Here is a 56,548-nt window from a genome sequence, read left to right as displayed (position 1 = left end):
ACGCTGCCCTTCTGGTTGGCACCGGTGAAGGCGCCCTTTTCGTAACCGAACAGCTCCGACTCCACCAGCTCGGCCGGAATGGCCGCGCAGTTCACCGCCACCAGCGCCTTGCCGGCGCGGGAGCTGGCCTGGTGCAGGGCCTTGACGAACACCTCCTTGCCGACGCCGGTCTCGCCCTGGATGAGGATGGGGATGTCCTTTTCCAGCAGCCGTTGCGCCTGCTGCACCACGCGGTCGACACGGGCATCGCCCAGGCTGATGGTGCCGAGGGTCAGCTCGCCGGCCGGCGCTTCGCTCGGGGTCGCGGGGGCGGGGCGGAAATCACGGGCCTCGATGCGAGGCTTGCGCGGGCGCAGCAGGCGGCCATGGAAGCGGTAGCGGCCGGCGGCCCGCAGCGGGAAGGGCAGGTTGTCGGGCTGTGCAAGCAACTGAGGCAGGCTCAGGTCGAACAGGCTTTCGATGTTCATCCACGACAGGCCGATGCCCAGCAGCGAGTCGGCGCGGCGGTTGGCCGAAACCACCTGGCCGGCCTCGTCGAACACCAGCAGCCCGGCCCACTGGCTGTCGAGGTTGTCCAGGCTGGTGTTGAAGCTGAGCTGGAAGTAGTCGTCCTTGAAGCGCCCGAGGATCAGCCGGTTCTCCACCGACTGGCTCATCATCTTGACCATGCCCAGGGTGTGCGAGGGCGGCAGGTAGCTGTCGCTGGAGACGTCGAGCACGCCGATCATCTGCCGGGTGGCGTCGAAGATCGGCGAGGCGGAGCCGGTCATGAAGCGGTTGGCCTTGAGGAAGTGCTCGTCGCGCTGGATGTGCACGGCCTGGCCGCAGGCCAGCGCGGTGCCGATGGCGTTGGTGCCGGTGGTGCGCTCCTGCCACAGGGCGCCAGCGACGAAGCCGGCGGCCTGGGAGGGTTCGACGAAGCGGCGGTCGCCCCAGGACTGCAGCAGCTGGCCCTGGTTGTCGGCGAGCATGATCAGGCAGTTGGAGTTGGCGAGAATGTTCTCGTAATAGGGCAGGACCTCCTGGTGGGTGGTCTGCACGAGGAAGTGCCGGCTCTCCAGCAGTGCCGAGACGTCGCCCGCGGCGGCGTCGCCGAAGCTCGGTCGGCTCTGGTGGGTGAGGCCGAAGTCGCGGCAGCGGTTCCACGAGTCGCGGACGATCGCATCGTGGTTCGGCGCCGGTACGGGCGCCTGGGCAGGGGTGGCCATGTGAGCCTCGCAGCGTTCTTGTTGTTATGGGGCATTCGCTCTGCGGCGATCCGAGCAGTGTTGTTCATGGCTGTTCAAAGTCAACGTTCGAAGTGTTCAGTTGTTCACATTCGAATGTTCAATACTGTTCAAGTGAACATTCGTGCGTGGCGCTGAATTTCACTAAAAACCAGCTTAATCAATGTGATAGAAGATTTTTGGTGCTCCTGGCACGGAAGTCGCCTTGTGGTAGCGCGGCCCAGAGCCGCGAATGGCTGAGAACAACCACAAGGACACGCCATGTCGTTAACGCTGGAGCATGTCTGCCGCGTCGTCGACCATCAGGTCTACATAGACGATGCCTGCCTGAGCTTCGAGCCGGGTTCCTTCAACGTGCTGGTCGGCCGGACCCTGGCCGGCAAGACCTCACTGATGCGCCTGATGGCCGGGCTGGACAAGCCCAGCAGCGGGCGCATCCTGCTCAACGGCGTCGACGTGACCGGGGTGCCGGTGCGCCGCCGCAACGTGTCGATGGTCTACCAGCAGTTCATCAACTATCCCAACCTCACGGTGTTCGAGAACATCGCTTCGCCGCTGCGGCAGAGCGGCGTCGGCCGTGAGGAGATCGAGCGCAAGGTGCGCGAGACGGCGCAGATGCTGCGCATCGAGAAGTTCCTGCAGCGCCACCCGCTGGAGCTTTCCGGTGGCCAGCAGCAACGCACGGCCATGGCCCGGGCGATGGTCAAGGACGCCGACCTGGTGCTGTTCGACGAGCCCCTGGTTAACCTCGACTACAAGCTGCGCGAGGAGCTGCGCCAGGAGATGCGCGAGCTGTTCCGCACCCGCCGCAGCATCGCCGTGTACGCCACCACCGAGCCCAACGAGGCGCTGGCCCTGGGCGGCACGGTGACCATCCTCCACGAGGGCCGGGTGATCCAGAGCGGGCCGACCACCGAGGTGTACCAGCGGCCGCAGCAGGTGCTGGCCGCCGAGCTGTTCTCCGAGCCGCCGATCAACCTGGTGGACGGGCGCATCAGCGAAGGCGAGGTGAGCTTCCGTGATTTCGTCCACTTCCCGCTGACCACCGAGCTGCGCGAACTGGGCGAGGGCGCCTACCGCTTCGGCGTGCGCCCCGGCCACATCGGCCTGGTGCCCTCCAACGACGACGACCTGGAGCTGGCGGTGAAGGTGGAGCTGGCCGAGATCAGCGGCTCCGAGACCTTCCTCCATGTGCGCAGCGAGCATTTCGCCCTGGTGCTGCACCTGCAGGGCGTGCACGAGTACGACGTGGATGCGCCGATTCGCATCTACATCCCCACCCACAAACTCTTCGTCTTCGACGCCCAGGACCGCCTGGTCCTGGCGCCGAGCCGTCGTACCTGAGGAGCCGCCCATGGCCGAGATACGCCTGCAGAGCCTGGCCCACAGCTACGCCAGCCAGCCGAAGGGCCCGGAAGACTACGCCATCCTGGCGATGGACCACGTCTGGGAGCAGGGCGGCGCCTATGCGCTGCTGGGGCCTTCGGGCTGCGGCAAGTCGACCTTGCTGAACATCATTTCCGGGCTGCTCAGCCCCTCCGAAGGGCAGGTGCTGTTCGACACCCGCGAGGTCAATCTGCTGCCGCCGGAGGAACGCAACATCGCCCAGGTTTTCCAGTTCCCGGTGGTCTACGACACCATGACGGTGTTCGACAACCTGGCCTTCCCCCTGCGCAACCAGGGCCTGCCGGAGTCGCGGGTGTTGAGCAAGGTCAGCGAGATCGCCGAGGTGCTCGACCTGCATCACCTGCTCAAGCGCAAGGCGCGCAACCTGACGGCGGACGAGAAGCAGAAGGTCTCCATGGGCCGCGGGCTGGTGCGCGACGATGTGTCGGCGATCCTCTTCGATGAGCCGCTGACGGTGATCGACCCACACCTGAAGTGGAAGCTGCGGCGCAAGCTCAAGCAGATCCATGAGCAGTTCAACATCACCATGATCTACGTGACCCACGACCAGCTGGAGGCCTCGACTTTCGCCGACAAGATCGCGGTGATGTACGAAGGCCGTATCGTCCAGTTCGGCACCCCGCGCGAGCTGTTCGAGCGGCCGCTGCACACCTTCGTCGGCTTCTTCATCGGCAGCCCGGGGATGAATCTGATCGAGGTGCGCCCGGAGGGGGATGCGCTGGTGTTCGGCAACACCCGCGTGCCCCTGGGCCCGGCCATGGCGGCGCACCTGGCCAAGGGGGCTGGAGCAGCCTGAAGCTGGGCATCCGCCCGGAGTTCGTGCACGTCAGCGACGAGCACTTCGTCGATGCCCTGGCCGGCGAGGTGACCCACGTCGAGGACTTGGGCACCTACAAGATCCTCACCCTGAACCTGGACGGGCAACGCCTCAAGGCGCGCCTGCAGGAAGACGAGACGGTGCCTCGGGGCACGGCGTGGATCGGCTTCCCTTCGCAGTGGTTGATGCTCTACGCCGATGACCTGCTGGTGGAGGTGGCGCCATGACCGACAAGGTGGTCAATAACAAGGCCTGGTGGCTGGTGCTGCCGGTGTTCCTGCTGGTGGCCTTAAGCGCCATCCTGCCGATGATGACGGTGGTGAACTATTCGGTGCAGGACATCTTCGATGCCTCCACCCGCACCTTCGTCGGTGTCGATTGGTACAAGCAGGTGCTGCAGGACCCGCGCCTGCATGATTCGCTGCTGCGCCAGTTCATCTTCTCCGCCTGCGTGCTGCTGATCGAGATCCCGCTGGGCATCGGCATCGCCCTGTGCATGCCGACAAAAGGGCGCTGGGCCTCGGCGAGCCTGATCGTCATGGCCATTCCGCTGCTGATCCCGTGGAACGTGATCGGCACCATCTGGCAGATCTTCGGCCGCGCCGATATCGGCTTGCTGGGCTGGACCCTGAGCAAGCTGGGCATCAGCTACAACTACGCCTCCAACACCATGGACGCCTGGGTGACGGTGCTGGTGATGGACGTGTGGCACTGGACCTCGCTGGTGGCGCTGCTGTGCTACTCGGGCCTGCGCGCCATCCCCAATGCCTACTACCAGGCGGCGCGCATCGACCGCGCCTCGGGCTGGGCGGTGTTCCGCCATATCCAGTTGCCGAAGATGAAGAGTGTGCTGCTGATCGCCGTGATGCTGCGCTTCATGGACAGCTTCATGATCTACACCGAGCCCTTCGTGCTCACCGGCGGCGGGCCGGGCAACGCCACCACCTTCCTCAGCCAGACGCTGACCAAGATGGCGGTGGGGCAGTTCGACCTGGGGCCGGCGGCGGCGTTCTCGCTGGTGTACTTCCTCATCATCCTGCTGGTGTCCTGGCTGTTCTACACGGCCATGACCCATAACGACTCGAAGAGCTGAGGCCGCCCATGACACCACGCAAAACCCTGGTGCTGCTCGCCTACATCCTGTTCCTGCTGGTGCCCATCTACTGGCTGCTGAACATGTCGTTCAAGAGCAACACCGAGATACTCGGCGGCCTGACGCTCTGGCCCCACGAGTTCACCCTGCGCAACTACCAGGTGATCTTCACCGACCCGAGCTGGTACGAGGGCTACCTCAACTCGCTCTACTACGTGTGCCTGAACACGGTGATCTCCCTGGCGGTGGCGCTTCCGGCGGCCTACGCCTTCTCGCGCTACCGCTTCCTGGGGGACAAGCACCTGTTCTTCTGGCTGCTGACCAACCGCATGGCGCCGCCGGCGGTGTTCCTGCTGCCGTTCTTCCAGCTGTATTCGTCCATCGGTCTGTTCGATACCCATATCGCCGTGGCCCTGGCCCATTGCCTGTTCAACGTGCCGCTGGCGGTGTGGATTCTCGAGGGCTTCATGTCGGGGGTGCCGAAGGAGATCGACGAGACGGCCTATATCGACGGTTACAGCTTCCCGCGCTTCTTCGCCAAGATCTTCATCCCGCTGATCGGCTCGGGCATCGGCGTGACGGCGTTCTTCTGCTTCATGTTCTCCTGGGTCGAGCTGCTGCTGGCGCGCACCCTGACCTCGGTGGACGCCAAGCCGATCGTGGCGGTGATGACCCGCACCGTGTCCGCTTCGGGGATCGACTGGGGCGTGCTGGCGGCGGCGGGGGTGTTGACCATCCTGCCGGGCGTGCTGGTGATCTGGTTCGTGCGCAATCACGTGGCCAAGGGCTTTGCCCTTGGCCGGGTATGAGGTGACTTATGGAATGGATGGCCTGGACCCTGCCCACCGCGGTGTTCTTCGGCAGCATCGGCCTGGTGCTGCTGCTGATGGGCATCTGGGAACTGCGTTCGCCCTGCGTCGAGCGCAAGGGCTTCTTGCCGATCGTCACCACCCGTGGCGACCGGTTGTTCATCGGGCTTCTCGGGAGCGCCTACCTGCACCTGCTGGTGATAGGCGCGACCAGTTGGAACCTGTGGGTAGCCTCGGCGCTATCCGTCGTGTGGTTGTTGGTCGTGATGCGCTTCGGCTAGTTGCGACCGTTCAAAATCCCCAAGGAGGTGTCTATGTTCGAAAACAATTACAAGACCCGACATAGCATGGCGATAGCGGCCCTGCTGGCGTTGTCCGGATTGAGTGGCGCGGCCTGGGCCGATGCCTACGAGGATGCGGCGAAGAAGTGGATCGACGCGGAGTTCCAGCCCTCGACCCTGAGCAAGGAGCAGCAGCTGGCCGAGCTGAAGTGGTTCATCAAGGCCGCCGAGCCGTTCCGTGGCATGGAGATCAACGTCGCTTCGGAAACCATCGCCACCCACGAGTACGAGGCCAAGGTGCTGGCCAAGGCCTTCAGCGAGATCACCGGCATCAAGCTCAAGCACGACCTGATGCAGGAAGGCGACGTGGTGGAGAAGCTGCAGACGCAGATGCAGTCGGGCAAGAACATCTATGACGGCTGGGTCAACGACTCGGACCTGATCGGCACCCACTTCCGCTACGGCAAGGCCGTGTCGATCACCGACATGATGGCCAACGAAGGCAAGGACGTGACCTCGCCGACCCTGGACCTCAACGACTTCATCGGCATTTCCTTCACTACGGGCCCGGACAAGAAGATCTACCAGCTGCCCGACCAGCAGTTTGCCAACCTGTACTGGTTCCGCGCCGACTGGTTCGAGAAGCCCGAGCTGAAGGCCAAGTTCAAGGAAATCTACGGCTATGAGCTGGGCGTGCCGGTGAACTGGTCCGCCTACGAGGACATTGCCGAGTTCTTCAGCAAGCACGTGAAGGAAATCGACGGCAAGCGCGTCTATGGCCACATGGACTACGGCAAGAAGGACCCGTCCCTTGGCTGGCGCTTCACCGACGCCTGGTTCTCCATGGCCGGCGGCGGCGACAAGGGCCTGCCCAACGGCCTGCCGGTGGACGAGTGGGGCATTCGCGTCGACGGCTGCCGCCCGGTGGGTTCCAGCGTCACCCGCGGTGGCGACACCAACGGCCCGGCAGCGGTCTATGCGACCCAGAAGTACGTCGACTGGCTGCACCAGTACGCGCCGCCGGAAGCCCAGGGCATGACTTTCTCCGAGGCCGGCCCGGTGCCTGCGCAGGGCAATATCGCCCAGCAGATCTTCTGGTACACCGCCTTCACCGCCGACATGACCAAGCCCGGCCTGCCGGTGGTCAACGCCGACGGCACGCCGAAGTGGCGCATGGCTCCGTCGCCCAAGGGCCCGTACTGGGAAGAGGGCATGAAGCTGGGCTACCAGGACACCGGTTCCTGGACCTTCCTCAAGTCCACCCCCGAGAAGCAGCGCCTGGCGGCCTGGCTCTACGCGCAGTTCGTCACCGCCAAGACGGTTTCGCTGAAGAAGACCTTGGTGGGGCTGACGCCGATCCGCGAATCGGACATCAACTCCCTGGCGATGACCGAGGCGGCACCGAAACTCGGCGGGCTGGTTGAGTTCTACCGCAGCCCGGCGCGCCTGCAGTGGTCGCCCACCGGTACCAACGTCCCGGACTACCCGCGCCTGGCGCAGCTGTGGTGGCAGTTCATCGCCGAGGCCGCCAGCGGCGAGAAGACCCCGCAGGAAGCCCTGGATGGCCTGGCCAAAGCGCAGGACACCATGATGGCGCGCATCGAGCGCTCCGGTGTGCAGGGCGAGTGCGGGCCGAAGCTCAACGAGGAGCGGGACGCCCAGTACTGGTTCGACCAGCCGGGCGCACCGAAGCCGAAGCTGGCCAACGAGAAGCCGAAGGGCGAGACCGTGAACTACGAGGAGCTGGTGAAGTCCTGGCAGAAGAAATGACGCTGGACGGCGGGCCCGCGGATTCCCGGGGGCCTGTTCGCTGAAACGAAAACGGCACCCGAGGGTGCCGTTTTTCATGGGGTCGCCGCTGCTCAGTCGTGCAGGGTCTCCGCCGCGTGGAGGGTGTTCTCCAGCAGGCAGGCACGGGTCATGGGGCCGACGCCGCCCGGGACTGGGGTGATCCAGCTGGCGCGTTGCAGGGCCGGTTCGTATTCCACGTCGCCCACCAGCTTGCCGTCTTCCTGGCGGTTGATGCCGACGTCGATGACGATGGCACCTTCCTTGATCCACTCACCCTTGACCAGGCCCGGCTTGCCGGCGGCGACCACCACCAGGTCGGCACGGCCGACGTGGCCAGCGAGGTCCTTGGTGAAGCGGTGGGTGACGGTGACGGTGCAGCCGGCCAGCAGCAGCTCGAGGGCCATGGGGCGGCCGACGATGTTGGAGGCGCCGACGACGACTGCGTCCATGCCGTAGAGATCGGCCCCGGTGCTTTCCAGCAGGGTCATGATCCCTTTCGGCGTGCAGGGGCGCAGCAGCGGCATGCGCTGGGCCAGGCGGCCGATGTTGTAGGGGTGGAAGCCGTCTACGTCCTTGTCGGGGCTGATGCGCTCCAGCAGCAGGGACGCGTCCAGGTGCGCCGGCAGCGGCAGCTGTACGAGGATGCCGTCGATGGTCGGGTCGACATTGAGGCGGTCGATCAGCGCCAGCAGGTCTTCCTGGCGGGTGCTGGCCGGCAGGTCGTGGGCCTCGGAGATGAAGCCGACTTCCTCGCAGTCCTTGCGCTTGTGCGCGACATAGACCTGAGAGGCCGGATCGCTGCCAACCAGGATGACGGCCAGGCCGGGAATGCGCAGGCCTTGCTGGCGACGCTCGTCGACGCGCTTGGCTATCTGTTGGCGGAGGCGGGCGGCGATCGTTTTGCCGTCGATCAGTTGTGCGGTCATGTCGCGTGATTAACCATCGGAAGGGGCGAAAAAGGGCGCATATTCTCGCATGGCGTGGCTTTTGGGCAAAGGCGGCTGGTCAGCATTTTCCCGTAACCCCTTTATCTTTCTAAATTTTTTTAAAAATCCTGTTGACGAGGTAGGGGTGCCTCTATAACATGCGCCCCGCTTGTCGAGCACAGCAACTAGCTGGGTAAGACGGCAAACGTAGAAGTCTACAGGCTTCTGCTGAAGCCGAAGCTTTTAGTAATCTGTTTAGCAGATGAATAAGCGCCCGTAGCTCAGCTGGATAGAGCATCCGCCTTCTAAGCGGATGGTCGCAGGTTCGAGTCCTGCCGGGCGTGCCAATTTGGCAAGTTTGGCTCAAGCAAAACGTAATATGGTGGGCGTAGCTCAGTTGGTAGAGCACAGGATTGTGGCTCCTGGTGTCGTGGGTTCGATTCCCATCGTCCACCCCATATTCGAGAAAGCGCCAGGCCTAGTGCCTGGCGTTTTCGTTTCAAGCGTTGCAAGCGGACGTGGTGGAATTGGTAGACACACCAGATTTAGGTTCTGGCGCCGCAAGGTGTGAGAGTTCGAGTCTCTCCGTCCGCACCATGTAATACGCGCAGCCAGGTGGCGTGGGGCAAGCCTCGCGGGAATCTGGAAGCGACAAAGAAAAGGCAGCTCCCTCGGGGCTGCCTTTTTTCGTTTCTGCGGGCATGAAGTGGGCGGGTTTGTGTGATGTGCGCCATTGGCGTACCTTTGCGTGATGATCTTCATCGAGACACCCCTCTTCACCCGGCGTCTTCGCGAGTTGCTCGACGATGACAGTTACGCGGCCTTCCAGCGGTTGCTGGCCGAGCGGCCGGAAATGGGGGATGTGATCGAGGGCACGGGTGGCATCCGCAAGGTGCGGGTGGCCAGTGGCGGTCATGGCAAGCGCGGCGGGTCGAGGGTCATCTATTACCATTTCTCGTCCGCCTCGCAGATCGCCTTGCTGCTGATCTACCCCAAGAACGAGAAGGATGACCTGACCGCGGATGAGCGCAAGGCGCTCAGGCAGATCATCGAGCGCTGGAGGTGACCATGAGCCAATTCTTCGACGACCTGATGGAAAGCGTCCAGCAGATGGACGAGATACGCCGTGGCGAGCGCAAGCCTTCGCGTGAGTTCACCGTGGATGCGCTGCAGGTGAAGGCGATCCGCAAGGCAACGGGCCTGACACAGGCTAGGTTCGCCGCGATGATCGATGTTCAGCTGGGTACCCTGCGCAATTGGGAGCAGGGGCGACGTGAGCCCACCGGCCCCGCCAAGGCGCTGCTGCGCGCCATCCACAATGACCCCGTGCACGTTATCCAGGCCCTTGGGGGTTAGCGCTCGGTCGATGCGCGGCTCAAAGGCAGCTCTTTCAGGGCTGCCTTTTTTCGTTTCAGGACGCCTGTTGTGCGCCAACCCGCCGCAGTGTCGTTCTCCGAGGGCTGTGCTCTACTCGAATCTCGCCGCCCGCCCGGCCGCTGGCATCGGGCAGGGATGCTGGCCGGGTAGGGCGGTCTGTTCATTTCGGATTTCTTTTCTATAGAGGCTGTCCTTGGCGCTGGCGCCCGGGAGGCGTGCGCGTGGGCTCAGAACCGGTAGTTGATCTGCGTGGCGAGGGTGGCCTGGGTGCGGCGTTCCGTCAGGGGGCTGTCGGCGGCGTCGCCCATCAGGTGCTGCACATCCAGCGCGGTGACCAGGTCCATGTTCGGGTCCAGGGGGTAGGTCCAGCTCAGGGCGGCACCGCTGGAAACCAGGCCAGCGTCGGTGTCATGGGCAGCAAAGCGGCTGCGTGACGCCTGCACGCGACTGACGCCGTACCAGGTGCGCAGGTAGTCATCGTCGCCGAAGCGACTGCTGAGGCTGGCGTCCAGCCGCCCGTAAGCGCCTTCGACGAGGGTGCCGCCCAGGCTCAGCTCCAGCAGGTTGTAGGCCGAGCCGGTGTCGCGGTCGCTGTCTTTCTTCAGGGCATGTTCGAGGCTGGCGCCCAGGGTGACCGGGCCGATGTCATGGCTGGCGGCGATGCCGAGCTGGCCGCGCTGCTTGATCGAGCCCATGCCCTCCAGTCGGTCGGAGCCATGGAAGTGGGAGCGGCTGTCCTTGCGTCGATCACTGCTGCCGAGGTGCAGGCTGAAACCGAAGCCATCTTGCGCGTATTGCCAGCCGAGGCCGTCCTTTATACCGAGGAAGAATCCTTGGGGAATCTCCAGGCGGGCGTCGAGCAGTGGCGTGGTGACCCGTTCGTCGCTGCCGCTGTAGCGCGGCAGGTTGGCCAGGCCGGCGCTGAGCTGGTACTGCCAGTCCTCGGCGTGAAGCGGGGCGGACATCAGCAGCAAGCCGCTGCAGAGCAGGGTGGGGTGCAAGCGAAGCATGGAAATCGTCCTTGTTAAGGGGGATTAGGGCTTTTTGTCGGTGCGCACGAAGCGGTAGCCGAGGGCTTCGAAACCGTCCGGGCGCAGGCTGAGGGTGTCGCCGAGGCCGCGCCCGCTGCCGGCGAGGGTTGCGTGGGCGCTGTCCTGGGGATGGAGGATGTAGTCGCCGATGGGCTCGCCAGCGGAGCGGCCGCGTGCCAGGAGGAAACCGTCTTCAAGGCGCAGGCTCAGGCTCAGGGCGTCGTCCTTGCCACCGGCGATGCGGTAGTCGCCGACCATGGCGGCCCATTCCCGGGGGATGGGCATGGCGTCCACGCGCTCGCCGATGAACAGCGTCTGGCCATGTTGGCGGCCGACCAGCGCCTGGCGCCCCTGTAGCGTCACGACGTCCAGCTGCAGGCGGCCCAGCTCGCCCAGGTCCAGTGGCCATAGCCCGAGCAGTTTCTTGCGTGCGCGGAGCCAGCCTTCGTCGTCGCGCAGCAGTTCGACGCGGAGGCCGGAAAGTTCTGCATACAGGCGCTCACCCTGGCTACGAATATGGATCAGGCCGCTGCCGGTGGCGTAGCGACCGTCCAGGCGTTGGCGGTCCTGTGGGCTGGGGCGTTGCCGGTTGGTGCGGCGGGGCGGTCCCGGCGGGCTTGCCGGCTTGCCGTCACGAGCTTGCAGCAGCAAGCGCAGCGACAGGCTGGCGAGCTGGCTGGTAACGGCTGCGGCGCTGTCGGAGTTGGTGAGGACGACCACGCCCAGACGCTGCTCCGGCAGCAAGGTCATCTGGGCGTTGAAGTCACCGGTCGAGCCGCTGTGCTCGACGACGCGCAGGCCGGGTGTCGCCAGCTCGTCGCCATAGGTACCGAGGAACCAGCCGAGGCCGATCGAGCTGTCCAGGTCCAGGGCGTTGCCGACATTCTGCGGGTGCAGCATTTCCTGGATCGAGGCCGGTTGCAGCACTTGCCGGCCTTGGTAGCGGCCGTCGGCGAAGACCATTTGCACGAAGTGGCTGAGGTCCACCGGGCTGGCCCAGAGGCTGCCGGCGGAGAGGTCCCGGATGTTGAGGTCCGCCGAGGGCTTGCCCTTCATATAGCCGCGAGCGCGATAGGGTTGCTGGCCGCTGTTGCCGAGAAAGCTCGCGTGGCGCATGCCCAGTGGCTGCAGTAGCGATTTCTGTGCGCAGGCTTCGAATTCGCAGCCGCTGGTGCGTTCGATTGCGGCGCCGACCAGGGCGTAGCCGAGATTGGAGTAGACGGTTTGCGTGCCGGGCTGGTGGCTCAGCCAGGTGCCGCTGGCCAGTGCGGGCAGCTCGCCCAGGGGCAGCGGAAGCTTGGCGACCTGGCCTTCGAGGTGGTCGGTCGGTAGGCCGGATTGGTGGCTGAGCAGGCGGCGCAGGGTGATGGCGCGGTCGGCTGCCGCCTGGTCCGTATGGAAGCGTGAGCGCACGTAGAACTCGCGCAGGCTGGATTGCAGCGGGGCGTCCAGGTCCAGGGCGCCGCGTTCGCGCAGCTGCATGGCCAGGCTGGCGGTGATCGGCTTGGACAGCGAACCGATGCGGAAGGCGGTGTATTCGCTGGCGGCGATGCGCCGTTCGCGGTCGGCGTAACCAAAACCCCTGGCCCAGATCACCTGCTGGTCGTCCACCAGCGCCAGGGCCAGGCCGGGAATGTCATGGGCCTGCATTTGCTGGCGGATGTGCTCCTGCAGGTAGACGATCAGCTCGCTGTAGTCACCCTGGCGGATATCCGGTGCGGGGGTGACCGGCAGGGCCTGGCAGCCGGTGCCGCCCAGCAGGCAGCCGAGCAGGGGCAGGCGCAGCGCATGGAACATGGGGTTCTCCCTGGATGATCAGGGAGCCGATGCTAGGGCGGCGGGCCGGGACAATCCGCCCGGCTTTGTCTGCAGTCTGTGAAAGATTGTGAAGCGCCGCTTCAGCCCTGGCGGCCCCAGCTGAGGCGGAAGGAGGCGCCGCCCTGGGGGGCGTCCAGCACTTCGGCGTGGCCACCGTGCCATTGGGCGACCCGGTGGACGATGGCCAGGCCCAGGCCGAAGCCGCCGGTGCGACGATCGCGGCTTTCATCCAGGCGCGAGAAGGGCTCGAAGACCCGCTGGCGGGATTCCTCGGGTATGCCGGGGCCGTCGTCATCGACCTGAATCTGGTAGCTGTCGCCGGCCTGGAGGAGGGCGATATCCACCCGCCGCTCGGCGTGGCGGATGGCGTTGCGCAGCAGGTTGATCACCGCGCGGGCCATGAAGCGCGGCTCCATGCGTAGGCTGTCCACTTCGCAGGCGCGGATCTCGCAGCGCACGCCGGCGGCTTCCGCCTCCAACGCCACGTCGGCCACAACGCTTTCCAGCCAGCTGGCAGCGTCGATGGTCTCGCGGTGCGAGCCGACGGCGCTGTGTTCCAGGCGGGCATAGGTGAGCAGTTCGGAAACCATGCCTTCCAGCTCGCCCAGGTCGGCGCGCATGTCGTCCACCAGGGCCTGGTGGTCCGGGTGGTCGGAGCGGCGCGCCATCTGTTCCAGTTCGAAGCTGAGTCGGGCGATGGGGGTGCGTAGCTCATGGGAGACGGCGTTAGTCAGCTCGCGCTGGTTACTGATCAGGCTTTCGATGCGATCGGCCATCTGGTTGAAGTGCTCCGCCAGCTTGCGGCAGTCGGAGCCACGGAACACCGGGGTGCGGGTGCCGAGGTCGCCGTCACCGAAGCGCTGGGCGGCCAGGCGCAGGGTTTCCAGGTTGCGCCAGTGCGGGCGGACCCAGAGGAACAGCACCAGGCCCACCAGGAAGCCCAGCAACAGGTAGGCGCCGATGGTGAAAAGCAGGGTGCCGGCCGGTTCGGCGGGCAGGTCGATCACCAGCAGCTGCGGCCCATCGTCGATGCGGCTTATATAGCGGGTGTAGTTCTCGCGGGTGACCAGCAGGTTGTTGAGGATCAGCTTGCGCTCGCGCTTGTCCAAGGCGAGGTCGCTGGCGTCCTTCAGCTCCAGGCGCAGGCCGTAGTGGGGGCGCCAGTCATCCATCTGGCGCGCGCGACCGGCAGCGTCCAGTTGGCGCAGGCGTTCGGTGAGGGCGTAGGCCTGGCCGCGCACCGCTTCGCGGTTGTATTCCTCGAGGCTGGGGGCGAAGAGGGTGGAGATGACGTGGTCGACCACGAAGATGGCGCCGCCGAAGCCCACCGCGAGCAATAGATAGAGGCGCAGGAACAGGCGCAGCATGGTTCAGCTCTCCCAGCCCAGGGGGTTGAACAGGTAGCCCTTGCCCCAGACGGTCTTGATCCGCACGGGCTCGCGTGGGTTGTCCAGCAGCTTGGCGCGCAGCTTGCTGATGCAGACGTCGACGCTGCGGTTGAGGCCGTCGAAGCCGATGCCGCGGGTGCGATTGAGGATTTCGTCGCGGGATAGAATCTCCCCGGCCTGGCCGGCCAGCAGCCAGAGCAGTTCGAACTCCATGGTGGTGAGCTCGATGTCCTGGCCGCCCAGTTCGGCGCCGCGACGGCGGCGGTCGATGTTCAGGCGGCCGAACTCCAGGCTGTCGCGCTCACCGGCCAAGGGGGCATGGCGCCGCAGCAGGGCGCGCAGGCGGGCGAGCAGGACGGGCGGCTCGATGGGCTTGATCACATAGTCGTCGGCGCCGGATTCGAGGCCGAGGATGTGGTCGAGGTCGCTTTCCTTGGCGGTGAGCATGAGGATCGGCGTATCGGCGATGCGGCGGATTTCGCGGCACACGTGCAGGCCGCTCTGGCCGGGGAGCATGAGGTCGAGCATCACCGCCTGGGGGCGGAATTCGACGAAGGCGTCGAGGGCGGTGTCGCCCCGGTGCACCTGGCGTACCTCGAAGCCGTGTTCGGAGAGGTAGAGGGACATCAGGCGGGCGAGTTTCTGATCGTCCTCGACCAGCATTACCTTGCTGAGAGCGTGGCTATCCATGGTTGTTCGTCGGTCGGCGGGAGGCGTGGCGCATTATAAGCACCCTCCGTGAGTTGCACTCCAGTGGTGCGTAACACCGCGTATCCGTTGGCCTGGAGGCCTCTGTTCCGGTGCTTGGGCGGGGGCGCGGCGCGGTGTTCGGGAGGGTATGAAAAGCGGTGTTGCATCTGCCGTTGCCGCTGGGGTGACTTCTGCTTTTCGCTCCACTAGAATGCATGCCCTTGATTATGGGGCCGGTCCGGCCGGCTAACGTCTGCAACGAGGAATATCCATGCAAGTTTCTGTTGAAAGCACCTCCGCTCTCGAGCGCCGTATGACTGTTGGCGTTCCGGCTGAGCGGATCGAGACCGAGGTCACCAAGCGTCTTCAGCAGACTGCTCGTCGCGCCAAGGTCGCTGGCTTCCGCCCGGGCAAGGTGCCCATGAGCGTGATCCGTCAGCGCTACGAAGATTCCGCTCGTCAGGAAGTCCTGGGTGACCTGATCCAGTCCTCCTTCTATGAAGCCGTCGTCGAGCAGAAGCTCAACCCGGCTGGCCAGCCTGCCGTCGAGCCGAAAGTGTTCGAGAAGGGCAAGGACCTGGAATTCATCGCCACCTTCGAAGTCTTCCCCGAGTTCCAGGTTGCCGGTTTCGATTCCATCACCATCGAGCGCCTGCAAGCCGACGTGGCTGACGCCGATGTCGACAACATGCTGGAAATCCTGCGCAAGCAGAACACCCGCTTCGAAGCGGTTGATCGCGCTGCCGAGAACGGCGACCAGCTGAACATCGATTTCGTCGGCAAGATCGATGGCGAAGCCTTCGCTGGCGGTTCCGCCAAGGGCACTGCCCTGGTGCTGGGCTCCGGCCGCATGATCCCGGGCTTCGAAGATGCCCTGGTTGGCGTCAAGGCCGGTGAAGAGCGCGTCATCAACCCGACCTTCCCCGAGGACTACCAGAACCTCGACCTGGCCGGCAAAACCGCTGAGTTCACCGTTACCGTGAACAGCGTTTCTGCTCCCCAGCTGCCGGAACTGAACGACGAGTTCTTCACCCTGTTCGGCATCAAGGAAGGCGGCCTGGAAGGTTTCCGCGCCGAAGTCCGCAAGAACATGGAGCGCGAACTGCGCCAGGCCATCAAGTCCAAGGTCAAGAACCAGGTAATGGACGGCCTGCTGGCTGCCAACCCGATCGAAGTGCCGAAGGCCCTGATCGGCAACGAAGTGAACCGTCTGCGCGTGCAGGCCGTCCAGCAGTTCGGTGGCAACATCAAGCCCGACCAACTGCCGGCCGAGCTGTTCGAAGAGCAAGCCAAGCGCCGCGTCGTGCTGGGCCTGATCGTCGCCGAAGTGGTCAAGCAGTTCGAGCTGAAGCCCGATGACGCCCGCGTTCGCGAGCTGATCGAGGAAATGGCTTCCGCTTACCAGGAGCCCGAGCAAGTCGTGGCCTGGTACTACAAGAACGACCAGCAACTGAACGAAGTGCGTTCTGTTGTGCTGGAAGAACAAGTTGTAGATACTGTCCTGCAGAAGGCCAACGTGACCGACAAAGCGGTCTCCTACGAAGATGCAGTCAAGCCGGTAGAAGCTCCGCAAGCCGACTGATCGTTTCGCCTCGTTCGAGCACACCATAAGCCAGCCTTCGCGCTGGCTTATGCGTCTTTGAGACATGACATTATTTAGGGAGTGATCGCTGGACATGTCCCGCAATTCTTATATGCAGCAACAGTTCCCTGATATCCAGGCCGCCGGTGGCCTCGTGCCCATGGTGATCGAGCAGTCCGCCCGTGGCGAACGTGCCTACGACATCTACTCGCGTCTCCTCAAGGAGCGGGTGATCTTCCTGGTCGGCCCGGTCGAGGACTACATGGCCAACCTGGTCGTGGCGCAGCTCCTCTTCCTCGAAGCGGAGAACCCCGACAAGGATATCCACCTCTACATCAACTCCCCGGGTGGTTCGGTGACCGCTGGCATGTCGATCTACGACACCATGCAGTTCATCAAGCCCAACGTCTCCACCACCTGCATCGGCCAGGCCTGCAGCATGGGCGCACTTCTGCTCGCCGGTGGCGCCGCCGGCAAGCGTTACTGCCTGCCGCACTCGCGGATGATGATTCACCAGCCGCTGGGTGGCTTCCAGGGCCAGGCTTCGGATATCGAGATCCACGCCCGTGAGATTCTCACCATCCGTGAGCGCCTGAACAAGATCCTCGCCGACCACACCGGTCAGCCGATCGACGTGATCGCCCGCGACACCGACCGCGACAACTTCATGAGCGGTGAAGAAGCGGTCAAATACGGCCTCATCGATCAGGTCCATAGCAAGCGCCAACTGGCGAGCTAAGCCGTTCCGCAATACCGCGGCCGGAAGATGTCCGGCCGCCTCGCGGGCTTGAAAATGCCCGCATTTGCCTTCATCTTGTGTTTCATGCCTATCCCGATTGGATTGATCGAATGACTGACACCCGCAATGGCGAGGACAACGGCAAGCTGCTCTATTGCTCCTTCTGCGGCAAAAGCCAGCACGAAGTACGTAAATTGATTGCCGGCCCCTCGGTCTTTATCTGCGACGAGTGCGTGGACCTGTGCAATGACATCATCCGCGAGGAGGTGCAGGAAGCCCAGGCCGAGAACAGCGCGCACAAGCTGCCGGCGCCCAAGGAAATCCGCACCATCCTCGATCAGTACGTCATTGGTCAGGAACGTGCGAAGAAGGTGCTGGCCGTAGCGGTCTACAACCACTACAAGCGCCTGAACCAGCGTGACAAGAAAGACGATATCGAACTCGGCAAGAGCAACATCCTGCTGATCGGCCCGACCGGTTCGGGCAAGACGCTGCTGGCCGAGACCCTGGCCCGTCTGCTCAACGTTCCCTTCACCATCGCCGATGCCACCACCCTCACCGAGGCGGGCTACGTGGGTGAGGACGTCGAGAACATCATCCAGAAGCTGCTGCAGAAGTGCGATTACGATGTCGAGAAGGCCCAGATGGGCATCGTCTACATCGACGAAATCGACAAGATTTCGCGCAAGTCCGACAACCCGTCCATCACCCGCGATGTTTCGGGCGAGGGCGTGCAGCAGGCGCTGCTGAAGCTCATCGAGGGCACCGTCGCTTCGGTTCCTCCCCAGGGCGGCCGCAAGCACCCGCAGCAGGAGTTCCTGCAAGTGGACACGCGCAACATCCTGTTCATCTGCGGTGGCGCCTTTGCCGGCCTGGAAAAAGTCATCCAGAACCGTTCCGCTCGTGGCGGCATCGGCTTCAATGCCGAAGTCCGTAGCGTCGACCTGGGCAAGAAAGTCGGTGAAGCGCTGCGTGATGCCGAGCCGGAAGATCTGGTGAAATTCGGGCTTATCCCCGAGTTCGTCGGTCGTCTGCCGGTCATCGCCACACTGGACGAGCTCGATGAGCCTGCGCTGATGCAGATCCTCACCGAACCGAAGAACGCACTGACCAAGCAATACGCCAAGCTCTTCGAGATGGAGGGGGTTGACCTCGAATTCCGTCCCGATGCGCTGAAGGCCGTTGCTCACCGTGCCTTGGAGCGCAAAACCGGCGCCCGTGGCCTCCGCTCTATCCTCGAAGGCATCCTCCTCGACACCATGTATGAAATCCCCTCGCAAACCGAGGTGAGCAAGGTGGTGATCGACGAGAGTGTCATCGAAGGCACTTCCAAGCCCTTGCTGATCTACGAGAACAGCGAGCAGCCGGCCAAGGCCGCGCCTGACGCTTGATGAAACAAAGGGGCCTGAGGGCCCCTTTGCATTTCCTACTACAGCGCTTGTTTTTTCCCGGACCTGCCCCCATCTTAGGTCCCAGGGTTATCCCATCTGTTACCGGCCATTGGCCGCTGTAGAGCTGAAATCATGAAGACAACCGTTGAATTGCCTCTCCTGCCATTGCGTGATGTCGTGGTCTATCCGCATATGGTCATCCCACTGTTCGTGGGCCGTGAAAAATCCATCGAGGCCCTCGAAGCCGCGATGACCGGGGACAAGCAAATTCTTCTGTTGGCGCAGAGGAATCCGGCCGATGACGATCCGGGCGAAGATGCCCTGTACCGTGTTGGCACCGTCGCGACCGTCCTGCAACTGCTGAAGCTGCCCGATGGCACCGTCAAGGTGCTGGTGGAGGGTGAGCAGCGGGGCTCCATCGAGCGTTTCACCGAGGTGGACGGCCATTGCCGTGCCGAGGTGACCCTCATCGAGGAAGTCGACGCCGGCGAGCGCGAGTCCGAAGTCTTCACCCGCAGCCTGCTCAGCCAGTTCGAGCAGTATGTACAGCTGGGCAAGAAAGTGCCCGCTGAAGTCCTGTCTTCGCTGAACAGCATCGATGAGCCCGGGCGTCTGGTCGACACCATGGCTGCCCATATGGCGCTGAAGATCGAGCAGAAGCAGGAAATCCTCGAAATCACCGAGCTGCCCGAGCGTGTCGAGCACGTGCTGGCGCTGCTGGATGCCGAAATCGACCTGCTGCAGGTCGAGAAGCGTATCCGGGGTCGCGTGAAGAAACAGATGGAGCGCAGCCAACGCGAGTACTACCTGAATGAGCAGATGAAGGCCATTCAGAAGGAGCTGGGCGACATCGATGAAGGGCACAACGAGATCGAGGAGCTGAAGAAGCGCATCGATAACGCTGGCCTGACCAAGGAGGCGTTGACCAAGGCCAATGCCGAGCTGAACAAGCTGAAGCAGATGTCGCCGATGTCCGCTGAAGCCACTGTCGTACGCTCCTATATCGATTGGCTGGTCAATGTGCCGTGGAAGGCCGAGAGCAAGGTGCGTCTCGATCTGGCCAAGGCCGAAGACATTCTCGACGCCGACCACTACGGCCTCGAAGAGGTCAAGGACCGCATCCTCGAATACCTCGCCGTGCAGAAGCGCGTGAAGAAGGTCAAGGGCCCGGTGCTCTGCCTGGTCGGCCCGCCCGGCGTAGGCAAGACCTCGCTGGCCGAGTCCATCGCCCGTGCCACCAACCGCAAATTCATCCGCATGGCCCTGGGCGGCGTGCGTGACGAAGCTGAAATTCGCGGTCACCGTCGTACCTACATCGGCTCCATGCCGGGTCGCCTGATCCAGAAGATGACCAAGGTTGGGGTGCGCAACCCGCTGTTCCTGCTGGACGAAATCGACAAGATGGGCAGCGACATGCGCGGCGACCCCGCCTCGGCGCTGCTGGAGGTGCTCGACCCCGAGCAGAACCACAACTTCAACGACCATTACCTGGAAGTCGATTACGACCTTTCCGACGTGATGTTCCTGTGCACCGCCAACTCCATGAACATTCCGGCACCGCTGCTGGACCGCATGGAAGTGATCCGTCTGCCCGGTTACACCGAGGACGAGAAGGTCAACATCGCCACCAAGTACCTCGCACCCAAGCAGACCCAGGCCAACGGCCTGAAGAAGGGCGAGCTGGAGTTCGACGAAGCGGCCATCCGCGACATCATCCGCTACTACACCCGCGAGGCCGGGGTGCGCAGCCTCGAGCGGCAACTGGCCAAGGTCTGCCGCAAGGCGGTCAAGGAGCATGCCCGCGAGAAGCGCTTCAAGGTGCTGGTCACCGCCGAGTCCCTCGAGCACTTCCTCGGCGTTCGCAAGTTCCGCTACGGCCTTGCCGAGCTGCAGGACCAGATCGGCCAGGTCACCGGGCTCGCCTGGACCCAGGTCGGTGGCGAACTGCTGACCATCGAGGCCGCTGTGGTCCCCGGCAAGGGGCAGCTGACCAAGACCGGCTCCCTCGGCGATGTGATGGTGGAGTCGATCACTGCCGCGCTGACGGTTGTGCGCAGTCGTGCGAAAAGCCTCGGTATCCCTGCGGACTTCCACGAGAAGCGCGACATTCACATCCACATGCCCGAAGGGGCGACGCCGAAGGACGGTCCGAGCGCCGGCATCGGCATGTGCACCGCGCTGGTTTCGGCGATGACGCAGATTCCCGTGCGGGCCGATGTGGCCATGACCGGTGAGATCACCCTGCGTGGTCAAGTACTCGCAATCGGTGGGTTGAAAGAGAAATTGCTGGCTGCTCACCGGGGTGGGATCAAGACCGTGATCATTCCCGAAGAGAATGTTCGTGATCTGAAAGAGATTCCCGAAAATATCAAGCAAGACCTGGCCATTAAACCTGTTAAATGGATTGACGAGGTCCTGCAAATTGCGCTGCAATACGCCCCGGAGCCCTTGCCCGATGCGGCTCCCGAGATGGTTGCAAAGGATGACAAGCGCGAGTCTGATTCCAAGGAGCGAATCAGCACGCATTAGCCGGGGGGCTTTCTTGACACATTTTTCGAGCCCTTGTTATAAAGCGGCTCTCGTGTGTCAGCAGGCTATCCAGCACCCGCTTTGCTTACACCAAACAACTAAGAAACAAACTCAACAGAAATAAGGGGACTTAAGAGTGAACAAGTCGGAACTGATCGATGCCATCGCCGCATCTGCTGATATCCCGAAAGCTGTCGCTGGCCGTGCGCTGGACGCAGTTATCGAATCCGTCACTGGCGCTCTGAAGGCTGGTGATTCCGTGGTGCTGGTAGGTTTCGGTACTTTCGCTGTGAAAGAGCGCGCTGCTCGCACTGGCCGTAACCCGCAGACTGGCAAGCCGATCAAGATCGCTGCTGCCAAGATCCCTGGCTTCAAAGCTGGTAAAGCTCTGAAAGACGCCGTCAACTAAGCGTCTTTCGGGCTTTGCCCTTCCAGCAGGGGCTTTGTCCCGGCTGGCAGCGGAGCGGTAGACCACGAGGAATACCTCGCGTCCTGGAAGCCTTAGCTTCCGACCGCTCCGCCAGTTAAGAGAGAAGGCGCATCCTCGGATGCGCCTTTCTTATATATGGACTCTACCCGCGCTGCGCGGCTGGTTTTTTGGTACAGCCGTTTCTGGGGGACGCATGCTGCAGAACATCAGGGACAATTCACAGGGATGGATTGCCAAGACCATTATCGGCGTCATCATCGCGTTGCTCGCGCTGACGGGCTTCGATGCCATCTTCAATGCCACCAGCAACCGCCAGGACGCTGCCAAGGTCAACGGCGAGGAAATCACCCTCGACCAACTGAGCCAGGCCGCAGACATGCAGCGCCGCCAGCTGATGCAGCAACTGGGCAAGGACTTCGACGCCTCCCAGCTCGACGACAAGCTGCTGCGTGAAGCCGCCCTCAAGGGCCTGATCGAGCGTAAGCTGCTGCTGCAAGGCGCCAAGTCATCCGGCTTCGCCTTCTCGCAACCCGCTCTGGATCAACTGATCCTGCAAACTCCCGAATTCCAGGTCGATGGCAAATTCAACTCTGATCGCTTCGATCAGGTGATTCGCCAGATGAACTACACCCGCCTGCAGTTCCGCCAGATGCTCGAGCAGGAAATGCTCGTCGGCCAGCTTCGCGCCGGCCTGGCTGGTAGCGGCTTCGTCACCGACGAAGAAGTACGCGCCTTTGCCCGTCTGGAGAAGCAGACCCGTGATTTCGCCACCCTGACCTTCAAGGCCGATCCCAAGGCCGTCCAGGTGAGCGACGAAGAAATCCAGGCTTACTACGACGAGCACAAGGGCCAGTTCATGAGCCCCGAGCAGGTCGTGCTCGAATACGTCGAGCTGAAGAAGGAAGCCTTCTTCGGTCAGGTCGAGGTCAGCGAAGACGACCTCAAGGCCCAGTACGACAAGGAGATCGGCAACCTCTCCGAGCAGCGCGACGCGGCCCACATCCTGATCGAAGTGAACGATCAGCAGACCGCCGAGCAGGCCAAGGCGAAGATCGACGAGATCAAGCAGCGCCTGGACAAGGGCGAAGACTTCGCCGCCCTGGCCAAGGAGCTGTCCCAGGACCCGGGCTCCGCCGCCAATGGGGGTGACCTCGGCTTCGCCGGTCGTGGTGTCTACGAGCCGGCCTTCGAGGACGCGCTCTACGCCCTGAAGAAGGACGAAGTCTCCGCTCCGGTGACCACGCCCTATGGCCTGCACCTGATCAAGCTGCTGGCGATCCAGGCACCTGAAGTGCCGAGCTTCGACAGCCTCAAGGAGAAGATGGTCCGCGAGCTGAAGACCCAGCAGGTCGAACAGCGCTTCGTCGAGGCCACCAAGGAACTGGAAGACTCCGCGTTCGAAGCCTCCGACCTGGCCCAACCCGCCCAGGAGCTGAACCTCAAGGTCCAGACCAGCGCCCCCTTCGGCCGTGAAGGCGGCGAAGGCCTGGCCGCCAACCGCCAGGTGCTGCAGGCTTCCTTCAGCCCTGAAGTGCTGGAAGACGGCGGCAACAGCGGTGCCATCGAGCTGGACCCGGACACCGTGGTCGTCCTGCGTGCCAAGGAACACCGCAAGCCCCAGCAGTTGGAACTGGCGTCCGTCAGCGACAGCATCCGCCAGCACCTGACCCAGGAAAAGGCCAGCGAAGCCGTCAAGGCCAAGGCCGACGAGCTGCTCGCCAGCCTGCGTGAAGGCAAGACCCCGGCCACCCAGGCGCCGCAAGGCCAGACCTGGAACGTGGTCGAAGCCGCCACCCGCAGCCAGGAGGGTGTAGACCCGGCCCTGCTGCAGACGCTGTTCCGCATGGGCAAGCCGGAGTCGGCCGACAAGCCGACCTTCTCCTCCCTGAAGCTGAGCAACGGCGACTACGTGGTGATCCGCCTGAACGGTGTGAGCCAGCCTGAAGACGCCCTGTCCGAGCAGGACAAGGCCATGTACGCCCGTTTCCTCGCCTCGCGCAGCGGTCAGCAGGATTTCGCTGCCTACCGCCGCCAGCTGGAAGCCGAAGCCAAGGTCGAGCGTTTCTGATCGCCCTTGCGTGATTTGGAGAAGGCCGCTGCGAAGCGGCCTTTTTCATGCCCGGAGAAAAGGGGAGGGTGGAGCTTCTGTGTCTTCTGTGTCTCGATCCCCTGGGCTAAAGCCCGGGCTACGTCCGGACGACAGGTTGAGCACCGGTGCGTTTCGAGCGCCCATGAAAAAGCCCGCCATCAGGCGGGCTTTTTCACGTCCGGGGAGATCAGTCTTCGATTGCGCCCATGGCGGTGGTGTTGAAGCCACCGTCGACGTAGAGGATTTCACCGCTGATGCCCGACGCCAGGTCGGAGCAGATGAAGGCGCCGGCGTTGCCGACTTCCTCGATGGTGACGTTGCGGCGCAGCGGGGTCTGCTTCTCGTTGGCGGCGAGCATCTTGCGGAAGCTCTTGATGCCGGAGGCAGCCAGGGTGCGGATCGGGCCGGCGGAGATGGCGTTGACGCGCGTGCCTTCCGGGCCGAGGCTGCCGGCCAGGTAGCGGACGCCCGCTTCCAGGCTGGCCTTGGCCATGCCCATCACGTTGTAGTTGGGCATGGTGCGTTCCGCGCCCAGGTAGGACAGGGTCAACAGGCTGCCGTTGCGGCCCTTCATCAGCTCGCGACCGGCCTTGGCCAGGGCCACGAAGCTGTAGGCGCTGATGTCGTGGGCGATGCGGAAGCCTTCGCGGGTGGTGACGTCGGTGAAGTCGCCATCCAGTTGGTCACCCGGGGCGAAGCCGACGGAGTGGACGATGATGTCCAGGCCGTCCCACTTCTTGCCCAGGGCTTCGAATACGGCTGCGATCTCGTCGTCATTGGCGACGTCGCAAGGGAAGCACAGGTCGGCGTTGGAACCCCAGCCTGCGGCGAACTCTTCCACACGGCCCTTCAGCTTTTCGTTCTGGTAGGTGAAGGCGAGCTCGGCGCCCTCACGGTGCATGGCAGCAGCGATGCCCGATGCGATGGACAGTTTGCTGGCGACGCCAACGATCAGTACGCGCTTACCGGCGAGAAAACCCATGTGCGTTCTTCCTCTTCTGGTTAATTGGCAGTTACCGGGGCCAGGAATGCGGCTTCCAGCAACTGCTTCGTATAAGTGTGCTGCGGTGCGGCGAAGATCGCCTCGGCAGGCCCCTGTTCAACCACCTTGCCGTGCTTGACCACCATCAGGTGGTGGCTCAGGGCCCTGACCACCGCCAGGTCATGGCTGATGAACAGGTAGGTCAGGTTGTACTTGGCCTGCAACGAACGCAGTAACTCCACCACTTGGCGCTGCACCGTCCGGTCGAGCGCCGAAGTGGGCTCGTCCAGCAGGATCAGCGCCGGTTTCAGCACCAATGCCCGGGCAATGGCGATCCGTTGCCGTTGCCCGCCGGAAAACTCGTGGGGGTAGCGGTTCCGGGTTTCCGGGTCCAGTCCTACCTCCAGGAGCGCGTCGATGATGGCCTGTTCCTGCTCCGCCTCGGTGCCCATGCCATGGATCCGCAGGCCTTCCCCGACGATCTGGCCCACGCACATGCGTGGGCTCAGGCTGCCGAAGGGGTCCTGGAACACCACCTGCATCTGGCGCCGGAACGGCCGTACATCCTTCTGCGAAAGCCCATCCAGGGGCTGGCCCTGGAAGCGGATGGCGCCCTGGCTGCCGAGCAGCCGGAGGATCGCCAGGCCCAGCGTGGACTTGCCGGAACCGCTTTCACCCACGATGCCCAGGGTCTGGCCCTGGTGCAGGGTGAAGTCGATGCCGTCCACGGCTTTCACATGGTCGACGGTGCGTCGCAGCAATCCCTTTTTCACCGGGAACCACACACGCAGGTCGTCAACTTCCAGCAACGGCGGCCCCTGCGGGCTGTCCACCGGCTTGCCCGAAGGCTCGGCGGCGAGCAGTTCCCGGGTGTAGGGATGCTGCGGTGCACGGAACAATTCTTCACACGACGCCTGTTCGACGATGCAACCGCGCTGCATGACACATACGCGATGCGCGATACGTCGCACCAGGTTCAGATCGTGGGTGATCAGCAGCAGCGCCATGCCCAGGCGGGCCTGCAGTTCCTTGAGCAGCTCGAGGATCTTCAGCTGCACGGTGACGTCCAGCGCGGTGGTCGGCTCGTCGGCGATCAGCAGCTCCGGCTCGTTGGCCAGGGCCATGGCGATCATCACCCGCTGGCGCTGGCCGCCGGAGAGTTCGTGGGGGTAGGCCTTGAGGCGCTTGGCCGGCTCCGGGATGCCCACCAGCTCCAGCAGCTCCAGGGTGCGCTGGGTGGCGGCCTTGCCGCTGATGCCCTTGTGCAGGGCCAGCACTTCCTTGATCTGCTTCTCGATGCTGTGCAGCGGGTTGAGCGAGGTCATGGGCTCCTGGAAGACCATGGCGATGCGGTTGCCGCGGATGCCGCGCAGCTTGGCCTCGGGCAGCTTGAGCAGGTCCTTGCCGGCGTAGGTGATGCTGCCGGCGGGGTGACGGGCCAGCGGGTAGGGCAGCAGGCGCAGGATGGAGTGCGCGGTGACCGACTTGCCCGAGCCGGACTCGCCCACCAGGGCCAGGGTCTCGCCCTTGCGGATGTCGAAGCTCACGCCCTCGATCACCCGCTGGGTGTGCTGGCCGGTGACGAATTCGACCGCGAGGTCGCGGATTTCAATCAGGTTCTCGCTCATCTCACTTCCTCGGGTCGAAGGCATCGCGGGCGGCTTCGCCGATGAACACCAGCAGGGTCAGCATCACGCCGAGCACGGCGAAGGCGCTGATGCCCAACCAGGGGGCCTGCAGGTTGGCCTTGCCCTGGGAGACCAGTTCGCCCAGGGACGGCGCGCCGGGCGGCAGGCCGAAGCCGAGGAAGTCCAGGGCGGTGAGGGTGCCGATGGCGCCGGTGAGGATGAAGGGCATGAAGGTCATGGTCGAGACCATCGCGTTGGGCAGGATGTGGCGGAACATGATCGCGCCGTTCTGCATGCCCAGCGCCCGGGCTGCGCGCACGTACTCCAGGTTGCGGCCGCGGAGGAACTCCGCGCGCACCACGTCCACCAGGCTCATCCAGGAGAACAGCAGCATGATGCCCAGCAGCCACCAGAAGTTCGGCTGCACGAAGCTGGCCAGGATGATCAGCAGGTAGAGCACCGGCAGGCCCGACCAGATTTCCAGGAAGCGCTGCCCGGCCAGGTCCACCCAGCCGCCGTAGAAGCCCTGCAGGGCGCCGGCGATCACGCCGATGATGGAGCTGAGGATGGTCAGCGTCAGGGCGAACAGCACCGAGATGCGGAAGCCGTAGATGACCCGCGCCAGCACGTCGCGGCCCTGGTCGTCGGTACCCAGCAGGTTGTCGGCGGAGGGCGGCGCGGGGGCCGGCACCTTGAGGTCGTAGTTGATGGTCTCGTAGCTGAAGGGCACCGGCGGCCAGATCATCTGCCCGTCCTTGGCGGCGATCAGCTCGCGGATGTAGGGCGTCTTGTAGTTGGCTTCCAGGGGGAATTCGCCACCGAAGGCGGTTTCCGGGTAGCGCTTGAACACCGGGAAGTACCACTCGCCGTCGTAGCGCACGGCCAGCGGCTTGTCGTTGGCGATGAGTTCGGCGCCCAGGCTGGCGATGAACAGCACGAGGAACAGCCAGAGCGACCACCAGCCACGCTTGTTGGCCTTGAAGCGCTCGAAGCGACGTCGATTGATTGGCGAGAGTTGCATGTCAGCCCTCCCGGCTTTCGAAGTCGATGCGCGGATCGACCAGGGTGTAGGTGATGTCGCCGATCAGTTTCACGATCAGTCCCAGCAGGGTGAAGATGAACAGGGTGCCGAACACCACGGGGTAGTCGCGGTTCAGCGCTGATTCGAAGCTCAGCAGGCCCAGGCCATCGAGGGAGAAGATCACCTCGATCAGCAGCGAGCCGGTGAAGAACATGCCGATGAAGGCGGCGGGGAAGCCGGCGATGATCAGCAGCATGGCGTTGCGGAACACGTGGCCGTAGAGCACGCGGTTCTCCGACAGGCCCTTGGCGCGGGCGGTGATCACGTACTGCTTGTTGATCTCGTCGAGGAAGCTGTTCTTGGTCAGGAAGGTGAGGGTGGCGAAGTTGCCGATCACCAGCGCCAGCACCGGCAGCGCCAGGTGCCAGAGGTAGTCCAGCAGCTTGCCGCCCAGGCTCAGCTCGTCGAAGTTGTTGGAGGTCAGCCCGCGCAGGGGGAACCAGTCGTAGTAGCTGCCGCCGGCGAACAGCACGATCAGCAGGATGGCGAAGAGGAAGGCGGGTATGGCGTAGCCGACGATGATCGCGGTGCTGGTCCAGACGTCGAAGGCGTTGCCGTGGCGCACCGCCTTGGCGATGCCCAGGGGCACCGAGACCAGGTACATGATCAGCGTGCTCCACAGCCCCAGGGAGATCGACACCGGCATTTTCTCGATGATCAGGTCGGTGACCTTGGCGTCGCGGAAGAAGCTGTTGCCGAAGTCGAAGTGCAGGTAGTTCTTGATCATCAGCCAGAAGCGTTCGTGGGCCGGCTTGTCGAAGCCGTACATTTTCTCGATTTCCTTGATCAGCTCCGGGTCCAGGCCCTGGGCGCCGCGGTAGTTGGAGCCGGCCACGGAGACCTCGGCGCCGCCGCCGGAGATGCGCCCGGTGGCCCCGCCGGCGGCCGCGTCGAAGCCTTCCAGCTTGGCGATCATCTGCTCCACGGGACCGCCGGGGGCGGCCTGGATGATGATGAAGTTGATCAGCAGGATGCCGAACAGGGTGGGGATGATCAGCAGCAGGCGCCGCAGGATGTAGGCGAGCATTACTGCGCTTCCTCGGTCTGTGCGGTGTCGGCCGGGGCGGCGTCAGCGTCGGCCTGCTCGGGGGCGTCGGCCTTGGCGTCGGGCTTCTTCCACCAGGTGAGCATGCCGAAGTCATAGAGCGGCGTGGTGGCGGGGCGGTCGAACTGGTTCCAGTAGGCCACGCGCCAGGTGTCCACGTAGTAGTTGGGCACCACGTAATTGCCCCACAGCAGCACCCGGTCGAGGGCGCGGGAGTGGTCGATCAGGCTCTGCCGCGAGTCGGCGCGGATCAGGCCCTCCACCAGCTTGTCGATGGCCGGGTCGCGCAGGCCGATGAAGTTGCGGCTGCCGGCGCTGTCGGCACTGCGCGAGTGCCAGAACTCCATCTGCTCGTTGCCCGGCGAGTTGGATTGGCCCCAGGTGCCGGGGACCATGTCGTAGTCCCGCGAGCGCAGGCGGTTCATGTACTGCGAGACGTCGACGCGGCGGATGGTCAGGTCGATGCCCAGCTCGGACAGGTTGCGCTTGAACGGCAGTATCACCCGCTCCAGGTTGGCCTGGGCGATCATGATCTCGAAGGCCAGGGGCTTGCCGTCGGGGCCGACCATCTTGTCGTTCTCGATGCGGTAGCCGGCGTCGGTGAGCAGCTTGTAGGCGCGGCGCTTCTGCTCGCGGATGATGCCGCTGCCATCGCTCACCGGCGGCTGGAACACCTCGCCGAAGACCTCGTCGGGGATCTGCCCGCGCAAGGGTTCGAGGATCTTCAGCTCGGCTTCGCTGGGCAGGCCGGTGGCGGCCATTTCCGAGTTCTCGAAGAAGCTCCGGGTGCGCTTGTAGGAGCCGAAGAACAGCTGCTTGTTGGTCCACTCGAAGTCGAACAGCGAGGCGATGGCCTCGCGCACGCGGCGGTCCTGGAACAGCGGCCGGCGGATGTTGAAGGCGAAGCCCTGCATGCCCACCGGATTGTGGTTGGGGATGGCCTGCTTGATGATCTTGCCGGCGCGCAGGGCCGGGCTGTCGTAGCCGGTGGCCCAGTCCTTGGCGGAGTATTCGAGGTTGAAGTCGAACTGGCCGGCCTTGAAGGCCTCCAGCGCCACCGACATGTCGCGGTAGTAGTCCACGGTGATGACGTCGAAGTTGTAGTAGCCGCGGTTCACCGGCAGGTCCTTGCCCCACCAGTCCTTGACCCGCTCGAAGCGGATCGCCCGTCCGGCGTCCACCTTGGTGATGCGGTAGGGGCCGCTGCCCAGTGGCGGCTCCAGGGTGTTCTTGGAGAAGTCGCGGGTGGCCCACCAGTGCTTGGGCAGCACCTGGATCTGCCCGAGGATCAGCGGCAATTCGCGGTTGCCCGGGTGCTTGAAGTCGAAGCGCACGCGCTGCTTGTCCTCGGCCACCACCTGGGCCACGTCGGAGTAGTAGTGGCGGTACATCGGGTCGCCGTGCTCGACCAGGGTGTTGAAGGTGAACACCACGTCGTCCGAGGTCACCGGGGTGCCGTCATTGAAGCGTGCCTTGGGGTTCAGGTAGAAGCGCACGTAGCTGTTGTCCGGCGCCTTCTCGATCTTCTCGGCGAGCAGCCCGTATTCGGTGAAGGGCTCGTCGGGGGAGTGGTAGGTCAGGGTGTCGTGGATCAGCCCCAGCTGGCCCGCCGCGGTGCCCTTGGGGATGAACTCGTTGAGGCTGTCGAAGCCGCCGTAGCCGGAAAGGCGCAAGGTGCCGCCCTTGGGCGCGTCGGGGTTCACCCAGCTGAAGTGCTTGAAGTTCGCCGGGTACTTGGGTGCCTCGTCGTAGAGGGTGATCGCGTGCCGGGGCTCGGCATGGGCGATACCGGCGAGGGTCAGCAGCAATGCGCCGCAGCCGCTCAGGCAAAGGGAGCGCAGGGTCTTGCTCATCGGGATTTCTCCGTGGGCTTCAGCCACCAGGCGCGCAGGCCCAGGGTATAGGGCGGCGTGGTGACGAAGGCGAACCTGTTGCGGTACGCCAGGCGGTGGTAGTTGATGTACCAGTTGGGAATGCTGTAGTGCTGCCAGAGCAGCGTGCGGTCCAGGGCGCGGCCGGCGGCCACCTGCTCGTCGCGGGTCTGGGCGCCGAGGAGCTTCTCGACCATGGCGTCCACCACCGGGTTGGCGATGCCCGCGTAGTTCTTGCTGCCCTTCACCGAGGCCTGGCTGGAGTGGAAGTAGAGCGACTGCTCCAGTCCGGGGCTGAGGGTCTGGGCCAGGGTCATCAGGATCATGTCGTAGTCGAAATGGTCCAGGCGTTGCTTGTACTGGGCGCGGTCGACGGTCCGCAGGGTGACGTCGATGCCGATGCTGGCGAGGTTTTCGCTGTAGGGCTGGAGGATGCGTTCAAGGTTCGGATTGACCAGCAGGATTTCGAAACGCAGCGGTTCGCCACGGCTGTTGAGCAGACGCTGGCCGGAGAGCTTCCAGCCGGCGTCGGCCAATAGACCCAATGCACGGCGCAGGGTTTCCCTGGGAATGCCACGGCCATCGGTTTCCGGCACCTTGAAGGGCTCGGTGAACTGCTTCGCCGGCAGCTGCTCGCGGTAGGGCGAAAGCAGCAGCCACTCCTGGCCTTCGGGTTTGCCGGTGGCCTCGAACTCGCTGTTGGGGTAGTAGCTGCGGGCCCGCGCATAGGCGTTGTTGAACAGCGCGCGGTTGGTCCACTCGAAGTCGAACATCAGGCCCATGGCCTCGCGCACGCGGCGATCCTGGAAGGTCGCGCGGCGGGTGTTCATGAACAGCGCCTGGGTCTGGGTGGGAATCTGGTGGGGGATCTCCGCGCGGATCACGTCGCCCCGGGCGATGGCCGGGAAGCGGTAGCCGTTGGCCCAGTTCTTCGCCTGGTGCTCGATGTAGAAATCGAATTCGCCGGCCTTGAAGGCTTCGAAGGCGACGTTGCTGTCGCGGTAGAACTCCACCTCGACGCGGTCGAAGTTGTACTTGCCGCGGTTCACCGGCAGCTTCTCGCCCCACCAGTCCTTGACCCGCTCGAACACCAGCCCGCGCCCGGGGCGTACCTGGGTGATGCGATAGGGGCCGCTGCCCAGGGGCACATCGAAGCTGGTGGCCTTGAAGTCGCGGTTCTTCCAATAGTGTTGCGGCAGTACCGGCATCTCGCCCAGACGCAGGATCAGCAGCGGGTTGCCCGCGCGCTTGAGCACGAAACGGATGCGGTGGCGGTTGAGGATGTCGACCCGCTGCACTTCCTGCAGGCTGGTGCGGTACTGCGGGTGGCCGCTGCTCACCAGGGTGCGGTAGGAGAAGGCGACGTCGTAGGCGGTGATCGGCTGACCGTCGTGAAAGCGTGCTTCCGGGCGCAGGTTGAACACCACCCAGCTGCGGTCCTCGTTGTACTCCACGCTCCTGGCGATCAGCCCGTAGCTGGACGCCGGCTCGTCGCCCGAGGGGTCGTAGGCCCCGGTGCCGGCCATCAGCGGCTCGTTCAGCTCGGTCACGCCGTATTGTAGGAAGTTGGGCGTGGAGACCGGGCTGCTGCCCTTGAAGGTGTAAGGGTTGAGGGTGTCGAAGGTGCCGAAGGCCATCACCCGCAGGGTGCCGCCCTTGGGGGCGTCGGGGTTGACCCAGTCGAAGTGGCTGAAGGTCTCGGGGTACTTGAGTGCGCCGAACTGGGCATAGCCATGGCTCTCGCTGATGGTCGCGGCCACCGGGCCACTGGCGGCCAGGCTGATCAGCAGGAGGAGGAGGCGACGCATCAGGCGTGTGTCCGGTCCATGGCAGGGTGGTCTGGGGTGGGGTCGTGAGCCTGGCAGGGCATGGGAACCTCGGACGGGCCAGCCGCCGGCTTCATCTTCTCTGGGCCCTCGGCGGGAGCCGTCGGACGGGCGTTTCGACAGGTACAGTAACAGCTTGTATCCACTGGAAAAAGGGCTGGCCCCAGGCCGGATGGCCAGCATTTTGACTACACTTCGGGAAAACGTGCAGGGGTTCCTATCTTGGGTTCACGTAGCCATGGTTTGCAGTCATGGATCGACAGGCTCAATCAGGCGGATTTGCCCGCTCTCGCCGCGGTGGTGCAGGACCTGCACAAGCTGGCGCAACACGACAAGGCGTCGGTCCAGCAGTTGGCCGACGTGCTCTTGCGCGACGCCGCGCTCACCTCCAAGGTGCTGCGGGTCGGCAATAGCGTCTATTACAACCCCTCCCAGGAGACCATCCGCACCATTTCGCGGGCCATCGTGCTGATCGGCTTCGACAACGTGCGGCTGATCGGTCTCTCGCTGTCGCTGATCGATGGCCTGCTCACCCGCGCACCGCGCGAGCAACTGCAGGAGCTGCTCGCGCGCTCCTTCCATGCCGCCGTGCAGGCACGCAACATCGCCGGCTACGTGCTCACCCGGGACCAGGAGGAAGTGTTCATCGCCGCCTTGCTCTACCACCTGGGCGAGCTGGCCTTCTGGGGCTGCGGCGGCGAGCAGGCCGACGAGCTGGCCAGTGCCCTGGCACAGCCGGGTGCCGACGAGGACGAGGCGGTGCGCCAGGTGCTGGGCACCAGCTTCCGCCAGCTCAGCGGTGGCCTGGTGAAGAGCTGGAACCTCGGCGAGATCGTCGCCCTGGCCCAGGGCGGCGGCGCGCAGAACGACCCGTCGGTGAAGGCCGTGAACCTCGGTGTGCGCATCAGCGAGGCGGCCCTGGAGGGCTGGGACTCGGCGCAGATGGGCAAGCTGGTGGAACAGTTGGCGACCTTCATCGGCGTCACCCCCGAGGAGGCCATGCAGCAGGTTCTGGCCAGCGCCGACGAGGCGGTGAAGGTGGCCGCGACCTTCGGCGCCAGCAAGCTCTGTGCGCTGATCCCCAACACCGACCCCGAACTGCTGTTGCAGCAGCAGGCCCAGCGCAAGGCGCGGCTGCTGCAGCCCGACCTGCTGTTGATGCAGCAAGCCTTGCAGGACCTGGGGATGATGGTGTCGAGCAGGGCCGATGTCGGGCTGATTCTCGACACCCTGTGCAAGGGCTTGCACCAGGGCGTGGGGCTGGAGCGGGTGATGATCGCCGTGCTCGCCGACCGCCAGACCCGCTTCCGCGCCAAGCGGGCGGTGGGCGAGGGCAGTGCGCACTGGCTCACCGAGTTCGAGCTGCCGGCGGAGTTGCCCGAGCAGCCGCACCTGTTCAGCTACGTGCTGCGTAGCCGCGAGGCGTTGTGGATGGGGATTCCGGCGAGCTACAGCCTCAACGAACTGGTCAGCCAGCCCATGCGCCGCTGGTTCGGCCAGGGCATGTTCTTCGTCGCGCCGTTGCGCGCGGGCAGCCGGGAGATCGGGGTGATCTACGCCGACTGCCGGCTATCGGGCAGGGCCTTGAAACATGAGCAGTTCGTCGCCTTCCAGCGCTTCGCCCAGCTGGCCGGGCGCTGCCTGGAGGCGCTGAGCAAGGGTCAGGGCAGGTAGAGCGTGAGGGTCTGGCCCGGCTTGAGGGCGTGGCCGCTGCGTGGGTTCCAGCGCTGCAGGTGCTTCATCTCGACCTTGAAGCGCTTGGCGATCACATAGAGCGAGTCGCCTTCCTTGACCTTGTAGTAGGTCACCGCATCGCGGCCGGGCTTGTCGACCGCAGCGACCATGCGCGCAGTGCTTTTCGCGCTCGGCTGGCCGGGGGCCTGCAGGGCCAGGCTCTGGCCGACCTTCAGCGAATTGCCGGAGAGGCGGTTCCAGCGCTTGATATCACTCACGTCGACCTTGGTCTGCTTGGCGATCTGCCAGAGGTTGTCGCCGCTCTTAACCTTGTAGGTACGGGCCGTTGCGCTCGGGCGCTCCTCGGCACGGGCCAGGTTCTGGAACAGCGGCTGGCTCGGCTTCACGCCCGGCTCCACGGGGATGCTCAGGGCCTGGCCCACGCGCAGGTGGTTGCCGGAAAGCCCGTTGATCTCCTTCAGGGTGTTCACCGTCACGTGGTAACGGTTGGCGATGCCGTGCAGGCTGTCGCCGTTGCGCACCTTGTACTCCTGCCATTCCACCAGGTCCTGGGGCTTCATCAGCGACAGGTTGGCGGCCAACAGCTCGGCCTTCTCGGTGGGCACCAGCAGTTGCTGCGGGCCGTCCACGGTGATGCGTTTCTTGAAGGCGGGGTTGAGCTGGTACAGCTCGTCCTCGTCCACCTGGGCCATGGCGGCCACGCGGGAGAGGTCCATGCGCTGCTTCAACTCGACCACTTCGAAGTAGGGCTCGTTGGCGATGGGGCTGAGGTTCACACCGTAGGCTTCGGGCGCGCCCACCACCTGGGACAGGGCCAGCAGCTTGGGCACGTAGTCGCGGGTTTCCTGGGGCAGCGGCAGGTTCCAGTAGTCGGTGGGCAGGCCCAGCTTCTGGTTGCGCTCGATGGCGCGGCTCACCGTGCCTTCACCGGCGTTGTAGGCGGCCAGGGCCAGCAGCCAGTCGCCGTTGAACATCTCGTGCAGGCGGCCGAGGTAATCCATGGCCGCGTTGGTGGAGGCGGTGATGTCACGGCGGCCGTCGTACCAGCTGGTCTGGCGCAGGTTGAAGTGGCGGCCGGTGGACGGGATGAACTGCCACAGGCCCACGGCATCGGCGCGGGAATAGGCGAAGGGGTTGTAGGCGCTCTCGATCACCGGCAGCAGGGCCAGTTCCAGCGGCATCTTGCGCTCTTCGAGACGCTCGACGATGTAGTGGATATAGAGGCTGCCGCGCTGGCTGGCGTTCTCGACGAAGGAGGGGTTGCTGACGAACCACAGGCGCTGCTGCTCGATGCGCGGATTGACGCCGATCTCGTCCTGCAGGGCGAAGCCCTTGCGCATGCGCTCCCAGATGTCTTGGGGTTCGCGCGCTTCGGCCGGTACTTCTTCCAGCCATTGGGTCTGTTGTTGCATGCCGACGGCAAGGTCGGTGTCCTGGCCCGCGTCCTCGGGCTTGTGAACGGCGCTCTGGCAGCCTGCCAGCGCAGCGGCACACATCAGCACGAGCACCCGGGAGGCTCGAACCAATGCGTCTAGATCAAGGGTTTGGTACGACTTGGACGGCATTGGTCAGGGTGCTTTTCCGGGCAAAAAGGTCGGGCGATTCTAGGAACCGACCCGGGAGTGGTCAAGTTTTCACCAGCCCAACTGTGACCTGGCAGGGGTTTCAGAAACCGTCTTTCCATGCCCGGAGGACGGCAAAAACCTGTGCGGGTGCGGGGTTATGGCTGCCGGCCCGCTTGTCGGCTATTTCTTTTACGAATGTTTCATTCACCCGTAGGAAGGGGTTGGTCAGGCGTTCCAGGCCGATGGTCGAAGGCAGGCTGATGCCGTCCTGCTCGCGCAGCCGGGTGACGGCCTCGAAGCGCTGGGCGATGTCGGTGTTGTCGGGCTCCACGGCGCGGGCGAAGCGCAGGTTGCTCAGGGTGTATTCGTGGGCGCAGTAGACCAGGGTTTCCACGGGCAGCGCGGCGAGTCGGGCGAGGGCGGCCTGCATGTCCACCGGGTTGCCTTCGAACATGCGCCCGCAGCCGGCGGCGAACAGCGTGTCGCCGCTGAACAGCAGGGGGCGGCTGGCGTCGGCGTGGAAGAAGGCGATGTGGCCCAGGGTGTGGCCGGGCACATGGATGACGCGGAACGACAGGCCCAGCACCTGCACTTCGTCGCCTTCATCCAGGGCCAGGTCGCGGCCGGGGATGCGCTCGTTGGCCGGGCCGAGCACCCGGGCGCCGGTGGCGGCCTTGATGCGCTCGACGCCGCCGACGTGGTCGGCGTGGTGGTGGGTGATGAGGATGTCCGACAGGGTCCAGCCGGGGTGGGCGTCGAGCCAGGCCAGCACCGGCGTCGCATCGCCCGGGTCGACCACGGCGCAGCGGCGTTCGGTCGCATCCTGCAACAGCCAGATGTAGTTGTCGGAGAAGGCACGCAAGGGGTCGATCTGTATCATGATCCGGTCGCCAATCAGTACGCAAAGGAGCATCTTAGGGCTCCCATGCAGGAGATTTCCATGACCGAGCAAGCCTTCGCCCAGGCCGATCCTGCCTGGATCGAGCTGATCGATGATGCCCGCGCCTGGTTCGAAGGGCCGCTCGGTGGCCTGATGCTGTTCGAGGAACAGCGCCTGCTGGAGGACGAACTGGCGCGCTACTTCGGTGGCTACCTGGTGCACTACGGCCCGCGCGCCGAGCTGCCACCGGGCGCGAAGCAGATCCAGCGCAGCGTGCACCTGGGTGCGCCGCTGTCCGGCGTCGAGATCGTCTGCGAGGAAAATGCCTGGCCGCTCAGCGAGCACGCCGCCGATGTGGTGGTGCTGCAGCACGGGCTGGATTTCTGCCTGTCGCCCCATGGCCTGTTGCGTGAAGCCGCGCGCAGCGTGCGGCCCGGCGGGCACCTGCTGATCGTCGGGGTCAACCCCTGGAGCCCCTGGGGCCTGCGTCATTACTTTGCCGGTGATGCCCTGGGCAAGGCCCGCTGCATCTCGCCGACGCGGGTTGCCGACTGGCTCAACCTGCTGGGCTTCGCGCTGGAGAAACGCCGCTTCGGGTGCTATCGTCCGCCGCTCGCTTCGGCAGCCTGGCAAACGCGCCTGGCACGGCTGGAGCGGTGGGGCGGTGCCGGGCAATGGTTCGGTGCCGGCTTCTATCTATTGGTGGCGCGCAAGCTGGTGGTCGGCCTGCGCCCGCTGCGTCCGGCCCGACGCGAGCCCATGGGCAAGCTGGTGCCGATGCCGGTGGCCAAGGTCAGCCGGCGCGATTCGAAACACGAGGCTTAAGTGACCGATCAAGTCGAGATGTACACCGACGGCGCCTGCAAGGGTAACCCCGGTCCCGGTGGCTGGGGCGTATTGCTCGTCTACAAGGGCGTCGAGCGCGAGCTCTGGGGTGGCGAGCGCGATACCACCAACAACCGCATGGAGCTGATGGCCGCCATCAGTGGCCTGGCCGAGCTCAAGCGGTCGTGCAAGGTGCGCCTGGTGACCGACTCCGAGTACGTGATGCGCGGCATCCGCGAATGGATGCCCAACTGGAAGAAGCGCGGCTGGAAGACCGCCGCCAAGCAGCCGGTGAAGAACGCCGACCTGTGGCAGATGCTCGACGAGCAGGTGAACCGCCACGAAGTGGAATGGCAGTGGGTCCGCGGCCACACCGGCCACCCGGGCAACGAGCGCGCCGACCAGTTGGCCAACCGGGGTGTCAGTGAGCTGAACGCCCGCTAGAATGCCGCCTGCGGCGTTCTTCCTTCTATATATAGAGCCACTCATTCACGGGCCCGAACATGCGTTATGTAGTACTGGATACCGAAACCACCGGCATGCCGGTGACCGATGCTCACCGCATCATCGAGATCGGCTGCGTCGAGCTGGATGGCCGCCGCCTCACGGGGCGTCACTTCCACTATTACCTGCAGCCCGATCGTGAAGTGGACGAGGGCGCCATCGCGGTCCACGGCATCACCAACGAATTCCTGGTGGGCAAGCCGCGCTTCAAGGACATCGCCGACGAATTCTTCGAATTCATCAAGGGCGCCGAGCTGATCATCCACAACGCGGCGTTCGACATCGGCTTCATCAACAACGAGTTCGCCCTGCTGGGCCAGAGCGATCGCTCCGACATCGCCGAACACTGCGGCGTGCTCGACACCCTGATGATGGCTCGCGAGCGCCACCCGGGCCAGCGCAACAGCCTGGACGCCCTGTGCAAGCGCTACGACGTCGACAACTCCGGCCGCGACCTCCACGGCGCACTGCTCGACGCCGAGATCCTCGCCGACGTCTACCTGGCGATGACCGGTGGCCAGACCAACCTGTCCCTGGCGGGCGAGGGTGCCGACGATGGCGGTGGCCGCCCAGTGGCCAGCCCCATCCGTCGCATCAGCGGCCGTGCACCGGGCCGCGTGCTCCTCGCAACCGAGGAGGAGATCGCAGCCCACAAGGTGCGCATGGGCGTGATCGAGAAGTCCGCCGGCGCCCCGGCGCTCTGGGTGCAGATGGAGCAACCGGCCACGCCGGAAGCCTGAGTCGGCCGAATTCCAGAGGCGCGACCTTTTCGTACAGGCTGGGGCAACCGGGGTTCCGTCGACTCCGGTGAGCTTCTACCCTGAGGGCACAGGCGGGACCGACCCCGCCGCCCTCGGGAAGCCTGCATGTACAAAGACCTGAAGTTCCCCATCCTCATCGTCCACCGCGACATCAAGGCCGATACGGTCGCCGGTGATCGCGTGCGCGGCATCGCCCGCGAACTGGAGCAGGACGGTTTCGTCATCCTCTCCACCGCCAGTTCCGCCGAAGGCCGCATCGTCGCCTCCACCCACCACGGCCTGGCCTGCATCCTCGTCGCCGCCGAAGGGGCGGGCGAGAACCAGCGCCTGCTGCAGGACGTGGTCGAGCTGATCCGCGTGGCCCGGGTACGCGCGCCGCAACTGCCGATCTTCGCCCTGGGCGAACAGGTGACCATCGAGAACGCCCCGGCCGAAGCCATGGCCGACCTCAACCAGCTGCGCGGCCTGCTCTACCTCTTCGAAGACACCGTGCCCTTCCTCGCCCGCCAGGTCGCCCGCGCCGCGCGCAACTACCTCGAAGGCCTGCTGCCGCCGTTCTTCCGCGCCCTGGTGGAACACACCGCGCAATCCAACTACTCCTGGCACACGCCCGGCCACGGCGGTGGCGTCGCCTACCGCAAGAGCCCGGTGGGGCAGGCCTTCCACCAGTTCTTCGGCGAAAACACCCTGCGTTCGGACCTCTCCGTCTCGGTGCCCGAGCTGGGCTCGCTGCTGGACCACACCGGCCCCCTGGCCGAAGCCGAGGCCCGCGCCGCGCGCAACTTCGGCGCCGACCACACCTTCTTCGTGATCAACGGCACCTCCACCGCGAACAAGATCGTCTGGCACTCCATGGTCGCCCGCGACGACCTGGTGCTGGTGGACCGCAACTGCCACAAGTCGATCCTCCACTCGATCATCATGACCGGCGCCATCCCGCTCTACCTGAGCCCCGAGCGCAACGAACTGGGCATCATCGGGCCCATCCCCCTGAGCGAGTTCAGCCGCGAATCCATCCAGGCCAAGATCGACGCCAGCCCACTGGCCCGGGGCCGCGCGCCCAAGGTCAAGCTGGCGGTGGTGACCAACTCCACCTACGACGGTCTTTGCTACAACGCCGAGCTGATCAAGCAGGCGCTGGGTGACACGGTGGAGGTGCTGCACTTCGACGAGGCCTGGTACGCCTACGCCGCCTTCCACGAGTTCTACGACGGCCGCTACGGCATGGGCACGGCGCGCAGCGAAGAGGGCCCGCTGGTGTTCACCACCCACTCCACCCACAAGCTGCTGGCGGCCTTCAGCCAGGCCTCGATGATCCATGTGCAGGACGGCGGCGCCCGCCAGCTGGACCGGGACCGCTTCAACGAGGCGTTCATGATGCACATCTCCACTTCGCCCCAGTACGGCATCATCGCCTCGCTGGACGTGGCCTCGGCGATGATGGAAGGCCCCGCCGGGCGCTCGCTGATCCAGGAAACCTTCGACGAGGCCCTGAGCTTCCGCCGTGCCCTGGCCAACGTCTGGCAGACCCTGGATGCCAAGGACTGGTGGTTCGATATCTGGGAGCCGCCCCAGGTGGAAGGCGCCGAGGCGGTGGCCACCGGCGACTGGGTGCTGGAGCCCGGCGCCGACTGGCACGGCTTCGGCGAGGTGGCGGACGACTACGTGCTGCTCGACCCGATCAAGGTCACCCTGGTCACCCCCGGGCTCAGTGCCGACGGCAAGCTCGGCGAGCAGGGCATCCCGGCGGCGGTGGTGGGCAAGTTCCTCTGGGAGCGTGGCCTGGTGGTGGAGAAGACCGGTCTCTACTCCTTCCTCGTGCTGTTCTCCATGGGCATCACCAAGGGCAAATGGAGCACCCTGCTCACCGAGCTGCTGGAGTTCAAACGCTCCTACGACGCCAACGCCCCGCTGACCAGTGCACTGCCCTCGGTGGCCCGGGCCGATGCCGCCCGCTACCAGGGGCTGGGCCTGCGCGACCTCTGCGACCAGCTGCACGCCTGCTACCGCGACAACGCCACGGCCAAGGCCATGCGGCGCATGTACACCGCGCTGCCGGAGCTGGCCATCAAGCCGTCGGAGGCTTACGACAAGCTGGTGCGTGGCGAGGTCGAGGCGGTGCCCATCGAGCAGCTGCAAGGGCGCATTGCCGCGGTGATGCTGGTGCCGTACCCGCCGGGCATCCCGCTGATCATGCCGGGGGAGCGTTTCACTGCGCAGACCCGCTCGATCATCGACTACCTGGCCTTCGCCCGGACCTTCGACAGCGCCTTCCCCGGCTTCGATTCCGATGTCCACGGCCTGCAGCACGACGACAGCCCAACGGGGCGCTGCTATACCGTTGATTGCATAAGGGAGTGACGAGCCGGGGGCGCGATGAGCGAGCAGAAACCGGCGGGCAGGTCCGGCACCATGGGGTTCTGGACCTGCACCGCGCTGGTGGTGGGCAACATGATCGGCTCGGGGGTCTTCCTGCTGCCCTCCAGCCTCGCCGCCTATGGCGGGCTGAGCCTGTTCGGCTGGCTCATCTCCAGCACCGGGGCGGTGATCCTGGCGTTGACCTTCGCCCGCCTGGCCCGGCTCAACCCCGCAGCCGGCGGGCCCTACGCCTATACCCGTGACGGCTTCGGCGCCTTCGCCGGCTACCTCTGCGCCTGGACCTACTGGAAGGCTGCGTGGATCGGCAACGCCGCCATCTCGGTGACCCTGGTGGGTTACCTGCAGGTGTTCTTCCCCGCCCTGCGCGACCCGGTGCTGACGGTGACCACCGCCATCGGCGCCATCTGGTTGTGCACCCTGATCAACCTGCGTGGCATCGGCGCCTTCGGCCTGGCGCAGAACATCCTCACCGCCCTCAAGCTGATCCCGCTGCTGCTGGTGGGCATCCTCGGCTGGTTCTCCTTCCACCCGGAATACTTGCGCATCCCCGAGGTCAGTGAGCTGCCCTCGGGCTCCGGCGGCTACGCCAAGGCCATCGCCACCACCGCGGCGCTCACCCTCTGGTCCTTCATCGGCCTGGAGTCGGCGACCGTGCCGGCGGACCACGTGCGCGACCCCAAGCGCACCATTCCCCGCGCCACGGTGTTCGGCACCTTGGTCGCCGCCGCCGTCTACATCCTCTCCATTACGGCGGTGCAGGGCGTGCTGCCGCCCGAGGTGCTGATGCGCTCCACCGCGCCCTTCGCCGATGCGGCGCGGGTGCTCATCGGCGACTGGGGCTACCACCTGGTGGCTGCTGGCGCGGTGATCGCCTGCCTGGGCGCGCTCAACGGCTGGGTGCTGCTGCAGGGGCAGATCCCCATGGCCACCGCACGCGACGGGCTGCTGCCCGAATCCCTGGCCAAGACCAACAAATACGATGTGCCGGCCAACGGCCTGCTGATTTCCGGCGTCCTGGTCACCGCGCTGGTGCTGGTGGACGGGCGTGGCGACCTGGTGGACGTGTTCAACGTGATCATCCTGCTCGGCACCATGACCGGCGTCGTGCCCTACGCCTTCTGCACCGCTGCGTTGCTGCAGCAGCTGGCGGTGCAGCCGGGGGATTTCTCCGCGCGCGAACGCGGCCGGCTGGTGGCCATCGGCGTGCTCGGCTTCATCTACTCGATCTGGGCGCTGTACGGCACCGGCGAGCAGGCGATCTTCTGGGGCTTCCTCGTGCTCATGGCCGGCATCCCGCTCTACACCTGGCGGCAATGGCGCAACCGGGTGCACCGTGATGCCCTGGCCACGCGCCTCTGAGCCCCGTTGCAAGCGGCTTCTATCTGCCATGGCGTGTCCTGCATCACAGAGGCCGTCTTCGACTTTTCACCCGCGCTTGTTATAGTTGCGGGGTTTATTCCCCAAGAATTTTCACGCATGCCAGCAGCAGAACTGGCGAGGATCGCGACGGTGTCCGACTACAAAGCTTTTCGTGTAGAACTGACAGACAAGATTGCCCACGTCGAGATCAATCGCCCCGAAAAGATCAACGCGATGAACGCCGATTTCTGGACGGAAATCATCGATATCTTCCGTTGGATCGACGAAACCGACGAAGTCCGCGTGGTGGTGCTGTCCGGCGCCGGCAAGCACTTCTCCTCGGGCATCGACCTCATGCTGCTGGCCTCGGTCGGCACCCAGCTGGGCAAGGACGTGGGCCGCAACGCCCAGACCCTGCGCCGCAAGATCCTCGAGCTGCAGGCCTCGTTCAATGCCGTGGACAACTGCAGCAAGCCGGTGCTCGCCGCCATCCAGGGCTACTGCCTGGGCGGTGCCATCGACCTGATCTCCGCCTGCGACATGCGTTACGCCACCCCCGATGCGCAGTTCTCCATCAAGGAGATCGACATCGGCATGGCCGCTGACGTCGGCACCCTGCAACGCCTGCCGCGCATCATCGGCGACGGCATGATGCGTGAGCTGGCCTTCACCGGTCGTACCATCGATGGCGAGGAAGCCCGCGCCATCGGCCTGGTCAACCGCACCTACGCCGACCGCGATGCGCTGCTGGAAGGCGTCTTCGCCCTGGCGCGCGAGATCGCCGCCAAGTCGCCGGTCGCCGTGCGCGGTACCAAGGAAATGATTCGCTACATGCGCGACCACCGCGTGGACGATGGCCTGGAATACATCGCCACCTGGAACGCAGCGATGCTGCAGTCCGCCGACCTGCGTGTGGCCATGGCCGCCCATATGAACAAACAAAAGCCGGAATTCGCCGACTGATGCTGTACGAGAACTCCGCGCGGGAGGCGCGCTAGACGCATGGTCACTGGAGCCACTTCCCTGAGCCTGGTGCGCGACGAGCTGTTCGCCACTATCGAACAGGCCGAACAGAGCCTCGAGCAGTTCATCGTCGAACGCGAGAACGGCAGCCTGCTGCAACAGGCTGTGGAAAGCCTGCAGCAGGTGCGCGGCACCCTCAACCTCATCGAGCTCACCGGCGCCGAGCTGCTGGCCCAGGAAGTCCTGGACCAGGCGACCGACATCCCGGCCGGGGCCGGTGAAGAGCGCGACAGCCAGCTGGCCGCGCTCGCCAATGCGCTTTACGTGCTGCGCCGCTACCTGGAAAACGTCGACGCCCACCGCCAGGAAATGCCCGAGCTGTTGCTGCCGGCGATCAACGACCTGCGCCAGGCCGCCAACCAGCCGGCGCTGCCGGAGAGCTTCTTCTTCAGCGTGCGCCTGGACCAGGCGCGTGTGCCCGCTGCCGCCAACCTCCCCGAGACCGGCGCCCAGGACCTCCTGGCTCGTCGCCTGCGGCAGATGTACCAGGTGGGCCTGCTGGGCTTCATCCGTGAACAGAACCCCCAGGCCAGCCTCAAGCTGATGGGCCGCGCCCTCGGTCGCCTCGACAGCCTCTACGCCATCGATCCCCGTGCGCGCCTGTGCTGGATCGGCGCCGCCGCCGTGGAAGCGGTGCTGGACGGCCAGCTGCTGCCGCGCAAGGCACGCAAGCAGCTGTTCTCGCGCATCGACCGCGAGCTCAAGCAACTGCTCGCCAATGAGCTCTACGAAGCGCCGCGCAACCTGCAAAAGGAACTGCTCTACCTCGTTGCCCTGGCCGATAGCCAGGGGCCGCGTGCCAGTGAGCTGCGTAGCGTCTTCGGCATGACCGCGCTGCCCTTCACCGACCACCTGCTGGAAGAGGAATACCAGCGTCTGGCCGGCCCGGGCCAGGCCGTGATGCGCTCCCTGTCCTCGGCCATCCGCGAGGAGCTGGCCAGCGTCAAGGACGTGCTCGACCTGATCGAACGCGGCACCGCCCAGGTGGAAAGCTTCGGCAGCCTGCACGCCCTGCTGGGCAAGCTGGCCAAGACCCTCGGCATGGTCGGCCAGACTTCCGCCGCCAACGCCCTGCATGCGCAGCTGCCGGTGGTCGCTGGCTGGAGCGAGCAATCGCCGGCCGCCCCCGAATCCCTGCACAAGCTGGCCGATGCCGTGCTCTATGTCGAAAGCATGGTGGCCGACCTCGAGCGTGGCGAGCGTCGCGAGAACCGCCAGGCGGCGGCCCAGGCGATGACCGAATCGGAGTCCTTCGCCCAGCACCAGCTGACCGAAGCGCGCATCGTGGTGATCGACGAAGCCCAGGCCGGCCTGGCCATGGCCAAGCGCGCCATTACCGCGTACCTCGAATCCAATGGCGACAAGCTGCACCTGGCCAACGTGCCCCTGACCCTGCAAGCCGTGCGTGGCGGCCTCTGGTTCCTCGGCCAGGAACGCGCGGCGGTGCTGGTGGGTGCCTGTGGCGACTTCATCCAGAAAGACATGATCGAAGCGCCGCAGATGCCCTCCGAGCAACTGCTGGAAACCCTGGCCGACGCCCTCACCAGCCTCGAGTACTACCTCGAGGGCGGTGGCGTACTGCGCCCCGATGCCCAGCCGAGCGTGCTCGACCTGGCCGCTGAAAGCGTCCGCGCACTGGGCCTGTCGGTGGCGGCCTGATGGCCACCGAACGCTGGCAGCCCAGCTTGCTCGATGCTAGCCGCGCCGGTGGCTGGGCCCTGGCCCACTGCCGCCAGCAGTTCCTGGCCGACGGCAATGGCGTGCTGTTCCCCCGGGAATGGCTGAAGCGCCAGGACCTGCCGATCCTCTCCGAACACGGCATCGGCCACTTCGATGGCGATGAAATCTACCTGCTGGAACTGGCGAGCACCGCCGATGTGCCCGGCAGCGCCTGGGTCGGCCTGCGCCAGTTGATGATGCAGGGCGACCCGGACACTTTCCGCATGCTCGGCTTCGCCACCCAGATCGGCACCTGGGCCGACCAGCAACGCTTCTGCGGCAGCTGTGGCGCGCGCATGCGCCAGGTCGCCGGTGAGCGGGCCATGCACTGCGAAAGCTGCGGCGTGCACCATTACCCACGCCTGTCGCCGAGCATGATCGTGCTGGTGACCCGTGGTGACGAGCTGCTGCTGGCGCGCTCGCCGCGCTTCGTCAGCGGCGTCTACAGCACCCTGGCCGGCTTCGTCGAGCCGGGCGAGTCGGTGGAGCAGTGCGTGGCGCGCGAAGTGCGCGAGGAAGTCGGCGTGGAAATCGCCATGCCGCAGTACATCGCCAGCCAGAACTGGCCCTTCCCCCATTCGCTGATGCTCGGCTTCCACGCCGAATACGTCAGCGGCGATATCGTCCCGCAGCCGGGCGAGATCGAGGACGCCCAGTGGTTCTCCATCCACGACCTGCCGCCGCTGCCGGCGAGCAAGTCCATCGCGCGCTACCTGATCGACCTCTACCTGGCGCGCCGCCTGGGTCACTCAGAACCAGTGCTGCCAGGCTAGCCGCGCGGTCAGCGCCAACACCACGCAGATGAACACCGGGCGGATGAACTTCGCCCCGCCGCTGATGGCCGTGCGTGCGCCGAGGAAGGCGCCCGCCATCAGCGCGATGCCCATGCAGATGCCCAGCAGCCAGGCCACCTGGCCACCCACCACGAAAACCGCAAGGGCGACGCCGTTGCTGACGAAGTTCATCGTCCGCGCCACACCGCTGGCACGCACCAGGTCGAGGGGGTACATCAGCAGGCTGCTGACGGTCCAGAAGGCGCCGGTGCCGGGGCCGGCGACGCCATCGTAGAAGCCCAGGCCCAATCCCTGGGGCCATTGGCGGCCACGGGGAATGGGCGCGTCGACGGCGTGCTGGGCGTCCGGCACCTTGCCGAACAGCAGGTACAGGCCGCAGCCGAACACCACGGCGGGAAGCATCTGGTTCAGCCAGTGGGCCGGCAGCCAGTGGGCGATCACCGCGCCTATGGCCGCGCCCAGGGCGGTGGCGATCAGCGCGCTGCGCCACTTGGCCGGCTCGAACAGCTTGCGTCGGTAGAAGGTATAGCTGGCGGTGGCCGAGCCGAAGGTGGCGCACAGCTTGTTGGTGCCCAGTACCAGGTGCGGCGGCAGCCCGGCGGTGAGCAGGGCGGGGATGGTCAGCAGGCCGCCACCGCCGGCGATGGCGTCGATGAAACCGGCGAGGAACGCGACCGCCGCCAGCACCAGAAGGGTGACGGGGTCGACGGCGAAGTCGAGAGGGAAGGGCATAAATGCTCGATCTGTGTCCGATTGCGCAGCGCGGCAACTGGTCGCTGCGCCGGGAGGTCCGCATAATGCCGGCTATTTTGCACAGAAGGAAAGGGTTCCATGCAGTATGACGGCCTGGCCTGGGGCATCGCCCTGCTGGCTCTGCTTGCCGCGGTTGTGGCCGCGCGCATCCTCTTCGATCGCAGCTGGTTCCTCGGTTGGCTGCGCGGCACCCTCGGCCTGGGCTTCCTCGCCCTGGCGCTGCTGGTGGGCACCGTGGCCTGGGACCTGACCCGCTACGAGCCCCTGCACCCCGACAAGCCCATCGTCACCCTCAACTTCAAGGCCCTGGGCCCGCAGCGCTACGAAGTGACCCTGCTCGAAGGCGGTAACGAGCGCACGGTGTTGCTGGATGGCGACCTGTGGCAGCTGGATGCGCGGATCTTCCGCCTCAAGGGCCTGGCCGAGCTGATCGGCTTGCAGCCGGGCTACCGCCTGGAGAAGCTCTCCGGGCGCTTCCTCGCCATCGAGGAACAGCAGCTGGCCCAGCACGCCGAAGCCGAACTGGCCGCCAGCCCCTATGGCATCGACCTGTGGCGCTGGCTGCGGCTCAACCAGCGCGACCTGTTCCTGTTCGACCCCCAGGCGCAGCGGGTGACCTACCTGCCCATGGCCGACGGCGCGGTCTACTCCGTCAGCCTCTCGCCCACCGGTTTGCTGGCCCAGCCACTCAACCCGGTCGCCACCCAGGCGCTCAAGGACTGGCGCTGATCGCGTAGGGTGGCGCCGAGCGCAGCCAGGCCCAGCGTGCATGGGTCGGCTTCGCTGCGTTGGGCTTCGTGCCTCAGCCCAGCCTGCAGGTCGCCCAGCGTCCACTAGGGCGCCCGGATGCGGAAAAGAAAAAGGGAGCCATTCAGGCTCCCTTTTTCATGGGCGGGGTTTCCTCAGGAGAGGAAGCCGCCGTCCACGTTCAGCGCCACGCCGGTGGTGTAGCTGGAGGCGTCGCTGGCGAGGTAGAGCACGGTGCCGGCCATTTCGCTCGGGTCAGCCACGCGCTTCAGCGGAATGCGCTGCAGGGCGACGTTGAGGATGGCGTCGTTCTTGGTCAGGGCCGAGGCGAACTTGGTGTCGGTCAGGCCCGGCAGCAGGGCGTTGCAGCGGATGCCGAACTGCGCGCATTCCTTGGCGAAGACCTTGGTCATGCTGATCACGGCAGCCTTGGTCACCGAGTAGATGCCCTGGAACTCGCCCGGGGAGACGCCGTTGATGGAGGCGACGTTGATGATGCTGCCACCGCCGTTCTGCTTCATCAGCTTGCCGCCTTCGATGGACATGAAGTAGTAGCCGCGGATGTTCACGTCGACGGTCTTCTGGAAGGCCGACAGGTCGGTGTCCAGCACGTTGCAGAACTGCGGGTTGGTGGCGGCGTTGTTGACCAGGATGTCGAGGCGGCCGAACTGCTCGCGGATCTGCGCGAAGACGCTCTGGATCTGCTCCATCTCGCCGATGTGGCAGGCGATGGCGGTGGCCTTGCCACCCTCGGCGACAATGGCGTCGGCGACGGCCTGGCAGCCGTCGATCTTGCGGCTGGAGACGATCACGTGGGCGCCCTGCTGGGCCAGCAGCTTGGCGATGGCCTCGCCGATGCCACGGCTGGCGCCGGATACGAAGGCGATCTTGCCGTCGAGGTCGAACAGGTGGGTCTTGGACATGGGGTTCCCCTTGTTGTGAGCCGTGTTACAGCCGTGATTTGCCGATGACCTGCAGGCTCATCTGCTCCAGCAGCTTGTTCATGTGGATGAACTGTGCGAAGCGCTTGTCCTGGGTCTGGCCGTGGAAGAAGCGGTAGTAGATTTGCTGCACGATGCCGGCCAGGCGGAACAGGCCGTAGGTGTAGTAGAAGTCGAGGTTGGTGATCGGCGGCAGGCCGGCGCGCTCGGCGTAGTAGTCGGCGAACTCCTGGCGGCTGAGCATGCCCGGCAGGTGGCTGGGCTGGCGGCGCATCAGTTGCACCGGGGCCGGGTCGGCGGCTTCGATCCAGTAGGCGAGGGTGTTGCCCAGGTCCATCAGCGGGTCGCCGATGGTGGTCAGCTCCCAGTCGAGCACGCCGATGATGTTCATCGAGTTGGCCGGGTCGAGGATCACGTTGTCGAAGCGGTAGTCGTTGTGCACGATCGCCGGCTTGTGGTGGTCGGCGGGCATCTTCTCGCGCAGCCAGGCCTTGACCGGCTCCCAGGTGGGGGCGTCGGGGGTCAGGGCTTTCTCGTAGCGGTCGCTCCAGCCGGAGATCTGGCGCTGCACGTAGCCTTCCGGCTTGCCCAGGTCACCCAGGCCGCAGGCGTTGTAGTCGACGTTGTGCAGCTCGACGAACTTGTCGATGAAGCTCTTGCACAGCGCGCGGGTCTTGGCTTCGTCGAGGCCCAGCTCGGCCGGTACGTCGGCCCGCAGGATCACGCCCTTGACCCGGTCCATCACGTAGAACTCGGCGCCGATCACCGACTCGTCGGTGCAGTGCACATAGGCTTTCGGGCAGTAGGGGAAGCCGTCGTTGAGCTGGTTGAGGATGCGGAACTCGCGGCCCATGTCATGGGCGGACTTGGCCTTGTGGCCGAAGGGCGGGCGACGCAGGACGAACTCGCGCTCCGGGTATTCCAGCAGGTAGGTCAGGTTCGAGGCACCACCGGGAAACTGGCTGATGCGCGGCGTACCGGTCAGGCCGGGGATGTTGGCCTTGAGGTAAGGATCGATGGCCGCGGCGTCGAGCTCTTCGCCTTCGCGGATGCGGGTGGACTGATCAGTAAGCGTCATGCTTATCCCTTCTACTTATGATGAGGGCCCGAGACTATTCGCTAATCTAATGCCGCCCGGATGGCGTCACAAGGGCGAAGGGCCGTTATAGGCAGGCGTGTTGCAGCACAATCAAACTGCCTGATTAGCCCGGATTCACCTGCGCCGGGCGAAAAAAAAACCGGAGCCCTGGGACTCCGGTTTTCTCTGTTCCTGGTCAGCTCGAAGCTTAGACCGGGAAGAGCTCGCCGAGCTTCATGGCGAGCATCATGTCGCCTTCGGCGCGCAGTTTGCCGCCCATGAAGGCCTGCATGCCGTCGGTTTCGCCGGTCATGATGCCAACCAGGGTTTCGGTGGACATGATCAGGGTGACGTTCGGGTTCGGGGCATCACCTTGCTGTACGTCGCAGGTGCCGTCCTTGACGACCAGGTAGTGGTTGTCGCCATCTTCGATGTTGAACTGGAATACCAGGTCCAGGCCAGCGGCGGCACCGGCGTTGAACTTGGACTGCATGTTTTTGACGATGTCAGCAACTGTGGTCATGGTTCTTTCCTTTATTTTCAGGTTTTTCTAGCGCCCCTTCTGGGGCGCAGTGGGCCGTGCTCATCGATAGGTGATGAGCTCCGGCGCCTTCAACAGTTCCAGATGCACATGACTGTTGAAGGAAGCTAGCGCCACTTCGCTGCCGCGGAACTTCAGGCGTGAGAGCGAAGTATTGACGATCTGCCAGTTGAGTTCGAATGCGCGGTCCGCCGGCACGCCGGCCACATGGTGGAGCAGGGCGGTGATGGTACCGCCGGAGGTGAAGACCGCGATGTTCTGTTTGCTTTCGGCGTGTTGCAGCACGCGCTCCAGCCCGCCCGCGACCTGGTCGTGGAAGGCTTGCCAGCTCTGCAGTTCGGCGTTGTCGTAGTCGCCGGCCACCCAGCGCAGCACCAGCTTGGAGAACAGGCGCTGGAACTCGGCGCGGTTCTGCGGGGCGTTGCGCATGATGTGCAGGGCTTCGGGCTCCTGCTCCAGCAGGCTGGGCAGCAGCGCGCGGATCACGGCGTCCGCATCGAATTCGTTGAAGGCCGGGTCGGTGTCCACGGCGGGGGCGTCCAGGCCGACGGCGCGGAAGCGCGACAGGGCGGCTTCGGCGGTGTGCTGCTGGCGTTGCAGGCTGCCCGCGACGCAACGATCGAGGCGCAGGCCGAGGCTCGCGAGGTGATCGCCCAGTACTTCGGCCTGGCGAACTCCGACGCTGGAAAGCACGTCGTAGTTATCGGCGCCGAATGAAGCCTGGCCATGTCGGATCAGGTAGATGCTGCCCACGTACGCTGCCGTCCCGGGACGTTGAAAGTTTCGCGAGGTTATGAGGAAGCTCAGGGGCTGTCAACGAAAAAACATACGCTTGTTTGAATGCATTCCCGCTATTTATTAAGGGGTTTTTCCGTCGCTGGTGGATGACCGGCGCGGGCGGGTATGCTTGGCCGGTTTCGCGCCTGCCAGAGCGGGCGCCAGTCGATCCCAAAGGGGGTGTTGTGGAGTTCTTAGCCGATTACGCGAGCTTTCTCGTCAAGACGATAACGCTGGTGGTGGCCATCCTGGTCGTCCTGGTGGCGGTGGCCGCGGTGCGCGGGCGGGGACGGCGCGCCGGTGGCGGCCAGTTGGTGGTGACCAAGCTCAACGACTTCTATAAAGGCCTGCGCGAGCGCCTGGAGCACTCGCTGCTGGACAAGGACCGCATCAAGGCCCTGCGCAAGGACGAGGCCAAGGCCGCCAAGGCGGCGAAGAAGGCCGGCGAGCAGAAGCCCCGGGTCTTCGTCCTCGACTTCGACGGCGACATCAAGGCCTCGGCCGCCGAGCAGATGCGCCACGAGATCACCGCATTGCTGACCCTGGCCACCCCGGCCGATGAGGTGGTGCTGCGCCTGGAAAGCGGCGGCGGCATGGTCCACAGCTACGGCCTGGCCTCCTCGCAGCTGGCGCGTATCCGCCAGGCGGGCATCCCGCTGACCGTGTGCGTCGACAAGGTCGCCGCCAGCGGCGGCTACATGATGGCCTGCATCGGCGACAAGGTGCTCTCCGCGCCCTTCGCCATCCTCGGTTCCATCGGCGTGGTGGCGCAGCTGCCCAACGTGCACCGCCTGCTGAAGAAGCACGACGTGGACTTCGAGGTGCTCACCGCCGGCGAGTACAAGCGCACCCTCACCGTGTTCGGCGAGAACACCGAGAAGGGCCGGGAGAAGTTCCAGGAAGACCTGGAGACCACCCACGACCTGTTCAAGAACTTCGTCGCCCGCTACCGCCCACAACTGGCCATCGATGAAGTGGCCACCGGCGAGATCTGGCTGGGCATGGCCGCGCTGGACAAGCAACTGGTGGACGAGCTGAAGACCAGCGACGAATACCTCGGCGAGCGTGCCCGCGAGGCCGACCTGTTCCTGCTCAACTTCGTCGAGAAGAAGAGCCTGCAGGAGCGCTTCGGCCTGGCCGCCAGCGCGGCCGTCGACCGGGTGCTGCTGAATTGGTGGGGTCGCCTTAGCCAACAGCGCTTCTGGCAGTGAATGAATGAAAGAAAGAGGCCCGGAGCGATCCGGGCCTCTGTGTTTCAAGCCTTGCTCAGGTACATGGTGATCTCGGCGCGCAGTACGGCGGTGTCACCGACATAGGCCATCACCGGCACCTTGATGTCGCCCAGGACGGACCAGTCCACCGCGCTGCCATCGGCCACCGCGCGCACGTCGCCGCTGGCCTTGGCCAGGTACTCCACCGTCATGCCACGGGGAATCCAGCGGGTGCCGGCGGGGATGGAGGCGTCGGTCATGGTGCCGGCCACCAACTCGGCGGCGTTGCACAGGGCGATGGCGTGCACGGTGCCGATGTGGTTGAGCACCTCGCGGCGCTTGGGAAAGGTGATTTCGGCGTAGCCGGCACGCAGTTCGACGAACTGCGGGGCGATGCTGGCGAAGTAGGGGGCGACCTGGCCGATCATGGCGCTGAACTGCGCCGCACCGGCTTGCTGGAACATCTGCAACATCTGGCTCATGGGTTCCGATTCTCTCGTGAGTGGATTGAAGATGAGCGCGCGCCGCAGCAGTATATGAAAATTAGAAAAGAATTCTAGAATTATATTCTAGTCATGCATCGGGAGTTCCATGGCTCGTTCCTCGCGCAAAGACGACATCCTCCAGGCCGCCCTCCAGTGCTTCACCGATGAAGGCGTGGACGCCACCACCATCGAGATGATCCGCGACCGTTCCGGCGCCAGCATCGGCAGCCTCTACCACCACTTCGGCAACAAGGAGCGCATCATCGGCGCGCTCTACCTGGCCGGGGTCGGCCAATACGCCGAGCTGTTGCAGACAGGCTTCGCCAAGGCCGCCGATGCCGAGGCCTGCGTGAAGCTGCTGGTGACGGCGTACATCGACTGGGTGGTGGCCAATCCCGACTGGGCGCGCTTCGTCCTGCACAGCCGCTCGCGGGTGGAAGCGGGCGAGGTGGGCGAGCAACTGCGCGAGGCCAACCGCGAGCACCATGCACGCATCCTCGCGGCGCTGCAGGCCCACCGCGAAGCCGGTGCGCTGCGCGCCCTGCCCGAGGACTGCTTCGCCTCGGTGGTGATCGGCCCCACCCACGACTTCGCCCGCAACTGGCTGGCCGGCCGCACCCGCAGCAGCCTCGCCGACTGCCGTGACCTGCTGGCTCAGGTCGCCTGGGAAAGCGTACGGGCGTAAGACCCGCAAGTTGCGCTCCCGTAGGTTGGGCCGGGCGGCGTTCCGCTGAGGTACGAAGCCCAACGCAGCGGACCTGACCTTTGCACCGTTGGGCCTCGCTACGCTCGGCGCCAACCTACGGTGCCACACCCAACCTAAGGAGTTGGCCGGTGTGTAGGGTGGATGACGCTCTTTTCATCCACCAGGCGATGCCGTCAGGGGGCACCGTGCCGGGGGCAGTCCTGCGGCCTGCTTGGCGACTGAAGTCGTCCCTACAGGCTGTGTTTGGCCTGTAGGTCGGGTGCGAGCCGGCGTTTGCGGTGATGGGTTTCGCTACGCTCTACCCATCCTACGGCGCCGATCCAACCCACGGTGCTGACCGATGGGTGGATGGCGCTCTTTTCATCCACCAAACGATGCCTGGCCCGGCACATGATCCGCCCCATGAAACGGCGTGCGTCCCGGGCTGAAGCCCGGGCTACGTCGGTGCCAGGTGCACATCAATAAAAAGCCCCGCATATGCGGGGCTTTTTCATGGCTGCGCGGCTCAGGCCGAGCGGCGGCGGAACAGCGGCAGGGGCTGGTCGCTGGAGGCCTGGTAGACCTCGGAGTAGTCCTCGAAGGCCTTGAGGGCGTCGTAGGGGTCCTTGTCCGCGCGCAGGGCGAAGGCGTCGAAGCCGCAACGCTTGAGGGCGAACAGCTGGTCGCGCAGCACGTCGCCGATGGCGCGCACTTCACCCTTGTAGCCATAGCGCTCGCGCAGCAGGTAGGCGGTGGAGGAGTGGCGACCGTCGGTGAAGGCCGGGAAGTTCAGGGCGATGACCTTGAAGTTGTCCAGCTGGTCGGCGATCTCTTCGATTTCCTCGTCGGCATCGAGCCACACGCCGAGGCCGCCGTCGCGGGCCTTGAGCGCATGGCTGTGATCGCGCCACAGGGCCAGCGGCACGATCAGGTCGTCGCAGTTGGACATGCCGTCGAGGGTCGCGTCCTTGTCCAGCAGGTGCCAGGTTTCGTCGATGACCTGGTTGTTCTTAATTATTCGCTGCATATACGCGCTCCTTGAAGGGGTCGATGCCGATGCGGCGATAGGTATCGAGGAAGAGTTCTTCTTCGGTGCGCTTCTCCACGTAGACGTCGATGATCTTCTCGATCACGTCGGGCATGGCTTCCTGGGCGAAGGATGGGCCGAGGATCTGCGCCAGGCTGGCTTCGCGGCCAGCGCTGCCACCGAGGGAGACCTGGTAGAACTCCTGGCCCTTCTTGTCCACGCCGAGGATGCCGATGTGGCCCACGTGGTGGTGGCCGCAGGCGTTCATGCAGCCGGAGATGTTCAGGTCCAGGTTGCCGATGTCGAACAGGTAGTCCAGGTCATCGAAGCGGCGCTGGATGGCTTCGGCCACCGGGATCGACTTGGCGTTGGCCAGGGAGCAGAAGTCGCCACCCGGGCAGCAGATGATGTCGGTCAGCAGGCCCACGTTCGGCGTGGCGAAGCCCTGCTCGCGCAGCTCGCCCCAGAGGGTGAACAGCTGCGCCTGCTCGACGTCGGCGAGGATGATGTTCTGGTTGTGGCTGTTGCGCACTTCACCGAAGGCGTAGCGGTCGGCCAGGTCGGCGATGGCGTCCAACTGCTTGTCGGTGACATCGCCCGGGGCGACGCCGGTGGGCTTCAGCGACAGGGTCACGGCGGCGTAGCCCGGCTTCTTGTGGGCCACCACGTTGCGCTGGCGCCAGCGGGCGAAGCCCGGGTGCTCGGCGTCGAGCTGGGCGAGGGCGGCAGCCTGGTCGTCCAGGGCCTTGTAGGCCGGGTCGACGAAGTGCTTGGACACGCGCTCGACTTCGGCTTCGGTCAGGGTGGTCGGGCCATCCTTCAGGTGCGCCCATTCGGCTTCCACGCGCTCGGCGAAGACTTCCGGGGTCAGCGCCTTGACCAGGATCTTGATGCGCGCCTTGTACTTGTTATCGCGACGGCCATAGCGGTTGTACACACGCAGGATGGCGTCGAGGTAGCTCAGCAGGTGCTGCCAGGGCAGGAATTCGTTGATGAAGCTGCCCACGATCGGGGTACGGCCCAGGCCGCCGCCGACGGAGACGCGGAAGCCCAGCTCGCCGGCTTCGTTCTTCACCGCTTCCAGGCCGATGTCATGCACTTCGATGGCTGCACGGTCGCTCACGGCGCCATTGACGGCGATCTTGAACTTGCGCGGCAGGTGCGAGAACTCGGGGTGGAAGGTGGACCACTGACGGATGATCTCGCACCAGGGGCGCGGGTCCACCAGCTCGTCATGGGCGACGCCGGCGAACTGGTCGGTGGTGGTGTTGCGGATGCAGTTGCCGCTGGTCTGGATGGCGTGCATCTCGACGGTGGCCAGCTCGGCGAGGATCTCCGGCACGTCCTCCAGCTCCGGCCAGTTGAACTGCACGTTCTGGCGGGTGCTGATGTGGGCGTAGCCCTTGTCGTAGTCGCGAGCGATCTGCGCCAGCTTGCGGACCTGGGTGGAGGAGAGCAGGCCGTAAGGCACGGCTACGCGCAGCATCGGCGCGAAGCGCTGGATATACAGGCCATTCTGCAGGCGCAGGGGACGGAACTCCTCGCCTGAGAGCTCGCCGGCCAGATAGCGGCGGGTCTGATCGCGGAACTGCTTGACGCGGTCCTCGACGATCCGTTGATCGTACTCGTCGTATACGTACATGAAATGTCCTGTTGTCAGGCTGCTTACAGCTTTTCTGCGCGCACGGCCGCGCACTCCTGTCGGAGCCGGGGGAAGATACCAGCTCAGGTTTATGCGCAAAAGTGATGTTTGAGTATATGTAAAGAACTGGAATGCATAAGTGCGCGGCCAAGCATAACCACGCCCACCCCAACGGGCACTAAGGCGAGAATGGTTCTCGACTGGTGGAATGCACTGCCGTCGGCCCTACCCCAGGGCCAGCAGGCGGCTCATCAGGTGGCTGCTGGCCAGCAGCGCCTGCGGAGGCAGTTCGGTGGGCTCGCGCAACTGCCGCAGGTGCTGGGCGAGCAGCTCGACGCCGGCGGCGCTGGCCAGCACTTCCTGCTGCTGCAGCACCTCGCGCTGGTGCCGCGAGAGCTGCTGACGCCCGCAACTGGCCAGGGACTCCAGCACGTCCAGGGCCGGTTCCACCAGGCGCGCGGCCAGGCCAGGCGCTTCCTGGGCAGCGGCAACGGGGCGCTGGCGGTCGAGCAGGCGCTGGATGCGCTCGAACAGGCGGCGGTTGAGGCTCAGGCCGCCACGGATCACCGATTCGAAATCCAGCGACAGGCAGCGCAGCTCGCCGCTGTCGGCGATCAGCAGCGCCAGCGGCTCCAAGGTCCGGCGCCGGCCATCCAGGCTCGGCCGCACCAGCACCGCGCGGATGTCGTCACGGGCCTTCTGCGCCCGTTCCAGGTTGTCCAGGCGTTCGCGCCGTTCCGCCGTGCACGGCAGCTCCAGGGTGATGGCCTCGCCCTGGTCGTCCTCCAGCGTCCAGCACAGCACCTGGCGCACCTCATCGAGCACCGCCTCCTGGCAACGGGCCGGGCGCAGCAGCAGGCTGGTGGGGGCTTCCGCGCTGAGGGCGGCGCTGTCTTCGAGCTGTTCGCGCAGATGGCTCCAGCGGGCGATACCGATCTCGGCCAGGCGTGCATCAGCCGCGGGCCAGCGCGGCTGGGCCTGGCTGCGGCTGTCGCCATGGGCGGCCAGGCGTCCGTCGTCGGCCTGGCGCGGTGCGGTCAGGCACAGGGGCGCCTGGCACAGCTGCTGCGGCGTGGACTTCCACAACGCCTGCTGGGCCCACACCGCTTCACGGCGGAAGCCCGGGTCACTGTTATCCGGCCGGGCCAGGCTGGCTTCCAGCACGTCGCCGGCCTGCAGGTCCCAGAAGGCCAGGGTCAGGCCACGGGCGCCGCCGGGGGTGGTCCACCAGTGGGCGCCCAGGGGCAGCAAATCGAGTTGGGCGCCGGCCTGGTAGTCGCGGCGCAGGCGCCCGCGCAGGGCGGGCAGGT

Annotated in this window: 48 protein-coding genes, 3 tRNA genes and 2 pseudogenes (2 of these 53 running past the window's edge); 30 read left to right on the top strand and 23 right to left on the bottom strand. The window is 65.1% G+C overall.

The window, feature by feature from the left end:
- On the bottom strand, nt 1-1,208 hold the 5' portion of the coding sequence (locus PSm6_RS00965) for a sigma-54-dependent Fis family transcriptional regulator (RefSeq protein ID WP_265169289.1). It extends 661 nt beyond the left edge of the window; only the first 1,208 of its 1,869 coding nucleotides appear in the window; it begins with the start codon at nt 1,206-1,208; its stop codon lies off the left edge, out of view.
- Nucleotides 1,209-1,487: 279 nt separating this feature from the next.
- Here PSm6_RS00965 and PSm6_RS00960 point away from each other — a divergent pair, with 279 nt between their 5' ends.
- From PSm6_RS00960 to PSm6_RS00935, 7 genes and pseudogenes are all read left to right on the top strand, one after another.
- Nucleotides 1,488-2,570 carry an ABC transporter ATP-binding protein gene (locus PSm6_RS00960; RefSeq protein WP_265169288.1) on the top strand — a complete coding sequence of 361 codons (1,083 nt, stop codon included), beginning with the start codon at nt 1,488-1,490 and terminating at the stop codon, nt 2,568-2,570.
- 10 nt (nt 2,571-2,580) lie between these two features.
- Nucleotides 2,581-3,340: pseudogene (locus PSm6_RS00955) on the top strand (ABC transporter ATP-binding protein); the annotation flags it as partial.
- 62 nt (nt 3,341-3,402) lie between these two features.
- A pseudogene (locus PSm6_RS30385) lies at nt 3,403-3,677 on the top strand (TOBE domain-containing protein); the annotation flags it as partial.
- Nucleotides 3,674-4,543 carry a carbohydrate ABC transporter permease gene (locus PSm6_RS00950; RefSeq protein ID WP_265169287.1) on the top strand — a complete coding sequence of 290 codons (870 nt, stop codon included), beginning with the start codon at nt 3,674-3,676 and terminating at the stop codon, nt 4,541-4,543. The pseudogene PSm6_RS30385 and the gene PSm6_RS00950, both read left to right, overlap by 4 nt.
- Before the next feature lie 8 nt (nt 4,544-4,551).
- A complete protein-coding gene (locus PSm6_RS00945) occupies nt 4,552-5,352 on the top strand; it encodes a carbohydrate ABC transporter permease (protein WP_043243335.1) in 801 nt (266 codons plus the stop codon).
- A gap of 8 nt (nt 5,353-5,360) precedes the next feature.
- Complete coding sequence (locus PSm6_RS00940) at nt 5,361-5,633, top strand: DUF2160 domain-containing protein (protein ID WP_021220495.1); 273 nt, start codon at nt 5,361-5,363, stop codon at nt 5,631-5,633.
- 33 nt (nt 5,634-5,666) lie between these two features.
- A complete protein-coding gene (locus PSm6_RS00935) occupies nt 5,667-7,403 on the top strand; it encodes an ABC transporter substrate-binding protein (RefSeq protein WP_265169286.1) in 1,737 nt (578 codons plus the stop codon).
- A gap of 92 nt (nt 7,404-7,495) precedes the next feature.
- Here PSm6_RS00935 and folD read toward each other — a convergent pair whose 3' ends face one another.
- Entirely contained in the window at nt 7,496-8,350 is an 855-nt protein-coding gene (folD, locus tag PSm6_RS00930; RefSeq protein ID WP_184488001.1) for a bifunctional methylenetetrahydrofolate dehydrogenase/methenyltetrahydrofolate cyclohydrolase FolD, read from the bottom strand.
- A 270-nt stretch (nt 8,351-8,620) separates the two neighbouring features.
- On the opposite strand from folD, the gene PSm6_RS00925 reads away from it, so the two are divergent.
- The 5 genes from PSm6_RS00925 (at nt 8,621) to nadS (ending at nt 9,706) form a co-directional block, all read left to right on the top strand.
- A tRNA-Arg gene (locus tag PSm6_RS00925) sits at nt 8,621-8,697 on the top strand.
- A 35-nt stretch (nt 8,698-8,732) separates the two neighbouring features.
- Nucleotides 8,733-8,808, top strand: a tRNA-His gene (locus PSm6_RS00920).
- Between the two features lie 54 nt (nt 8,809-8,862).
- A tRNA-Leu gene (locus PSm6_RS00915) sits at nt 8,863-8,947 on the top strand.
- Between the two features lie 154 nt (nt 8,948-9,101).
- Nucleotides 9,102-9,416, top strand: a complete 315-nt coding sequence (locus tag PSm6_RS00910; RefSeq protein WP_265170484.1) for a type II toxin-antitoxin system RelE/ParE family toxin — start codon at nt 9,102-9,104, stop codon at nt 9,414-9,416.
- 2 nt (nt 9,417-9,418) lie between these two features.
- Nucleotides 9,419-9,706, top strand: coding sequence for a NadS family protein (nadS, locus tag PSm6_RS00905; protein WP_043243334.1), 288 nt, complete (start codon nt 9,419-9,421; stop codon nt 9,704-9,706).
- A 248-nt stretch (nt 9,707-9,954) separates the two neighbouring features.
- On the opposite strand, the gene PSm6_RS00900 is transcribed toward nadS, so the two are convergent.
- The 4 genes from PSm6_RS00900 to PSm6_RS00885 form a co-directional block, all read right to left on the bottom strand.
- On the bottom strand, nt 9,955-10,737 hold the full coding sequence (locus tag PSm6_RS00900) for a MipA/OmpV family protein (RefSeq protein ID WP_265169285.1): 783 nt from the start codon (nt 10,735-10,737) through the stop codon (nt 9,955-9,957).
- Between the two features lie 24 nt (nt 10,738-10,761).
- Complete coding sequence (locus tag PSm6_RS00895) at nt 10,762-12,555, bottom strand: serine hydrolase domain-containing protein (RefSeq protein WP_265169284.1); 1,794 nt, start codon at nt 12,553-12,555, stop codon at nt 10,762-10,764.
- Nucleotides 12,556-12,656: 101 nt separating this feature from the next.
- The gene (locus PSm6_RS00890; RefSeq protein WP_265169283.1) at nt 12,657-13,943 is read right to left on the bottom strand and encodes an ATP-binding protein; all 1,287 of its coding nucleotides are present in this window, start codon (nt 13,941-13,943) and stop codon (nt 12,657-12,659) included.
- 3 nt (nt 13,944-13,946) lie between these two features.
- Complete coding sequence (locus PSm6_RS00885; RefSeq protein WP_021220501.1) at nt 13,947-14,654, bottom strand: response regulator; 708 nt, start codon at nt 14,652-14,654, stop codon at nt 13,947-13,949.
- A 271-nt stretch (nt 14,655-14,925) separates the two neighbouring features.
- Here PSm6_RS00885 and tig point away from each other — a divergent pair, with 271 nt between their 5' ends.
- The 6 genes from tig (at nt 14,926) to PSm6_RS00855 (ending at nt 23,393) form a co-directional block, all read left to right on the top strand.
- Nucleotides 14,926-16,236: a trigger factor gene (gene tig / locus PSm6_RS00880; protein WP_265169282.1), complete on the top strand. Its 1,311-nt coding sequence runs from the start codon at nt 14,926-14,928 to the stop codon at nt 16,234-16,236.
- A gap of 94 nt (nt 16,237-16,330) precedes the next feature.
- Entirely contained in the window at nt 16,331-16,975 is a 645-nt protein-coding gene (gene clpP, locus PSm6_RS00875) for an ATP-dependent Clp endopeptidase proteolytic subunit ClpP (protein WP_031288134.1), read from the top strand.
- Between the two features lie 110 nt (nt 16,976-17,085).
- Nucleotides 17,086-18,366: an ATP-dependent Clp protease ATP-binding subunit ClpX gene (gene clpX / locus PSm6_RS00870; RefSeq protein ID WP_021220504.1), complete on the top strand. Its 1,281-nt coding sequence runs from the start codon at nt 17,086-17,088 to the stop codon at nt 18,364-18,366.
- A 132-nt stretch (nt 18,367-18,498) separates the two neighbouring features.
- Nucleotides 18,499-20,895, top strand: coding sequence for an endopeptidase La (gene lon / locus PSm6_RS00865; protein WP_043243329.1), 2,397 nt, complete (start codon nt 18,499-18,501; stop codon nt 20,893-20,895).
- Nucleotides 20,896-21,031: 136 nt separating this feature from the next.
- Nucleotides 21,032-21,304: a nucleoid-associated protein HU-beta gene (hupB, locus tag PSm6_RS00860; RefSeq protein WP_003087931.1), complete on the top strand. Its 273-nt coding sequence runs from the start codon at nt 21,032-21,034 to the stop codon at nt 21,302-21,304.
- A gap of 214 nt (nt 21,305-21,518) precedes the next feature.
- Complete coding sequence (locus tag PSm6_RS00855; protein WP_265169281.1) at nt 21,519-23,393, top strand: SurA N-terminal domain-containing protein; 1,875 nt, start codon at nt 21,519-21,521, stop codon at nt 23,391-23,393.
- A 208-nt stretch (nt 23,394-23,601) separates the two neighbouring features.
- On the opposite strand, the gene fabI is transcribed toward PSm6_RS00855, so the two are convergent.
- The 6 genes from fabI to PSm6_RS00825 are packed head-to-tail and all read right to left on the bottom strand — an operon-like array spanning nt 23,602 to nt 31,829.
- Nucleotides 23,602-24,396 carry an enoyl-ACP reductase FabI gene (fabI, locus tag PSm6_RS00850; protein ID WP_043243326.1) on the bottom strand — a complete coding sequence of 265 codons (795 nt, stop codon included), beginning with the start codon at nt 24,394-24,396 and terminating at the stop codon, nt 23,602-23,604.
- A 20-nt stretch (nt 24,397-24,416) separates the two neighbouring features.
- The gene (locus PSm6_RS00845; protein WP_184488006.1) at nt 24,417-26,024 is read right to left on the bottom strand and encodes an ABC transporter ATP-binding protein; all 1,608 of its coding nucleotides are present in this window, start codon (nt 26,022-26,024) and stop codon (nt 24,417-24,419) included.
- 1 nt (nt 26,025) lies between these two features.
- Nucleotides 26,026-27,045 (bottom strand): ABC transporter permease, encoded by a 1,020-nt coding sequence (locus tag PSm6_RS00840; protein WP_263400788.1) that lies wholly within the window; start codon nt 27,043-27,045, stop codon nt 26,026-26,028.
- Nucleotide 27,046: 1 nt separating this feature from the next.
- A complete protein-coding gene (locus PSm6_RS00835) occupies nt 27,047-28,132 on the bottom strand; it encodes a microcin C ABC transporter permease YejB (protein ID WP_184488008.1) in 1,086 nt (361 codons plus the stop codon).
- Complete coding sequence (locus PSm6_RS00830) at nt 28,132-30,003, bottom strand: extracellular solute-binding protein (RefSeq protein WP_043243321.1); 1,872 nt, start codon at nt 30,001-30,003, stop codon at nt 28,132-28,134. Before PSm6_RS00830 ends, PSm6_RS00835 begins: the two co-directional genes overlap by 1 nt.
- Nucleotides 30,000-31,829 (bottom strand): extracellular solute-binding protein, encoded by a 1,830-nt coding sequence (locus PSm6_RS00825; RefSeq protein ID WP_021221800.1) that lies wholly within the window; start codon nt 31,827-31,829, stop codon nt 30,000-30,002. Before PSm6_RS00825 ends, PSm6_RS00830 begins: the two co-directional genes overlap by 4 nt.
- A gap of 240 nt (nt 31,830-32,069) precedes the next feature.
- On the opposite strand from PSm6_RS00825, the gene PSm6_RS00820 reads away from it, so the two are divergent.
- Nucleotides 32,070-33,521, top strand: a complete 1,452-nt coding sequence (locus tag PSm6_RS00820) for an HDOD domain-containing protein (protein ID WP_169708480.1) — start codon at nt 32,070-32,072, stop codon at nt 33,519-33,521.
- Here the strand turns inward: PSm6_RS00820 and PSm6_RS00815 are convergent.
- Nucleotides 33,509-35,107, bottom strand: a complete 1,599-nt coding sequence (locus tag PSm6_RS00815; RefSeq protein WP_265169280.1) for a lytic transglycosylase domain-containing protein — start codon at nt 35,105-35,107, stop codon at nt 33,509-33,511. The two genes, PSm6_RS00820 and PSm6_RS00815, sit on opposite strands and share 13 nt — an antisense overlap.
- Before the next feature lie 100 nt (nt 35,108-35,207).
- A complete protein-coding gene (gene gloB / locus PSm6_RS00810; protein WP_265169279.1) occupies nt 35,208-35,987 on the bottom strand; it encodes a hydroxyacylglutathione hydrolase in 780 nt (259 codons plus the stop codon).
- A gap of 60 nt (nt 35,988-36,047) precedes the next feature.
- Between gloB and PSm6_RS00805 the strand changes: the two genes are divergently transcribed.
- The 8 genes from PSm6_RS00805 (at nt 36,048) to nudC (ending at nt 45,330) form a co-directional block, all read left to right on the top strand.
- Nucleotides 36,048-36,812, top strand: a complete 765-nt coding sequence (locus tag PSm6_RS00805; protein ID WP_031288618.1) for a methyltransferase domain-containing protein — start codon at nt 36,048-36,050, stop codon at nt 36,810-36,812.
- 18 nt (nt 36,813-36,830) lie between these two features.
- On the top strand, nt 36,831-37,256 hold the full coding sequence (gene rnhA, locus PSm6_RS00800) for a ribonuclease HI (protein WP_371877105.1): 426 nt from the start codon (nt 36,831-36,833) through the stop codon (nt 37,254-37,256).
- Between the two features lie 59 nt (nt 37,257-37,315).
- Nucleotides 37,316-38,056 (top strand): DNA polymerase III subunit epsilon, encoded by a 741-nt coding sequence (dnaQ, locus tag PSm6_RS00795; protein ID WP_021221794.1) that lies wholly within the window; start codon nt 37,316-37,318, stop codon nt 38,054-38,056.
- Between the two features lie 126 nt (nt 38,057-38,182).
- Nucleotides 38,183-40,438, top strand: coding sequence for an Orn/Lys/Arg family decarboxylase (locus PSm6_RS00790; protein WP_043243319.1), 2,256 nt, complete (start codon nt 38,183-38,185; stop codon nt 40,436-40,438).
- A 15-nt stretch (nt 40,439-40,453) separates the two neighbouring features.
- Nucleotides 40,454-41,815 carry an amino acid permease gene (locus tag PSm6_RS00785; protein ID WP_031288616.1) on the top strand — a complete coding sequence of 454 codons (1,362 nt, stop codon included), beginning with the start codon at nt 40,454-40,456 and terminating at the stop codon, nt 41,813-41,815.
- A gap of 150 nt (nt 41,816-41,965) precedes the next feature.
- Nucleotides 41,966-42,778: a crotonase/enoyl-CoA hydratase family protein gene (locus tag PSm6_RS00780; protein WP_021221791.1), complete on the top strand. Its 813-nt coding sequence runs from the start codon at nt 41,966-41,968 to the stop codon at nt 42,776-42,778.
- Between the two features lie 39 nt (nt 42,779-42,817).
- Entirely contained in the window at nt 42,818-44,497 is a 1,680-nt protein-coding gene (locus PSm6_RS00775) for a FimL-related protein (protein ID WP_043243318.1), read from the top strand.
- Entirely contained in the window at nt 44,497-45,330 is an 834-nt protein-coding gene (gene nudC / locus PSm6_RS00770) for an NAD(+) diphosphatase (RefSeq protein WP_043243317.1), read from the top strand. Before PSm6_RS00775 ends, nudC begins: the two co-directional genes overlap by 1 nt.
- Here nudC and PSm6_RS00765 read toward each other — a convergent pair.
- Nucleotides 45,307-46,083: a TSUP family transporter gene (locus tag PSm6_RS00765; RefSeq protein WP_021221788.1), complete on the bottom strand. Its 777-nt coding sequence runs from the start codon at nt 46,081-46,083 to the stop codon at nt 45,307-45,309. The genes nudC and PSm6_RS00765 overlap by 24 nt on opposite strands.
- 99 nt (nt 46,084-46,182) lie before the next feature.
- Here PSm6_RS00765 and PSm6_RS00760 point away from each other — a divergent pair, with 99 nt between their 5' ends.
- Nucleotides 46,183-46,833: a hypothetical protein gene (locus PSm6_RS00760; protein ID WP_021221787.1), complete on the top strand. Its 651-nt coding sequence runs from the start codon at nt 46,183-46,185 to the stop codon at nt 46,831-46,833.
- Nucleotides 46,834-47,006: 173 nt separating this feature from the next.
- Here the strand turns inward: PSm6_RS00760 and PSm6_RS00755 are convergent, their stop codons facing one another.
- The 4 genes from PSm6_RS00755 to PSm6_RS00740 form a co-directional block, all read right to left on the bottom strand.
- The gene (locus PSm6_RS00755) at nt 47,007-47,774 is read right to left on the bottom strand and encodes an SDR family oxidoreductase (protein WP_184488019.1); all 768 of its coding nucleotides are present in this window, start codon (nt 47,772-47,774) and stop codon (nt 47,007-47,009) included.
- A 25-nt stretch (nt 47,775-47,799) separates the two neighbouring features.
- Nucleotides 47,800-48,870: a phosphotransferase family protein gene (locus tag PSm6_RS00750; protein ID WP_043243313.1), complete on the bottom strand. Its 1,071-nt coding sequence runs from the start codon at nt 48,868-48,870 to the stop codon at nt 47,800-47,802.
- 208 nt (nt 48,871-49,078) lie between these two features.
- A complete protein-coding gene (locus PSm6_RS00745; protein WP_021221784.1) occupies nt 49,079-49,393 on the bottom strand; it encodes an SCP2 sterol-binding domain-containing protein in 315 nt (104 codons plus the stop codon).
- Nucleotides 49,394-49,453: 60 nt separating this feature from the next.
- Nucleotides 49,454-50,164 (bottom strand): histidine phosphatase family protein, encoded by a 711-nt coding sequence (locus PSm6_RS00740; RefSeq protein WP_021221783.1) that lies wholly within the window; start codon nt 50,162-50,164, stop codon nt 49,454-49,456.
- 209 nt (nt 50,165-50,373) lie between these two features.
- Between PSm6_RS00740 and sohB the strand changes: the two genes are divergently transcribed.
- Entirely contained in the window at nt 50,374-51,399 is a 1,026-nt protein-coding gene (sohB, locus tag PSm6_RS00735) for a protease SohB (protein ID WP_043243312.1), read from the top strand.
- 44 nt (nt 51,400-51,443) lie between these two features.
- On the opposite strand, the gene PSm6_RS00730 is transcribed toward sohB, so the two are convergent.
- Nucleotides 51,444-51,881: a hotdog fold domain-containing protein gene (locus PSm6_RS00730; protein ID WP_021221781.1), complete on the bottom strand. Its 438-nt coding sequence runs from the start codon at nt 51,879-51,881 to the stop codon at nt 51,444-51,446.
- Nucleotides 51,882-51,990: 109 nt separating this feature from the next.
- Here PSm6_RS00730 and PSm6_RS00725 point away from each other — a divergent pair, with 109 nt between their 5' ends.
- Entirely contained in the window at nt 51,991-52,569 is a 579-nt protein-coding gene (locus tag PSm6_RS00725) for a TetR/AcrR family transcriptional regulator (protein WP_043243311.1), read from the top strand.
- Between the two features lie 526 nt (nt 52,570-53,095).
- Here PSm6_RS00725 and PSm6_RS00720 read toward each other — a convergent pair.
- The 3 genes from PSm6_RS00720 to PSm6_RS00710 all read right to left on the bottom strand — a co-directional run.
- Entirely contained in the window at nt 53,096-53,596 is a 501-nt protein-coding gene (locus PSm6_RS00720) for a DUF934 domain-containing protein (RefSeq protein ID WP_021221779.1), read from the bottom strand.
- A complete protein-coding gene (locus PSm6_RS00715) occupies nt 53,580-55,238 on the bottom strand; it encodes a nitrite/sulfite reductase (RefSeq protein WP_043243309.1) in 1,659 nt (552 codons plus the stop codon). Before PSm6_RS00715 ends, PSm6_RS00720 begins: the two co-directional genes overlap by 17 nt.
- A gap of 225 nt (nt 55,239-55,463) precedes the next feature.
- Nucleotides 55,464-56,548, bottom strand: the 3' portion of a protein-coding gene (locus PSm6_RS00710; RefSeq protein WP_265169278.1) for an SWIM zinc finger family protein. Its footprint extends 931 nt past the window's final position; only the last 1,085 of its 2,016 coding nucleotides appear in the window; its start codon lies beyond the right edge, outside the window; it ends in the stop codon at nt 55,464-55,466.

The organism is Pseudomonas solani (genome assembly GCF_026072635.1).
Lineage (GTDB): Bacteria > Pseudomonadota > Gammaproteobacteria > Pseudomonadales > Pseudomonadaceae > Metapseudomonas > Metapseudomonas solani.
Note: the sequence above shows the minus strand (reverse complement) of the source record. Positions and strands in the feature narration are given on the sequence as shown.

Bases quoted from the DNA above. Each gene is read 5' to 3' on its own strand.
- PSm6_RS00960 (WP_265169288.1), top strand. From the start codon at position 1,488: ATGTCGTTAACGCTGGAGCATGTCTGCCGCGTCGTCGACCATCAGGTC.
- PSm6_RS00950 (WP_265169287.1), top strand. From the start codon at position 3,674: ATGACCGACAAGGTGGTCAATAACAAGGCCTGGTGGCTGGTGCTGCCG.
- PSm6_RS00945 (WP_043243335.1), top strand. From the start codon at position 4,552: ATGACACCACGCAAAACCCTGGTGCTGCTCGCCTACATCCTGTTCCTG.
- PSm6_RS00940 (WP_021220495.1), top strand. From the start codon at position 5,361: ATGGAATGGATGGCCTGGACCCTGCCCACCGCGGTGTTCTTCGGCAGC.
- PSm6_RS00935 (WP_265169286.1), top strand. From the start codon at position 5,667: ATGTTCGAAAACAATTACAAGACCCGACATAGCATGGCGATAGCGGCC.
- folD (WP_184488001.1), bottom strand. From the start codon at position 8,350: ATGACCGCACAACTGATCGACGGCAAAACGATCGCCGCCCGCCTCCGC.
- PSm6_RS00910 (WP_265170484.1), top strand. From the start codon at position 9,102: ATGATCTTCATCGAGACACCCCTCTTCACCCGGCGTCTTCGCGAGTTG.
- nadS (WP_043243334.1), top strand. From the start codon at position 9,419: ATGAGCCAATTCTTCGACGACCTGATGGAAAGCGTCCAGCAGATGGAC.
- PSm6_RS00900 (WP_265169285.1), bottom strand. From the start codon at position 10,737: ATGCTTCGCTTGCACCCCACCCTGCTCTGCAGCGGCTTGCTGCTGATG.
- PSm6_RS00895 (WP_265169284.1), bottom strand. From the start codon at position 12,555: ATGTTCCATGCGCTGCGCCTGCCCCTGCTCGGCTGCCTGCTGGGCGGC.
- PSm6_RS00890 (WP_265169283.1), bottom strand. From the start codon at position 13,943: ATGCTGCGCCTGTTCCTGCGCCTCTATCTATTGCTCGCGGTGGGCTTC.
- PSm6_RS00885 (WP_021220501.1), bottom strand. From the start codon at position 14,654: ATGGATAGCCACGCTCTCAGCAAGGTAATGCTGGTCGAGGACGATCAG.
- tig (WP_265169282.1), top strand. From the start codon at position 14,926: ATGCAAGTTTCTGTTGAAAGCACCTCCGCTCTCGAGCGCCGTATGACT.
- clpP (WP_031288134.1), top strand. From the start codon at position 16,331: ATGTCCCGCAATTCTTATATGCAGCAACAGTTCCCTGATATCCAGGCC.
- clpX (WP_021220504.1), top strand. From the start codon at position 17,086: ATGACTGACACCCGCAATGGCGAGGACAACGGCAAGCTGCTCTATTGC.
- lon (WP_043243329.1), top strand. From the start codon at position 18,499: ATGAAGACAACCGTTGAATTGCCTCTCCTGCCATTGCGTGATGTCGTG.
- PSm6_RS00855 (WP_265169281.1), top strand. From the start codon at position 21,519: ATGCTGCAGAACATCAGGGACAATTCACAGGGATGGATTGCCAAGACC.
- fabI (WP_043243326.1), bottom strand. From the start codon at position 24,396: ATGGGTTTTCTCGCCGGTAAGCGCGTACTGATCGTTGGCGTCGCCAGC.
- PSm6_RS00845 (WP_184488006.1), bottom strand. From the start codon at position 26,024: ATGAGCGAGAACCTGATTGAAATCCGCGACCTCGCGGTCGAATTCGTC.
- PSm6_RS00840 (WP_263400788.1), bottom strand. From the start codon at position 27,045: ATGCAACTCTCGCCAATCAATCGACGTCGCTTCGAGCGCTTCAAGGCC.
- PSm6_RS00835 (WP_184488008.1), bottom strand. From the start codon at position 28,132: ATGCTCGCCTACATCCTGCGGCGCCTGCTGCTGATCATCCCCACCCTG.
- PSm6_RS00830 (WP_043243321.1), bottom strand. From the start codon at position 30,003: ATGAGCAAGACCCTGCGCTCCCTTTGCCTGAGCGGCTGCGGCGCATTG.
- PSm6_RS00825 (WP_021221800.1), bottom strand. From the start codon at position 31,829: ATGCGTCGCCTCCTCCTCCTGCTGATCAGCCTGGCCGCCAGTGGCCCG.
- PSm6_RS00815 (WP_265169280.1), bottom strand. From the start codon at position 35,107: ATGCCGTCCAAGTCGTACCAAACCCTTGATCTAGACGCATTGGTTCGA.
- gloB (WP_265169279.1), bottom strand. From the start codon at position 35,987: ATGATACAGATCGACCCCTTGCGTGCCTTCTCCGACAACTACATCTGG.
- PSm6_RS00805 (WP_031288618.1), top strand. From the start codon at position 36,048: ATGACCGAGCAAGCCTTCGCCCAGGCCGATCCTGCCTGGATCGAGCTG.
- rnhA (WP_371877105.1), top strand. From the start codon at position 36,831: ATGTACACCGACGGCGCCTGCAAGGGTAACCCCGGTCCCGGTGGCTGG.
- dnaQ (WP_021221794.1), top strand. From the start codon at position 37,316: ATGCGTTATGTAGTACTGGATACCGAAACCACCGGCATGCCGGTGACC.
- PSm6_RS00790 (WP_043243319.1), top strand. From the start codon at position 38,183: ATGTACAAAGACCTGAAGTTCCCCATCCTCATCGTCCACCGCGACATC.
- PSm6_RS00785 (WP_031288616.1), top strand. From the start codon at position 40,454: ATGAGCGAGCAGAAACCGGCGGGCAGGTCCGGCACCATGGGGTTCTGG.
- PSm6_RS00775 (WP_043243318.1), top strand. From the start codon at position 42,818: ATGGTCACTGGAGCCACTTCCCTGAGCCTGGTGCGCGACGAGCTGTTC.
- nudC (WP_043243317.1), top strand. From the start codon at position 44,497: ATGGCCACCGAACGCTGGCAGCCCAGCTTGCTCGATGCTAGCCGCGCC.
- PSm6_RS00765 (WP_021221788.1), bottom strand. From the start codon at position 46,083: ATGCCCTTCCCTCTCGACTTCGCCGTCGACCCCGTCACCCTTCTGGTG.
- PSm6_RS00760 (WP_021221787.1), top strand. From the start codon at position 46,183: ATGCAGTATGACGGCCTGGCCTGGGGCATCGCCCTGCTGGCTCTGCTT.
- PSm6_RS00755 (WP_184488019.1), bottom strand. From the start codon at position 47,774: ATGTCCAAGACCCACCTGTTCGACCTCGACGGCAAGATCGCCTTCGTA.
- PSm6_RS00750 (WP_043243313.1), bottom strand. From the start codon at position 48,870: ATGACGCTTACTGATCAGTCCACCCGCATCCGCGAAGGCGAAGAGCTC.
- PSm6_RS00745 (WP_021221784.1), bottom strand. From the start codon at position 49,393: ATGACCACAGTTGCTGACATCGTCAAAAACATGCAGTCCAAGTTCAAC.
- PSm6_RS00730 (WP_021221781.1), bottom strand. From the start codon at position 51,881: ATGAGCCAGATGTTGCAGATGTTCCAGCAAGCCGGTGCGGCGCAGTTC.
- PSm6_RS00725 (WP_043243311.1), top strand. From the start codon at position 51,991: ATGGCTCGTTCCTCGCGCAAAGACGACATCCTCCAGGCCGCCCTCCAG.
- PSm6_RS00720 (WP_021221779.1), bottom strand. From the start codon at position 53,596: ATGCAGCGAATAATTAAGAACAACCAGGTCATCGACGAAACCTGGCAC.
- PSm6_RS00715 (WP_043243309.1), bottom strand. From the start codon at position 55,238: ATGTACGTATACGACGAGTACGATCAACGGATCGTCGAGGACCGCGTC.